The organism is Paenibacillus sp. J22R160 (assembly GCF_059692135.1).
Genome location: NZ_JCAUAU010000005.1, coordinates 230685 through 288355, shown reverse-complemented (window position 1 = coordinate 288355; position 57671 = coordinate 230685). Strand labels below are relative to the sequence as shown.

General features: G+C 43.4%; 50 protein-coding genes and 4 pseudogenes (2 of these 54 cut by a window edge). 50 read left to right on the top strand and 4 right to left on the bottom strand.

The features are described 5' to 3' along the window. From AC58UW_RS15010 to AC58UW_RS14870, 29 genes and pseudogenes are all read left to right on the top strand, one after another. Positions 1–1184, top strand: the 3' portion of a protein-coding gene (locus tag AC58UW_RS15010; RefSeq protein ID WP_497421441.1) for an ABC transporter substrate-binding protein. It extends 367 nt beyond the left edge of the window; only the last 1184 of its 1551 coding nucleotides appear in the window; its start codon lies off the left edge, out of view; the stop codon is at positions 1182–1184. A 36-nt stretch (positions 1185–1220) separates the two neighbouring features. Then, complete coding sequence (locus tag AC58UW_RS15005) at positions 1221–2129, top strand: phytanoyl-CoA dioxygenase family protein (RefSeq protein ID WP_497421440.1); 909 nt, start codon at positions 1221–1223, stop codon at positions 2127–2129. A 95-nt stretch (positions 2130–2224) separates the two neighbouring features. Next, positions 2225–5269: a glycoside hydrolase family 2 TIM barrel-domain containing protein gene (locus AC58UW_RS15000; protein ID WP_497421439.1), complete on the top strand. Its 3045-nt coding sequence runs from the start codon at positions 2225–2227 to the stop codon at positions 5267–5269. A 91-nt stretch (positions 5270–5360) separates the two neighbouring features. Beyond that, positions 5361–5750: pseudogene (locus AC58UW_RS14995) on the top strand (sigma-70 family RNA polymerase sigma factor); the annotation flags it as partial. After that, positions 5744–6362 (top strand): annotated as a pseudogene (locus tag AC58UW_RS14990) (ABC transporter ATP-binding protein). The pseudogenes AC58UW_RS14995 and AC58UW_RS14990, both read left to right, overlap by 7 nt. A 181-nt stretch (positions 6363–6543) precedes the next feature. Further along, the gene (locus AC58UW_RS14985) at positions 6544–7107 is read left to right on the top strand and encodes a helix-turn-helix domain-containing protein (RefSeq protein WP_497421438.1); all 564 of its coding nucleotides are present in this window, start codon (positions 6544–6546) and stop codon (positions 7105–7107) included. A 271-nt stretch (positions 7108–7378) separates the two neighbouring features. Then, on the top strand, positions 7379–8716 hold the full coding sequence (locus AC58UW_RS14980) for an ABC transporter substrate-binding protein (RefSeq protein WP_497421437.1): 1338 nt from the start codon (positions 7379–7381) through the stop codon (positions 8714–8716). Positions 8717–8755: 39 nt separating this feature from the next. Next, complete coding sequence (locus tag AC58UW_RS14975; protein WP_497421436.1) at positions 8756–9691, top strand: carbohydrate ABC transporter permease; 936 nt, start codon at positions 8756–8758, stop codon at positions 9689–9691. A gap of 2 nt (positions 9692–9693) precedes the next feature. Continuing rightward, positions 9694–10524, top strand: coding sequence for a carbohydrate ABC transporter permease (locus AC58UW_RS14970; protein WP_497421435.1), 831 nt, complete (start codon positions 9694–9696; stop codon positions 10522–10524). A gap of 15 nt (positions 10525–10539) precedes the next feature. Further along, positions 10540–11628 carry a Gfo/Idh/MocA family protein gene (locus AC58UW_RS14965; RefSeq protein WP_497421434.1) on the top strand — a complete coding sequence of 363 codons (1089 nt, stop codon included), beginning with the start codon at positions 10540–10542 and terminating at the stop codon, positions 11626–11628. An 81-nt stretch (positions 11629–11709) separates the two neighbouring features. Next, positions 11710–12072, top strand: coding sequence for a cupin domain-containing protein (locus AC58UW_RS14960; RefSeq protein ID WP_497421433.1), 363 nt, complete (start codon positions 11710–11712; stop codon positions 12070–12072). Positions 12073–12094: 22 nt separating this feature from the next. Then, positions 12095–13324 (top strand): Tm-1-like ATP-binding domain-containing protein, encoded by a 1230-nt coding sequence (locus AC58UW_RS14955; protein WP_497421432.1) that lies wholly within the window; start codon positions 12095–12097, stop codon positions 13322–13324. A gap of 37 nt (positions 13325–13361) precedes the next feature. Then, complete coding sequence (locus tag AC58UW_RS14950) at positions 13362–14192, top strand: phosphoenolpyruvate hydrolase family protein (protein WP_497421431.1); 831 nt, start codon at positions 13362–13364, stop codon at positions 14190–14192. A 73-nt stretch (positions 14193–14265) separates the two neighbouring features. Further along, complete coding sequence (locus tag AC58UW_RS14945) at positions 14266–14541, top strand: hypothetical protein (RefSeq protein WP_497421430.1); 276 nt, start codon at positions 14266–14268, stop codon at positions 14539–14541. A gap of 29 nt (positions 14542–14570) precedes the next feature. After that, positions 14571–15650: a glycoside hydrolase family 172 protein gene (locus AC58UW_RS14940; protein WP_497421429.1), complete on the top strand. Its 1080-nt coding sequence runs from the start codon at positions 14571–14573 to the stop codon at positions 15648–15650. Between the two features lie 370 nt (positions 15651–16020). Then, positions 16021–18300, top strand: coding sequence for an AraC family transcriptional regulator (locus AC58UW_RS14935; RefSeq protein ID WP_497421428.1), 2280 nt, complete (start codon positions 16021–16023; stop codon positions 18298–18300). Between the two features lie 158 nt (positions 18301–18458). Further along, positions 18459–19979: an extracellular solute-binding protein gene (locus tag AC58UW_RS14930; RefSeq protein ID WP_497421427.1), complete on the top strand. Its 1521-nt coding sequence runs from the start codon at positions 18459–18461 to the stop codon at positions 19977–19979. Further along, positions 19979–20890: an ABC transporter permease gene (locus AC58UW_RS14925; RefSeq protein WP_497421426.1), complete on the top strand. Its 912-nt coding sequence runs from the start codon at positions 19979–19981 to the stop codon at positions 20888–20890. Before AC58UW_RS14930 ends, AC58UW_RS14925 begins: the two co-directional genes overlap by 1 nt. Positions 20891–20917: 27 nt before the next feature. Beyond that, positions 20918–21790 (top strand): carbohydrate ABC transporter permease, encoded by an 873-nt coding sequence (locus AC58UW_RS14920; protein ID WP_497421425.1) that lies wholly within the window; start codon positions 20918–20920, stop codon positions 21788–21790. Positions 21791–21825: 35 nt separating this feature from the next. Next, the gene (locus tag AC58UW_RS14915) at positions 21826–23169 is read left to right on the top strand and encodes a sulfatase family protein (RefSeq protein WP_497421424.1); all 1344 of its coding nucleotides are present in this window, start codon (positions 21826–21828) and stop codon (positions 23167–23169) included. An 88-nt stretch (positions 23170–23257) separates the two neighbouring features. After that, positions 23258–23356 (top strand): annotated as a pseudogene (locus tag AC58UW_RS14910) (zinc-binding dehydrogenase); the annotation flags it as partial. 732 nt (positions 23357–24088) lie between these two features. Continuing rightward, positions 24089–25024, top strand: a complete 936-nt coding sequence (rbsK, locus tag AC58UW_RS14905; RefSeq protein ID WP_497421423.1) for a ribokinase — start codon at positions 24089–24091, stop codon at positions 25022–25024. 27 nt (positions 25025–25051) lie between these two features. After that, a complete protein-coding gene (locus tag AC58UW_RS14900; RefSeq protein ID WP_497421422.1) occupies positions 25052–26122 on the top strand; it encodes a BMP family lipoprotein in 1071 nt (356 codons plus the stop codon). Positions 26123–26188: 66 nt separating this feature from the next. Further along, complete coding sequence (locus AC58UW_RS14895; protein ID WP_497421421.1) at positions 26189–27736, top strand: ABC transporter ATP-binding protein; 1548 nt, start codon at positions 26189–26191, stop codon at positions 27734–27736. Further along, positions 27733–28791 carry an ABC transporter permease gene (locus tag AC58UW_RS14890; protein ID WP_497421420.1) on the top strand — a complete coding sequence of 353 codons (1059 nt, stop codon included), beginning with the start codon at positions 27733–27735 and terminating at the stop codon, positions 28789–28791. Before AC58UW_RS14895 ends, AC58UW_RS14890 begins: the two co-directional genes overlap by 4 nt. Further along, entirely contained in the window at positions 28792–29724 is a 933-nt protein-coding gene (locus tag AC58UW_RS14885) for an ABC transporter permease (RefSeq protein ID WP_497421419.1), read from the top strand. Positions 29725–29768: 44 nt separating this feature from the next. Continuing rightward, positions 29769–30704, top strand: coding sequence for a nucleoside hydrolase (locus tag AC58UW_RS14880; RefSeq protein ID WP_497421418.1), 936 nt, complete (start codon positions 29769–29771; stop codon positions 30702–30704). Positions 30705–30738: 34 nt separating this feature from the next. Next, complete coding sequence (locus AC58UW_RS14875; protein ID WP_497421417.1) at positions 30739–31668, top strand: nucleoside hydrolase; 930 nt, start codon at positions 30739–30741, stop codon at positions 31666–31668. A 177-nt stretch (positions 31669–31845) separates the two neighbouring features. Further along, positions 31846–32844, top strand: a complete 999-nt coding sequence (locus AC58UW_RS14870) for a LacI family DNA-binding transcriptional regulator (RefSeq protein ID WP_497421416.1) — start codon at positions 31846–31848, stop codon at positions 32842–32844. 157 nt (positions 32845–33001) lie between these two features. On the opposite strand, the gene AC58UW_RS14865 is transcribed toward AC58UW_RS14870, so the two are convergent. Further along, the gene (locus AC58UW_RS14865) at positions 33002–33859 is read right to left on the bottom strand and encodes a LysR family transcriptional regulator (RefSeq protein WP_497421415.1); all 858 of its coding nucleotides are present in this window, start codon (positions 33857–33859) and stop codon (positions 33002–33004) included. Between the two features lie 194 nt (positions 33860–34053). Here AC58UW_RS14865 and AC58UW_RS14860 point away from each other — a divergent pair, with 194 nt between their 5' ends. The 12 genes from AC58UW_RS14860 (at position 34054) to AC58UW_RS14805 (ending at position 44653) form a co-directional block, all read left to right on the top strand. Next, positions 34054–35106 (top strand): XdhC family protein, encoded by a 1053-nt coding sequence (locus tag AC58UW_RS14860; RefSeq protein ID WP_497421414.1) that lies wholly within the window; start codon positions 34054–34056, stop codon positions 35104–35106. A gap of 132 nt (positions 35107–35238) precedes the next feature. Further along, a complete protein-coding gene (locus tag AC58UW_RS14855) occupies positions 35239–35685 on the top strand; it encodes an SRPBCC family protein (protein WP_497421413.1) in 447 nt (148 codons plus the stop codon). 58 nt (positions 35686–35743) lie between these two features. Beyond that, positions 35744–36616, top strand: coding sequence for an FAD binding domain-containing protein (locus tag AC58UW_RS14850; protein ID WP_497421412.1), 873 nt, complete (start codon positions 35744–35746; stop codon positions 36614–36616). Positions 36617–36647: 31 nt separating this feature from the next. Beyond that, positions 36648–37190 carry a (2Fe-2S)-binding protein gene (locus AC58UW_RS14845; RefSeq protein ID WP_497421411.1) on the top strand — a complete coding sequence of 181 codons (543 nt, stop codon included), beginning with the start codon at positions 36648–36650 and terminating at the stop codon, positions 37188–37190. A gap of 4 nt (positions 37191–37194) precedes the next feature. Further along, positions 37195–39498 carry a xanthine dehydrogenase family protein molybdopterin-binding subunit gene (locus AC58UW_RS14840; protein WP_497421410.1) on the top strand — a complete coding sequence of 768 codons (2304 nt, stop codon included), beginning with the start codon at positions 37195–37197 and terminating at the stop codon, positions 39496–39498. A gap of 2 nt (positions 39499–39500) precedes the next feature. Continuing rightward, on the top strand, positions 39501–39791 hold the full coding sequence (locus tag AC58UW_RS14835; RefSeq protein ID WP_497421409.1) for a hypothetical protein: 291 nt from the start codon (positions 39501–39503) through the stop codon (positions 39789–39791). A gap of 88 nt (positions 39792–39879) precedes the next feature. Continuing rightward, entirely contained in the window at positions 39880–41160 is a 1281-nt protein-coding gene (locus AC58UW_RS14830; protein WP_497421408.1) for an FAD-dependent monooxygenase, read from the top strand. A gap of 23 nt (positions 41161–41183) precedes the next feature. Next, positions 41184–41999, top strand: a complete 816-nt coding sequence (locus AC58UW_RS14825) for a DUF3891 family protein (protein ID WP_497421407.1) — start codon at positions 41184–41186, stop codon at positions 41997–41999. A gap of 31 nt (positions 42000–42030) precedes the next feature. Then, positions 42031–42786, top strand: a complete 756-nt coding sequence (locus AC58UW_RS14820; protein ID WP_497421406.1) for a maleate cis-trans isomerase family protein — start codon at positions 42031–42033, stop codon at positions 42784–42786. Positions 42787–42802: 16 nt separating this feature from the next. Continuing rightward, positions 42803–43174 (top strand): DsrE family protein, encoded by a 372-nt coding sequence (locus AC58UW_RS14815; protein ID WP_497421405.1) that lies wholly within the window; start codon positions 42803–42805, stop codon positions 43172–43174. Positions 43175–43186: 12 nt separating this feature from the next. Beyond that, positions 43187–43882, top strand: a complete 696-nt coding sequence (locus AC58UW_RS14810; RefSeq protein WP_497421404.1) for an isochorismatase family protein — start codon at positions 43187–43189, stop codon at positions 43880–43882. A gap of 141 nt (positions 43883–44023) precedes the next feature. Further along, complete coding sequence (locus tag AC58UW_RS14805) at positions 44024–44653, top strand: nucleotidyltransferase family protein (RefSeq protein ID WP_497421403.1); 630 nt, start codon at positions 44024–44026, stop codon at positions 44651–44653. Here the strand turns inward: AC58UW_RS14805 and AC58UW_RS14800 are convergent. Further along, positions 44650–45420: an IclR family transcriptional regulator gene (locus AC58UW_RS14800; RefSeq protein WP_497421402.1), complete on the bottom strand. Its 771-nt coding sequence runs from the start codon at positions 45418–45420 to the stop codon at positions 44650–44652. The genes AC58UW_RS14805 and AC58UW_RS14800 overlap by 4 nt on opposite strands. A gap of 163 nt (positions 45421–45583) precedes the next feature. On the opposite strand from AC58UW_RS14800, the pseudogene AC58UW_RS14795 reads away from it, so the two are divergent. From AC58UW_RS14795 to AC58UW_RS14785, 3 genes and pseudogenes are all read left to right on the top strand, one after another. Next, a pseudogene (locus tag AC58UW_RS14795) lies at positions 45584–45685 on the top strand (ATP-binding cassette domain-containing protein); the annotation flags it as partial. A 220-nt stretch (positions 45686–45905) separates the two neighbouring features. Beyond that, complete coding sequence (locus AC58UW_RS14790) at positions 45906–46286, top strand: cupin domain-containing protein (RefSeq protein WP_497421401.1); 381 nt, start codon at positions 45906–45908, stop codon at positions 46284–46286. Between the two features lie 14 nt (positions 46287–46300). Beyond that, entirely contained in the window at positions 46301–47353 is a 1053-nt protein-coding gene (locus tag AC58UW_RS14785; RefSeq protein WP_497421400.1) for a Gfo/Idh/MocA family protein, read from the top strand. A gap of 17 nt (positions 47354–47370) precedes the next feature. Here the strand turns inward: AC58UW_RS14785 and AC58UW_RS14780 are convergent, their stop codons facing one another. Further along, on the bottom strand, positions 47371–48111 hold the full coding sequence (locus tag AC58UW_RS14780; protein ID WP_497421399.1) for a helix-turn-helix transcriptional regulator: 741 nt from the start codon (positions 48109–48111) through the stop codon (positions 47371–47373). Between the two features lie 287 nt (positions 48112–48398). Here AC58UW_RS14780 and AC58UW_RS14775 point away from each other — a divergent pair, with 287 nt between their 5' ends. From AC58UW_RS14775 to AC58UW_RS14750, 6 genes are all read left to right on the top strand, one after another. Beyond that, positions 48399–50120, top strand: a complete 1722-nt coding sequence (locus tag AC58UW_RS14775; protein WP_497421398.1) for an extracellular solute-binding protein — start codon at positions 48399–48401, stop codon at positions 50118–50120. 68 nt (positions 50121–50188) lie between these two features. Beyond that, on the top strand, positions 50189–51091 hold the full coding sequence (locus AC58UW_RS14770) for an ABC transporter permease (protein WP_161409719.1): 903 nt from the start codon (positions 50189–50191) through the stop codon (positions 51089–51091). Positions 51092–51144: 53 nt separating this feature from the next. Next, a complete protein-coding gene (locus AC58UW_RS14765) occupies positions 51145–52032 on the top strand; it encodes a carbohydrate ABC transporter permease (protein ID WP_497421526.1) in 888 nt (295 codons plus the stop codon). An 85-nt stretch (positions 52033–52117) separates the two neighbouring features. Continuing rightward, on the top strand, positions 52118–53875 hold the full coding sequence (locus tag AC58UW_RS14760) for a sensor histidine kinase (protein ID WP_497421397.1): 1758 nt from the start codon (positions 52118–52120) through the stop codon (positions 53873–53875). Beyond that, the gene (locus AC58UW_RS14755; protein ID WP_497421396.1) at positions 53868–55487 is read left to right on the top strand and encodes a response regulator transcription factor; all 1620 of its coding nucleotides are present in this window, start codon (positions 53868–53870) and stop codon (positions 55485–55487) included. Before AC58UW_RS14760 ends, AC58UW_RS14755 begins: the two co-directional genes overlap by 8 nt. Before the next feature lie 43 nt (positions 55488–55530). Next, entirely contained in the window at positions 55531–57060 is a 1530-nt protein-coding gene (locus AC58UW_RS14750) for a glycoside hydrolase family 43 protein (RefSeq protein ID WP_497421395.1), read from the top strand. A gap of 304 nt (positions 57061–57364) precedes the next feature. Here AC58UW_RS14750 and AC58UW_RS14745 read toward each other — a convergent pair whose 3' ends face one another. Further along, positions 57365–57671, bottom strand: the end of a protein-coding gene (locus AC58UW_RS14745; RefSeq protein ID WP_497421394.1) for a murein hydrolase activator EnvC family protein. It continues 857 nt past the right edge of the window; 307 of the gene's 1164 nt are visible here — the last part of the coding sequence; its start codon lies off the right edge, out of view; its stop codon occupies positions 57365–57367.

The window sequence follows — 57671 nt, the reverse complement described above, 5'->3', positions numbered from 1 at the left end:
ACTGGGATAACTTTGGCACGAAAATTCAACAAGGTAACATTATTGATTTGACGGCACTCATTGACAAAAATGCACCGAATCTCAAAAAAATAATTAATCCAGTCTTGTTGGATGGATCTAAGGTGAATGGCAAACAGTATGGTTTACCCATTAATAAAGAGGTAGCTAGTCAAGCAGGGGTTATGCTGCGCAAAGATTTGGTTGATAAATACCAAATCGACATTACAAAAATCAAAAAAGTGGAAGATCTAGAGCCGATTTATCAGATGATTAAAGATAAAGAACCTGGTGTGACTCCCCTATATTTGAATAAAGATACAAGTATCGATTGGGTACTGAATCCGTTGAATTATGAGGATTTAGGCGACAGCAGTCCTGGTTCGGTTGTGAGAGGAGCCAAAGATTACAAAGTTGTTAATGCATTTGAAACCCAAAAAGCAAAAGATCAAATGGATTTAGCCCGCAAGTGGTATTTGGCAGGTTACGTCAATAAAGATGCTGCAACTATTGGGGATACGACAGGGGCTTTAAAGGCTGGAAAGGCATTCTCGTATGTCCAACAGCTTAAGCCTGGTAAAGATGCTGAGGATAGTTTGGCTTCCGGTATTCAATGGGTACAAGTAGAATTAACCAAGCCGATCGTTAGAACTTCCGATACGACGGGATCCATGACATCGATCTCCAGAACTTCAAAGGATCCAGATCGCGCGATGATGTTCCTGAATTTACTTTATACAGACAAATATTTAGTTAATTTGCTCGCTTTCGGAATCGAAGGAAAGCACTTTGTTAAAAAGAGCGAAAATATTATTGACTTCCCTGCTGGCTTAGACGGTACAACATCAGGTTATGTTTTGAATGGCGCTTGGATGTTCGGTAACCAATTTAATGATTATCTGTGGGCAAATGAAAACCCCAAAAAGTGGGATAATTTCAAAAAGTTCAATGAATCTGCCGAAACAGCAAGTGTACTCGGATTTATTTTTAACCCAGAACCTGTGAAAAATGAGATTGCCGCCTTTAATAATGCGAAAAAAGAGTTCGAACCTGGTTTATTCTCAGGTACCGTTGATCCCAAAGAATATTTACCTAAATATATCAGTAAATTAAAAGCAATTGGTGTGGATAAAATTATTGCCGAAAAACAAAAGCAACTTGACGAGTGGGTTAAAACGAAGAAGTAAGACCTAAACAAGCCGTATAGTTCGAGGTGAGCTCATATGTTTGAGAAAGTATTAAGTTCCGATCAAATCGAACAATTTAAGGAGCTTGGATGGGTGAAGGTAAGTGGAGCCTTCCCGCGAGAAATTGCGCTAGCTTGTCAACAGTTCCTATGGGGAAAGCTTCGCGAGAGAGGGGTTCATCAAGAAGATCCTTCAACTTGGGATAAACCCATTATTTATATCCAGGAAGCGTATCGAAGTCCTGATTTTGACCAATGCAATACGCAACGAATGGCGGATGCGATTGAGGACTTGATTGGACCTGGTCGTTGGAAAGATCGCGGTGTGTATGGAATGGATGAGGTTCAATCGACGTGGGGCTGGTGGCCGGTCAATTTTGCACTCGGGGCTGACAGAGAGTGGGATGTTCCTACAGATGGCTGGCATTGGGATGGCAGTCATTTCCGGCATTATGTCGATAGTCCCGAGCAAGGACTCCTATGTCTATGTATTTTTTCCGAAATAGGTCCTCGTGGTGGCGGCACGTTAGTGCTGGAAGGCTCACATAAGCTAGTAGCTCGGTTTCTATCAGGGCATCCTGAGGGGATGGAATCGCAAGCAGCGATTGATAGCTTAAATAAGCAACACCCGTACTTGTCGGAGCTGACAGGGCTAACGAAATCACCGGACGAAAGCACGGGGAAAAGATTTGAAAAATTTATGAACACGTTGCATACGGATGCTGATGGGATAGAATTGCGGGTTGTTGAGACTACAGCATCCGCAGGGGATATCATTCTTTGTCACCCCTTTCTTTACCACACAGCATCTCAGAACCACAGTGGAATTCCGCGCTTCATGTGCAATAAGACAACACCGTTGAAAGAGCGTATGAATCTGACTCGAAGTCAGGAAGTCGATTATTCGCCTTTAGAAATGAGTATTCGGAATTCATTGGGTCTTTGAATCCAATAGGTAAGTGAATAACAGGCTGCTGTGGTCATCGGCAGTCTGTTTATTTATATCGTGCAACCCAATATTGCAAAGAAGGAGATATGCGAATGATTCCAGTACATAAATTTTGGGAAGATCCAAAGGTGTTAGAAGAAAATAGGGAGCCTGCAAGGGCATCTTATATTCCTCATGATGAAAGCAACGGAGATCAGCTTACTCGTAGAGGCAGCTCATCTTACTATCAGACATTGAACGGCCTGTGGAAATTTCAGTATAAGGAAAGTGTGCATCAAGTCATCGACGAGTTTTATCAATCAGATGTTGACACACAGTCTTGGGATAGCTTGCTAGTACCATCCTGCTGGCAAACAAATGGCTACGATCACATGCATTATACCAACGTCAACTATCCCATTCCATGTGATCCTCCTTACGTGCCTAATACGAATCCTGCAGGTCTATATATCAGGGATTTTCAACTATCTAATCGATGGTCAGAGAAAGATAAGTATATTGTTTTTGAAGGCGTCAATTCGTGTTTTTATTTATGGGTAAATGGTGAATATGTTGGCTACAGTCAAGGGAGTCGTATGCCAGCAGAATTTCACATTACACCGTATATGAAACAAGGCGGGAATCGGATAGCGGTTATGGTTTTAAAATGGTGTGACGGTACTTATCTGGAAGATCAGGATTCGTGGAGATATTCCGGGATTTTCCGGGATGTTTATTTACTAGCTAGAAATCAGACTTACCTTCGAGATGTATATATTCAGCAGGAACTTGACTCGGCATATACATTTGCGGATTTGAACATTACGTTGGCGTCAACGGGCGAACTTGAGGTAAAGGCTGAGTTGCGAGACAGATACAATCAAGTGGTTGATTCCTCGGACTATATGATCGGATCGAGCCAGGGAATCTGTCAGGGAACCTTTCAACTCCGAGTTGAAAATCCTTATCTTTGGAATGCGGAACAACCTCACCTCTATCAACTCATTCTGAAAGCTGGAAATGAAATTTTACGATTCCAAGTCGGCTTTCGGAGCATTGCTATTAACGATGGTGTTTTCCAGATAAACGGAGTTGCTGTGAAGCTAAAAGGCGTCAATCGGCATGATTCGCATCCCAAGCTTGGACAAACCATCCCATTCGAACATATGAAACAAGATTTGCTTCTTATGAAAAAGCATAATATAAATACGGTTCGTACCGCGCATTATCCAAATGATCCAAGGTTTTTGGATCTATGTGATGAGCTTGGATTTTATGTCATAGATGAAGCCGACCTGGAATGCCATGGCATTGGAATGGCTGGTAATTGGGAGAACGGCGCAATACATAAGCTATCTGAGAATGTAACGTGGAGAGATGCTTTCGTGGAACGCGCCATACGAATGGTGGAACGGGATAAGAATCATCCCTCAATCATTATTTGGTCTATGGGAAATGAGTCAGGCTATGGCTCCAATCATATCGCAATGGCCGAATGGACGAAAAGGCGCGATCCCTCCAGACTGGTTCATTATGAAGGAGCTGCCCCTGATAATAAAGGCAGTAATCATATCGAATGCTTAGATATAGAAAGTCGTATGTATACGTCGGTAAATTATCTTGAGGAGTATGGCAGGAATCCCTTGAATGAGAAGCCTTTATTTTTATGTGAATACAGCCATGCCATGGGAAATAGTTCAGGAGATTTACATGATTATTGGGAAGCTATTAACAAGTATCCCAATTTAATGGGAGGGTGTGTCTGGGAATGGTGCGATCATGGCATTGCAACAACCTCCATGGAGGGTATTCCTCATTATGCATACGGTGGAGATTTTGGCGATCTGCCGAATGACGGCAACTTCTGCTTGGATGGTCTTGTTAGTCCAGATCGCCAGCCCCATACCGGGTTGCTCGAACTTAAACAAGTTATAGCGCCTGTTAGAGCGAAAGAGATCAATTTGACAACAGGGATATTTAGTATCTTCAATCACTATGACTTTATCGATTTGTCGCATGTTTCACTGCATTGGAAAACGGAGAGCCACGGTGAAATCCTTGAACAAGGCATGGAAATGGATCTTCATGTACCTGCAAAAGGGAAATCCGAGTTGCACATTCCTTATCAACTTCCTCCTTCTTCGCAGCACGAGATTGTCTTAACGTTATCATTCCGTCAAAAGTATGAAACAGGTTGGGCTGAGCTAGGGCACGAGATCAGCTTTGAGCAGTTCATTTTACCAATACAAACAGAAGTTTTTGTACATGAACATCGCAATGAAAACGAAGCATTACATGTTAGAGAGAGTCGATCTAAACTGCGAATAGAAGGCTTGGATTTTATTCATACCTTTGACATGGAGGCAGGAATCTTCATCGGATTGTCTAAGAATGGGGTTGAGTTACTGAGTAGTCCTGCTGTCTTCACTGTTTGGCGCGCACCGACAGACAACGATATGTATATAAAAAAATTGTGGATGGAGGAAGGCTTCGATCGAACGACGATGAAGGTTTATGACTGTGAATGGCAAAGACGCACGGGCGCGAAGATCGAAATTTGCGTGAATTTCTCCTTAGGTGGATACATTCGATATCCTATTTTGCATGGACGTGCGGTATGGACAATTTCTGGCTCAGGTAAAATATCGCTTGCGGCAGATATTCGTTTGCGCGAAGGGCTTCCGTTTTTGCCTCGTTTCGGACTGCAGATGACGATGCCGGAAGGCTCAGAAGAAGTTGAATATGTTGGATTCGGCCCGCATGAAAGCTATCAGGATAAGCGGCAATGCGTGAGGAAGGGCAAGTATAGAACCTCTGTTGATGGGATGTTTGAGGATTACATTAAGCCTCAGGAGAATGGTTCCCGATATGGAACAGAATGGTCAACTGTCACGAACTTACTTGGAATGGGACTGCGATTTGAGGCTGAGCGTCCATTCTCTTTCAACGCTTCTCACTTCGCTCCGAATGATTTGACGAAGACTTCACACAATTACAAGCTTTCCAAACGTAAAGAGACGATAATCCATCTAGATTACCGAATGAGTGGAGTGGGCTCGGGTTCATGTGGACCGCACTTGTTGGAACAGTATCAGTTAAATGAAAATAAGTTTGAATTTAAAGTGGATATTATTCCTGTTTTTAAAGAAGATGAATAAACTTTGTTTGAAATAATACAAGGGCACCTAGCAAAACTAGAAAGAGCTACCATTCGGCAACTCTTTCTTTTGTTTTTGAGGGAGTGTAAAGTTGCTTCGTGTTCACAACCTCAAAAAATTCGATAATACCGGAGAAGATCTCGAGGATTTGATCTCGATCGGAACGATCGGCTTGATCAAAGCAATCGAGTCGTTCTCACCGAATAAGGGCACGAAGCTTGCGACTTTTGCAGCTCGTTGTATTGAGAACGAAATACTTATGCATCTTCGCTCGCTGAAGAAAACACGCAAGGATGTGTCCTTGCATGATCCCATCGGAACGGACAAAGAGGGGAATGAAATCACGTTGATCGACATCCTCGGTACGGAAGCCGACGATGTCGTAGATAAGGTTCAATTGAAGATAGAGAAAAGCAAAATATATCGGAATTTAGAGATTTTGGATGACCGCGAGAAGGAAGTCGTCGTCGGACGATTCGGACGGTTCGTGCGTTGGATGATGTTTCGTTAGAGATCGATCACGGCGAGTTCGTGGCGATTATGGGTCCGTCGGGTTCTGGTAAATCGACGCTGATGAACATTTTGGGCTGCTTAGATGTTGCGGATCGTGGGGACTATGTGCTGGACGGTAAGGCCATTAATCGGATGAAGGATTCACAGTTGGCTGAGATCCGGAATTGGATAATCGGGTTCGTCTTTCAGAGCTTTAACAAAGTTAAATGCGTATGAAAATGTGGAGCTTCCGCTCATCTATCGGGGCATGAGTAACAAGGAGCGGAAGCCGCTTGTCATGAAAGCGCTGGAAGCGGTAGATATCTTGGACCGCAGGCGGCATCTGCCGTCTGAGCTTTCCGGCGGGCAGCAGCAGCGTGTTGCGATAGCTCGGACGTTGGCGGGCGATCCAGCGATTATCCTGGCGGATGAGCCTACCGGTGCGCTGGATTCGAAGACGAGTGCGGAGATTTTGGGGATTTTTAAGCGGCTGAATGAGCAGGGCAGGACGATTGTGTTGATTACGCATGACTTAGCGATTGCGCAGCAGGCGAAGCGGGTTGTGTATTTTTGGGATGGGAAGTTGAGCGAGGTTGGGTAAATGAAGGCCGGGACTCCGATGGGGTGCCGGTTTTTTGTTCTCCTTTATTGGAAGCATAAGATTTCCAAAGTGGCGAACTTATTGGTTAAGTGACAACATTCCATACATTATTCTTGACTTATTCCACTCCGTGTAGTTAGTATAAACATAGTTGAAACAAATTAAATTAGGAGATTAAACTATGATGGATTTGGGAAATAAAATCAAAAAACTGCGGACAGAACAAAACAGGAACCTGCTGGATATAGCCAACGCATGCGGATTTTCCAAAAGCTTGTTATCCAAAATAGAAAATGGGAAAACGGTTCCTCCTATTTCAACTTTAATTAAAATTGCGGATGCCCTCGGTACGAAAGTGTCTATTTTATTGGATGATCAGCAGCGTACAGGAACCATTCATACGACGAAGGAAATGAGCCACTCCAAAATGGTTAAAACGGATAAAGGTTACTCGTTTTTCACTTTTGCTGTTGAGCGAGGCGAGAAGCTGATGCAGCCCTTTCTTTTTATCTCACGCAAGGAAGAGCATGATAGTAAGAATGTTTACAGCCATAATGGAGAAGAGTTTATATATTTACTGGAAGGCGAGATGAGGTACAAAGTAGGTAGTATGGAGTATACGTTGAAACCTGGCGACAGCCTCTATTTTGATTCTATTGAGAAGCATACTTTAATCCCAGTTACCGAAGAGGTGAAATATGTGGCCGTGTTTACTCAGTCGAAGTCAAATACCGCTTCAAATTAATAAGCCGATAAATAATTTAGGGTAAAACAGATGAGATGTTTTACCTTTTTTTGTTATAAATTTTTGATAGTTTTAGATGTTGACTATTTGAAATTAATTTTAGAAAGTAGTTGCAAAATAAAGAGGATAATTATAAAATGAATTTATTCAACAATGTTGAATTTAAAGAAATGTTATTTATTATAGTTAAATAATATTGAAGGGAGGGCAACAAGCACAAAGTGCTTGTAAACGGATTCTCGGAGTTAAACCAAATGAAGGGGTGATTTCGTTGAAACGGATTTCTATGTCTCTATTCTTAATTTTCCTTCTAGTTGCCATTATGGGTTGCAGCGCCACAGCGCCCGGAGCTAGTAAGGCTACCGGTGTGGCTCCAGCAGACGGTCCAAAGGAGGATAGTTCAGCCAACCAATCCAGCAACTCCAATTCTCCAGTTACTTTGAAGTTAGGCGGCATCGAATATCAGTATACCAAAGCCGTGATCGAAGCTTTTGAGAAGGAAAACCCTTACATAAAGATAGAGTTCAATCCAGGTAACAATGATTTTGAGGATGGTTCAATCCAAGCTTTGCTTCGTTCTGGCAGCGGCCCAGATGTCATGGTTGCCAGCTCGGGTCCCGGACGCGTCGGTCAGCTGTCAGCTGCGGGGTTAATTCTTTCAATCGATGATACACTGAAAAAATATAATATCGAGAGCCGTTACCAAAAGTGGGTAATCGATCAAACACGGATCCAAGGGAACGGAAAAATATTCGAGCTAGTTGAAGGCGTAGATGTGTTTTCCGTCTATTACAACAAGGAAATATTTAATAAATACGGTTTGAAACCGCCTAAAAGCTGGGATGAATTTTTAAGCATATGTGAAAAACTGAAGAGTTCTAACGTTACTCCGATAGCAGCAGGATTCCGTAAAGGAATTGGCGGAGGATGGATGCTCGGCAACTTAGTCGAAGCGGCAGCTGGCAAAGATCAGATGACGGAAGTTATTTATGGAAAAGGGAAATTTGATCAGAAAGATATCATTCTCGGCGGAGAAATGCTGAAGCAGCTTGTAGACTCCAAATATTTGGACGGCAAGGAAGCGAGCGCTATCGATCAAGCGCAAGCTCAAGCCGCTTTCCTGAATGGGCAGGCTGCAATGACGATATCCTCACAGGGCTTTATAGCCGTTGAAAGAAAAAAGGGAACAGACGTAAGCAAATTTGATTCGTTCCTGCTGCCTTCGCGTGAATCAACTCGTCCATCGCGCCCCAGCGCCGGACTCGCACACAGCTGGATTGTAAACGCTACCACTAAAAAGATGCCTGCTGTGGAAAAATGGCTGAATTGGGTATCGAGTGAACAATATTTATCCATTTCAGTAGCTAATGGAGGATCTTTAGTTCCAGTAATTGAAGCGTCTAGCAAGGTAAAAAATGATCCCGCCATTGAGGCAGCCACAGCATTGCTGAAAAACGGCGCAGGTTACAATCCAAGTGTATATTTGCCTGCTAAAGCGAAAGATGCATGGTATGCGGCTGCAGAGGGTATTGTCACGGGAGCTGTCGCTCCTGCAGATGCTATGAAAGCGGTAGAAGTAGAATTAGCCAAAACGAAACAGGCAAAGTAACCCCTAGCATACTTCATTGAGAAGGGAGATAGAGCATGAATGCCTGCAACTATTGAAACTAAATGGAGAAATGCAACCGGCATTAAGAAGATACGAACAAGTAGAAAGCTTCTTGAATACGGATGGGCTCTCCTTTTTTCTTTGCCAGCCCTTTGTTTCTTTGTCGCCATCATCCTGATACCGCTGTGTATATCCGTTCAACTCAGTTTGTATGATTGGGACGGCATGATGCCTACTATGGATTTCGTCGGATTTTCCAATTATAAGGGATTGTGGTTGGAGCCGAGGTTTCTCATGTCCTTGGTCCGTACGATGGTCTGGTGGCTGCTGCATGTTGCATTCGCTGTTGGCGGAGGACTCATAACTGCATTATTAATAGCCCAAGTCAGGTGGGGCCAAAGCTTGTTCCGCACATTAAACTTTTTACCACATGTCTTATCACTTTCCGTGGTTGGGATCATCTGGGCGCAACTGTATCATCCGAAAATCGGATTTATCAACATGACACTGAAGGATTTGGGGTTAAGCTTTTTAACGAGGACGTGGTTAGGCGATACAACGCTTGCTCTGCCCGCCATCAGTATTGCAAGTTCCTGGCAAGCGTACGGTTTTTATATGGTTATTTTTTTGGCAGGCTTGCAGAACATTGACCCTCAATTGTATGAAGCAGCAGTTGTTGACGGAGCGAAACATTGGCAGCGATTTCGCTATATTACATTACCCTCTTTGCGCAATACGATGACCCTGGTGCTGAGTCTTGCCTTCATCGGCTCGCTCAAAGGCTTTGGGACGGTTTGGGCAATGACCGGAGGGGGGCCGAGTAACTCAACAGAACTGGTGGCCGTGTATGTATGGCGTGATGCTTTTCAGAGCTCGGAAATAGGTAAGGCTTCGGCTGCCGCATTGACTCTTGGCTTTGTCGTTATCGTGTTAACGGTACTGTTTAACCAGTGGCGCGACCGGAAAGGAGAGTAGCAATGCTTGGGAATCCGACAAAAAGTTATTCGTATACGGTCGTTATTGTTTTGTTCGTGCTTACCTTGGTTACGATTTTGCCCTTCCTCTGGGTTATGGCGAGCGCTTTCAAGAGTGACCCCGAAATATTTGGGAGTGCCTCTATCCTGCCGCAACAATGGCATTGGGAAAATTTCTATTCAGCTTGGACAGATGGGAAATTTGGAAACTATTTCTGGAACAGTCTTACTGTTGCCTTAGGGGTCACAGTGCTGATTGCGGCAATTGCATGTCCAGCTGGGTACGCTTTTGCCAAAATGAGGTTGCGAAAGCATCCGTATGCCTTTTACATGATTCTCTTCGGTATGACGATGCCTGCTCAAGCGGTCATTATTCCGCTGTTTTACCAGTTGAAAAGCTATGGATTGATCGATCATTTAGCCGGTTTGATTATTGCTGAAGTAGGCTTAGAAGTACCGTTTGCGATTTATTTGATGCGTAATTTCTTTCGCGATTTGCCGGACGAATTGATAGAGGCTGCTGTAATTGATGGTGCAGGGACATGGGGGGTATTTCGACGCATCATGTTGCCTCTTTCTAAACCTGGTATACTAGCACTTTCAGTGTTCAGCTTTCTTGGATCTTGGAACGAATTTTTGTTATCCCTGCTTGTATTGGTCAGTAACGAAAAAAGAACGATCCCATTAGGTCTCATGCGATTTCAAAATCTGCATACATCCGATTACGGAGTTGCTTTTGCGGGTGTGGTGTTAGCGTTTATTCCTTCCATATTTATTTACGTATTGCTTCAAAAATCTTTTGTTCGTGGAATTGCAAGCGGATCTTTAAAATAGACAGGAGGAATAACATTGGATAACGAAAAAGTGAAATATAATTTTGAGTACGAAAAGAAACTGAAAATTTGTTTTATTGGTGCTGGCGGACATTCCTATCGCAACATTTATCCAACCTTTCAATATGCACCGGTAGACTTGGCAGCAATTTGCGACAGGGATAGTGAACGGGCAGCGGCTTATGCTCGCCAGTTTGGAGCTAAAGCCCATTATACCGACCACAGGGTCATGCTGGAGAGGGAAAAACCGGATGCGGTATTTATTGTAACCGCTTACCACCCCGATGGAAGGGTCCAGGCAACGGACATTGCACTTGATGCGCTAAAAGCAGGTGTACACGTGTGGATGGAGAAACCAACGGCTGCAAGTACATGGGAAGTACAGCAGCTAATAGCTGAGAGCACACGAAGTAACCGATTTGTTATGACCGGGTTAAAAAAATTGTTTTTCCCGGCAATTGCAAAGGCAAAAGAAATCATCAGCTCGCCGGAGTTCGGCCGTCCTTCCTCTTTGTACATCCGGTATCCTCAGAGTATGCCTGCACTTGCTGACCGTGCTGATCTGAGAAATATTACGAGTCTGCTTGATCACATTTTCCATCCTGGAGCAATCATCCATCATTTGATGGGGAAAATCGGAAAGATGAGCTATGAACGGGAGCCTTATAATGGAGGGACGGTAACCAACTTCCGCTTTCTGTCCGGCGCGGTTGGAACACTGCATATGACAGCAGGAATTTCCGGAAGCAGTCCACTAGAGAGGCTCGAGGTTATTGGAGAAGGGACAAATGTAGTGGTAGAAAATGGAGTGAAATTAACCTATTACCGCAAGGCAAACCGCCCTGCTTACGGAAGATCAGCTTCATTTCTCGTAGAGAATGAGGTCGCACCGCTGTATTGGGAACCGGAATTCTCGCTAGGACAGCTATATAATAAAAATATTTTTTATTTGGGATATGTTCCGGAGATCTTGCATTTTTGTGATAGTATTCTTGCCGGCCAACCTCCGCAAAAAGGGACTTTGGAAGAGGCGCTTGAGATTACAAAGCTTTTCGAAGCTTACCGCAATACGCCTGAAGGCACTGTTACTATAATTAATGAGTAAGGCAGCTATTAATAACCGGACTTTACAAAAGGACTATGTGCTTTATTGCAGCCAGTCGAATTTGAAAAGGAGAATGCACAAATGGCTACCATCATGGATTTAAGAAATCATGAACCCAGTCGTTTATTGATTGAAGAATGGGGAAGAATTCAATGGCTCTGCGGGCAAGAGATCGATCCCGATAGTGAGATGACCTTCGGCATGGTTTATATCCATGCAGGAAAGTCCAATCCGAGACATGTTCATCCTAATTGTGAGGAAATTATCTTTGTGCTATCGGGTGAATGCGACCATACACTGGGAGACGAAACCTTTCATCTTGAAGCGGGTATGATGCTGCGTATTCCACGCAATGTTCCTCATAACGCAACTACAACTAGTTGGGAACCATGCAGAATGATTATTACCTATTCGTCTTCCGACAGACAGACGATTGGGGAATAAAAAGTCTAAAGGAGCTGGATGTATGGGGAAAAAAGCTGTATTGATCGGATCTTTGGACACAAAAGGACAGGAGTATCGGTTTTTAAGGGATACGCTGGAAGCGTGTGGAGTGGAAACATACGTTATAGATACCGGAGTGTTAAGAGAGCCGTTGTTCCATCCAGATGTATCAGCTGATGAAGTAGCCAGAGCGGGCGGCTCCAGTATTGAAGAATTGCGTAAACAGAATGATCGCGGAACCGCTATTGCCGTTATGACGCGCGGCGTGGCGGATATCATCACTGGGTTGGAGAAGTGCGGGATAGTGGGCGGCGTGATCGGTATGGGAGGAACAGCCGGTACGACGGTTGCAGCATCGGCTTTGCAGTCGTTGCCAATCGGTGTCCCGAAGCTATTGGTCTCTACCGTCGCTTCAGGAAACACAAGACCTTATGTCGGCGTTAAGGACATCATGATGATATACTCCGTTGTCGATATAGCAGGCATCAATAAGTTATCCCGGCGTATTTTGAGTAACGCCGCTTATGCATTGGCAGGGATGATCCGGCAGCAGAATCTGGAACAGGAGGTGCCGGATGATAAAGTAACGCTAGGCATCACGATGTTCGGTGTGACGACTCCTTGCGCTACCCGTGTACGGGAGAAGCTAGAGCAAGAAGGCTATGATATGCTGGTATTCCATGCCACTGGAACAGGCGGTTTGGCAATGGAGGAGCTTATCAAAGCCGGTTACATCAAGGGAGTCGCCGACATCACGACAACAGAACTGGCCGATGAGCTGGTCGGTGGCATTTTTTCTGCAGGGCCTAACCGTCTGGAGGCGGCAGGATTAGCGGGGATTCCGCAGGTCGTTTCTGTAGGTGCACTTGACATGGTTAATTTCGGTCTCCCCGAGACCGTTCCTGCAGTATTTAAGGACCGGACCTTTTATCAGCATAATCCTACAACCACATTAATGAGAACGACCGTTTCGGAGAACCGCGAGTTAGGACGCATTTTAGCCTCTAAGCTGAATGAGGGCAGTGCACCTGCAATTGTGGTGTTTCCGAAAGCCGGAATTTCCTTGCTGGACATGGAATCCAAGCCGTTTGACGGTAAGGAAGAGCGGCAAGCATTATATGACGGAATTAAACAGCACCTTAGAGCGGATATCGTGATGATAGAGATGGAGCAGGATATTAATGACACAGAAGTTGCTGATGTGATTGCTGACAATTTACTTAGTTTAATGAAAAGTGTTCATAAGGTGTAGCAGAAATCCAAGGGAAAGGGAGGGTGGCAAACTAACAATGGCAATACCAAGACAGGAAATACTCAAACGGTTGCGTTCGCAAGTGGAACATGGCCGTCTTATTGTAGGCGCCGGGGCGGGAACAGGCTTATCAGCAAAATGCGCTGAAGAAGGCGGCGTTGATATGATCATTATTTATAATTCCGGGAAATACCGGATGGCAGGCCGGGGTTCGTTAGCTGGATTGATGCCGTATGGAGATGCAAATCAAATTGTAGTTGAAATGGGGAGCGAGGTGCTTCCGATTGTTCGCGATACTCCGGTATTAGCTGGGGTATGCGGAACGGATCCATTCCGGGTGATGGATGTATATTTAAAGCAGTTAAAAGAGACGGGGTTTTCCGGAGTGCAGAATTTCCCTACAGTCGGGCTTATCGATGGTACTTTCAGACAAAATTTAGAAGAGACTGGAATGGGATATGAATTAGAGGTTGAGATGATCCGTAAAGCTCACGAGCAAGATTTGTTTACTACACCATATGTATTTAATGAAGAGGATGCTATTGCCATGGCGAAGGCCGGAGCGGACGTACTCGTAGCTCACGTTGGTCTGACCACAAAAGGCAGCATCGGTGCGAGGACAGCAATGACACTTGATGCTTCGGTTGACCTCGTCCAGCGCATCAATGACGCCGGTAAAAGCGTTAATTCGGAAATTATGGTTATCTGCCACGGCGGCCCGATCTCTGAACCGGAGGATGTCGATTATGTGCTCAGACGGACCAAAGGAATTGCCGGATTTTTCGGGGCATCCAGTGTGGAGCGGTTGCCGACAGAAATTGCAATTACCGAACAGGTGAGAAGATTTAAGGGCTTAAACCGGTCCTAGAGTGATTTGCAATCCGAGAGCAATAAAGTTTGTATGATGAGGTTGACCATATGTCTGGTTAACCTCATTTTGTATGAGCCTCTACTGGCTTCATTTTGGAAGGCTGCTGAGTATTGAGCAGGATATGTCACTTCCCGATTTGGAAACAAAAGAGTATGGCTTGAAAGAATGCAAATTCGCAGCAAGCTGCCCTTATGTTAAAGAAGTATGCCGTAACACTGTTCCTGAATTGATCCCCATCAATCCAGAGCACTCGGTTCTATGTTTGAAACACAATGATTACAAAACGGGCATTCCGAAGCCACTGAACAGGAGCGGCTTCGACTCCAATAATCAAATAACTGTTTAACAGATTTTACAAAAGAAGGGATGAGGCATATGCCAGGATTTGATGGATTAGGAATGGGGCTAGGGAATTTATCAAGATTATCTAAAGCTAAAACACGCTCCATTAGTGCTGAAAACTTTACCGGAGAAAAAGGGAAAGGCGGAATGGCCACAGAGGGAACAGGGGCCGCATGCGCGGTCGATTTGGGTCAAGGATGGAAAATTTCCCCTTCAGTCGTTATCTCAGGGAACTCGGTCTTTACAATGGCGGATATTGCAGGTCCTGGAGTCATCCAACATATATGGTTGACTTGCAATCCGAAGGTGTGGCGGTACTTTATTTTGAATTTTTATTGGGATAACGAGGATGAGCCTTCGGTTAGAGTACCTGTCGGGGACTTTTTCTGTAACGGCTGGTGTGAACGAAGCAATGTCAATTCAGTTCCGATAGCGGTAAATCCGGCAGGAGGATTTAACAGCTACTGGGAGATGCCTTTTCGTGGATCTGCAAAAATTACGATCGAAAATATTTCGGACGAGGATGCCGTACTTTATTATCAAATTGATTATGCTTTAACAGATGTCCCGGATGATGCGGCCTATTTCCATGCACAGTACCGACGTAGTAGCCCTCTTGTATACAAGGATGTGCATACCATTTTAGATGGTGTAAAAGGGCAAGGACATTACGTAGGTACTTATTTGGCATGGCAGGTGAACAACAACAAATGGTTCGGTGAAGGGGAAATTAAGTTTTACATGGATGGGGATAAAGAATTCCCGACGATATGCGGTACAGGAACGGAGGATTACTTTGGAGGGGCATGGAACTGGGATCAGGATGGACAATATGTCACGTATTCCACTGCATTCTTAGGTATGCATCAAGTTATTAAACCTGATGGCTTATATAGGGCGAATCAAAGGTTTGGGATGTATCGTTGGCACATAATGGATCCGATTCGCTTCGAAGAGGATTTGCGTGTAACGATTCAAGCATTAGGATGGCGCTCAGGGAGAAGGTATCTTCCGTTAAAAGACGATATCGCTTCCGTTGCATATTGGTATCAGTCGGAGCCGCATCAATCCAATCCGGAACTGCCGTGCAAGGATGATTTGGAAGTTATATAATCGTCAGCTATAGGAATGAAAAATCTAGCCTTAGTCCAATGTTTCAATGGATTAAGGTTTTTCATTTTTAGAAATCTGGATACAGAAACGTTGAAAGGAGATCAACATCGGTAGGTGAATCTAGTTGCCAACGCTCAAACGTCCGGGAAACCGATATTTACCAAAAAGAAACTATTCATGGGATCGGCATGGTATGAAAGATAATGCAGTGTACACAATCGGCTGCCGTCATGTTGTTTGAATGAACAAGACGTTCATTTCCACGAGTATTTCATTTACCCTTAACAAAAACTTCAAACCAGTGCAAGAGGAGATCGCTTTCCAAGAAAAGAAATTTAACTGTTAAATCATTTTCAGGAGATTGAAGCAAATGAAAGTACGATCTGAGCGGTTTAATATATCTATTTTTAAAATGTTGTTAATTTCTTATTTAATTACCATTTTGGTTCCTACGTTATGGATCAGCTATACATCCTATCAATCCTATTCAGACGAGCTCTATGAACAGAAGGATTATGCATATAAAGAAGATTTGCAATATGTGAACCGTCAAATAGAACTTCTTGTTGACAGCATCAACGCTTTTTCCATGCAACTTTCCTTATCGAGTGAGCTTAATGACGCTATCAGAAGCACGGAGAACTCGATTTATCGGTATTCCATGGTGAAAAATTATTTGAACACCCAAGTGTCCGCGAACAATTTATTTTATTCGGCTTATTTGTATATGCAGCTTAGTGATATCGTATTGACGACTACGGAAGGAATGTTCAGGCGTTCTGAATTTTATGATAAGGCGCTGTTGGATAATATTCTCAAGGGAAAGAGCAATTTGGCGGGTTATCAGCTGCGTCCCCTGCAGGAATCAGCAAGCAAGCAGGTAGAGGTGTTCACCTTCGCGCGGGACATCCCTATGCTTAATTCCTATTCGCTAGGCCAAGTCATTCTTAACGTTAAGAGTGATCGATTGATGAGTGCCTTGCAATCCGAGCAGCCGCTTAAAGATGCTGTGCTTATTTTCGATTCGAATCATAATGTGGTTTATCAGAATTTGGGAATAGGCAGCACGGACACGAATTCGTTCAAGAAGCTTCTGGAACAAACCGATGATACGGAACAATCGAGCCGCATAAACGTGACGGAAATCGCTGGGCGTCGCTATATGACGCAATGGAAAACCTTAAGCGGAATTAACTGGACGCTCGTCCGCTTGGAGCCCTATACAGTCTACACGGAGAAGCTGCAAAGCAAGCTGATTAGTATAGCTAAGGTTGAAATGTTCGTGCTTCTTACTGGGATTGTTCTGTCCTATGTATTAACTGTATGGATGTACAGTCCTTGGCGGAAAATGATCGCCCGGTTATCGGGATACTTGAAAGAACAGCAGGATATTCAGAAGGTTGGGAGCGCATGGTTGCAAGAAGCTGTTGATGACCTGATTCGTGAGAACCACACGGTTCGCGCTACCATTCAGCATTACGAACCGATCATTCAGGATAGACTTGTATATGATCTCTTGTATGGCAATTATTCGCCAGAGACAGATATGGAAGCAAAGTTCCGGAGCGTCGGTTTCCCCTTTACCCGCTCGCATTTCATCGTCATGGTTGCATCAGGGGAATTTAAGGAATGGAAGAATACCGACGATTATGATCGCAACCTGCTTACATTAAGTTATTTGACTAATCGGCTTGGCCAAGAATTCCCTACCCTTGGTACCGTGTTAGAATCATTGGACTTTGGCTTTATCATGAATTTCCAAGAGCCATCTCTTAACGATCAAATGAGAAACAAACTATTGGAGATATGTCGGAATATTAATGAATGGGTTCAAGCTGAGCTCGAGATTACGATGCAATTCTCTGTAGGAGGCGTATGCGACTCTATAGATGGCATAAGTGTCTCTTTCGACCAGGCAAAACGTGTTTTGCGGTATAAATCGGGTATTAATCACAACGGTGCGGTCTTTTACGATGAACTCCCCCAAGAGACAGAATTCGTCTTTCCTTTGGCCATCCAAAAGCAGTTAGAATACAGCATAGACCATCACCGTAGGGATCTTGCGCTGCAAACGATTGAGGGCCTGTTTGAGCATTATATTCTCAATAATAAGTATCCGGGTGAATCGCTCCATGAAATGATCGTGCAATTGCTGCTTAGCGCCAAGAATAAATTAATCGAGGATGGGATTAAACTCAAGTCCGTTCGCCATATCAAAGTGTCGGCAGTGTTTGCTTGTCCCAATACGAAGAAGCTGCATCAATACATCGAACAATTCATCCATGACATATTTGATGCTTTGGATTCCGAGCAAAACAGCAAGGCGATGCATTCCTATATCGTTGAAGCGTTGGCCTATATGGAAGAACAATATGAAAATAATATCTCCATCTCCGACATTGCCGCCAAACTAGGCATCAGCAACAGCTATCTCAGTCGGTTCTTCAAAGCGGAGACCGGAAAATCGCCGCTAGAATATTTGACTGAGTACCGTCTCGAAAAAAGTAAGGAGATGCTCACGGACCCAAAATTGACGCTTAAAGACATCAGCGAACGGATTGGCTACAACGATGTTAACAGCTTCATCCGCCATTTCAAAAAAAATGAGGGGATTACCCCTGGCGTTTACAGGCAGGATCGAATGGGATAATTTTGATGTTCATCTGAAAGATTTGATATGACCTGAATGTTAGTTCGCTATTTACAGTCGAGGATCAAAAAGTGCCGATTTCCTTCATAGCCGTCGTTTTTTATAGTTAGGGGGTAAGTGAACATACAAGGGCTTGAAGAAATGGAGTTGGGTATACAATGAAAATGAAAAAGGCAGTGCCCCTTATGCTGTTGGTAAGTATGACGCTTACTGCAGGATGCTCGAGTACTTCCGACAGCACAAAACAGCAGGAGAATGTAAGTCAAGCTCCTGTCATTTATCAAATTTACCGTCAGTTCAGCGCGCCTGAATTTCCTGAAGACGGTGGCCCCGGTAAGAAGATGATTCAAGAATCCATGGCAAAGGCAGACATTACCGGTGTGGATTATAAAGTAGAGATGACTGCGGGCGCCGAGTACAACACGAAGCTGAACCTAAAGGCTTCAGCCGGCGAACTCCCCGACATGTTCCAGCCGGAGTATAAGGACTTCCTACGGATGGCCGAAGAAGGCTTATTGTTGCCATTGGATGACTACTTGGCCAAATCTCCTAATATCATGAAGCTGATTGATAAATCAAAGCTTGGTTACGTGACCGTCAACGGGAAAATTTATGCAATTCCTACCGGGACCCGCCCGGAACCATTTAACCACGAAAGCCGCCAAGGTTATATTTTCCGGCAAGATTGGCTGGACAAACTGGGCTTAAAACTGCCCGTTACGTTGGATGACTACTATAAAGTGATGAAGGCATTCGTGAATGACGATCCGGACGGCAATGGCAAGAAGGATACGTTTGCATATGCGGCGGAAAAGGGACATGAGTTCGATGGGATCTTCGGAGCTTACGGCATCAATCCGGCCCTTTGGCATGAGCGCAATGGCGTAATCAAGAAGGGTATGGTGCTGCCGGAAGCCAAGGAAGCGTTATTGACGTTGCAAAAGTGGTATAAGGAAGGATTGATCGATCCGCAGTTTTTGGTCACGGAAATCAAGCAACGGAACGAAAATATCATTAATTCCAAATATGGCATGATCCAATTCTCCCCTCTCGAGCTAGATCCGAATTCTGCGGTGTTAAGCGCGCTTTTAAAAGCTAATCCCAAAGCTAAATTCGGCTGGACTTTAGGACCAACGGGGCCAAACGGCAAGAAAGGATTTCCTGAGGCAAGCCCGTTGAACTCCATTCGTGCTGTATCAGCCAAGGTAAAGGACCCTGCGAGATTGTTCAAGATGCTGGATTGGATTCAAAACGATGAAGGTGGCTTCAATATGATCCACTATGGAATCGAAGGCACCGACTATACATATGACAAGACCAAAAACTTGATCGTCCAAAAATCTACCTTACCGGATTTATATACAAAAGGATTTTCGAATCCGATTCGCTTCTTGAACGATATCGATGTGCGCTGGGCTAACGATGACGCCAAGGAAAACCTTGCAAAGCTAACCGGTACGCATATCAAAAACGAGTTGTGGAATAAGGTGCCAGCGGAGACGGATTACCCGGATCTGGAATCGAAGCTTTGGAGGGAATACGCTACGAAGATTATTACCGGTGAATATACGATCGACAAATGGGATGAGTTCGTCTCGAAATATTACAAGCAAGGCGGCGAGCTGATTGAGAAGCAGGCTAACGAAGAGTGGAAAAAGCTAAAGGTAGCGAAAAAATAATGAGCGTGAGAACCGTCTCGAAAAGCAAATGGAAGATTACATTTCATACCTATAAATATTATTATCTGCTTTTAACGCCAGGACTTTTGTATCTGCTCCTTTATAAGTATTGGCCGATGGTCGGGATCGTGATGGCTTTTCAGGATTTTAAGGTTTCTAAAGGCATGTTCGGCAGCGACTGGGTTGGGCTGAAGTGGTTTTCCATGCTGTTCAGCTATCCTGACTTTTGGACCGCTTTCAACAATACTCTGATCATTAGCATTTATAAATTAATTTTTAATTTCCCGGCTCCGGTCCTGTTGGCGCTTATGATTAATGAAGTAGTCAGCAGCAAGCTGAAACGGATCGTCCAAACCATTGTATACTTTCCTCATTTTCTTTCATGGGTCGTGCTCGGGGGTATTATGTTCGCCTTGTTCACGCCCCAGGCCGGGTTGCTTTCTTTCCTGGGATTGGAACAGTCCCCACTGATGAGCGAGAATACGTTCCGCTCTACCCTTGTGTTCTCTCAGATGTGGAAAGAAACCGGGTGGGGGACAATTATCTACTTGGCGGCCATGGCCGGCATTAATCCAGAGCTGTACGAGGCTGCGCAGATCGACGGAGCTAATCGGATTCAATTGGCTGCGCGCATTACTCTGCCCGCCCTGGTCAGCACAATGGTTATCCTGTTAATCCTTCGAACTGGTCATATTCTACATGCCGGTTTCGACCAGGTATTTATCCTATATAATCCGTTGGTTTATAACGTAGGAGATATTCTAGACACATATGTGTACCGCGTCGGACTATCATCCGGCAGATACGCACTCGCAACCGCAGCGGGGTTGTTTCAATCGGTGATAGGGTTGATTCTAATCCTAGTTACGAATGGGCTGGCTAAGCGAATGGGCGGAAAAGGGCTGTGGTAGCGGCCGATCAGGAGGTAATTTAACCACATGAGACCACAAGCATTGCAAGCACCCAGTGAACGGGTAGTCGGTTTCGTCAATATTGTCATCTTGTTAGCGGTGGCTTTCATTATGTTGTTTCCGCTATGGCATGTTTTATCCATTTCTCTTAGTTCTCAAGCAGAGGTGCTGCGAGGTGGACTATTCTGGTTCCCGCGCGAGCTTAGCTTGCGCGCGTATGTAAAGCTTTTCAGCTCCGATTTTATTTGGACAGCGTACAAGAACAGCATCTTCGTTACAGTCACTGGTACCATTTTCAGCGTATTCGTTACCGCGACGACCGCGTATCCTTTGACACAGGATAAAATGCCGGGGAAGACAACGGTTTCATTGCTTATTTTGTTTACAATGCTGTTTAACGGAGGGATCATTCCCCTTTATTTTGTAGTGAAAGCAACGGGATTGCTCAACTCGCTGTGGGCCATCACGATTCCGAGCCTGCTGTCCGCATTTAATGTCTTTCTGATGCTAAGCTTCTTTCGGTCGCTTCCAAATGAGCTAGAGGAGTCGGCTAAGATCGATGGCGCCAATCCGCTGCGGTTTTTCTTCACCATCGTGTTGCCGCTGTCCAAGCCAATTCTGGCCACAATCGCCCTATTTGAAGGTATGGGGTACTGGAACAACTTTTTTCATCCTCTTATCTTTTTAAGCAGCAAAAGTCTTTATGTGCTCCCCTTGCTGCTCAAAGATATAATTGCGGGTCAGGCTTATGCGGAGATTTCGGGCGAGTTCTATGATACCGCCACGGAATCGGTAATCTCCGCCACGATCATAGCGACACTAGTTCCCATACTGGCAACGTATCCATATCTGCAGAAGTTTTTCGTCAAAGGCGTTATGTTAGGATCGATCAAATCCTAGTTTAAGGCCAGCTTGAAGGAAAGGAGTAGCAACTTATGAATAAATCGACAAAACAACCGAATGTGATCGTCTTCTTCACTGACCAACAGCGATGGGATACTACCGGGATACACGGTAATCCCTTAGGGCTTACGCCAAATTTCGATCGTATGGCGATGAACGGCACCCATCTGGAAAATACCTTTACTTGTCAGCCAGTCTGCGGCCCGGCACGTTCTTCCCTGCAGACCGGCAAATACGCAACCCGTTCGGGGTGCTACCGGAATGGAATTCCGCTTCCACAGACGGAGCGTACACTGGCCCATTATTTTCGCGATGCTGGCTACACTACCGGGTATATCGGTAAATGGCATCTTGCAAGCTCCGACCCTGTTCCGGTTAATCAAAGAGGTGGATACGAGCATTGGCTAGCCACAAACCTTTTGGAATTCCGCTCCGATGCGTATGATACGATTTTGTTTAACGAGGAAGGTGAAGAGGTCAAGCTCCCGGGTTATCGGGTAGACGCTATGACGGACGCCGCAATCCGTTTCATTGACCGCCAGCAGCAAGCCCCGTTCTTCTTGTTTGTCTCCTATCTGGAGCCGCACCATCAAAATCACCGCGATGACTATCCCGCACCTGAAGGCTATGAAGAGCGGTATGTCGGCCGTTGGGTCCCCCCGGACTTGGCTGCGTTAGGCGGGACGTCCAGCCAGCATCTCGGTGGCTATTATGGAATGGTAAAAAAGCTGGATGAAGCGCTTGGCCGCTTGATGGACGCGCTAAAAAGTCTTCAGCTGCTGGACGACACGATAATCTTGTTCACATCGGACCATGGTTGTCATTTCAAGACGAGGAACGGCGAATATAAGCGCTCCTGTCACGAAAGCTCCATCCGCATTCCGGCGGCTTTGATCGGCAACTGTTTCAATGGCGGCGGCCGAATCAAGCAGCTTGTCAGTCTGTTGGACCTTCCCCCGACATTGCTCGACGCTGTCGGGATTGCTGTGCCCGAGTCCATGCAAGGGAAGTCCGTCGTTCCGTTGGTTCAGCGACACCGAGTGGAATGGCCAGCCGAGGTATATATCCAGATTAGCGAATCTCAAGTTGGCAGGGCAATTCGCACAGATCGATGGAAATATAGCGTAAGCGCATTGGGGCTGAGCGGCAAGGACAATTCACATGCGGAGCAATATACGGAGGAATTCCTGTATGATTTGCTGGCTGACCCTTATGAGCTGAACAATCTAGTCGCAATGGATGCTTATGAAGAGGTCAAAGCCGATTTAAGAGCTCGACTGATAATACGCATCGTACAAGCAGGAGAATCGATACCGGAAATCATCTCTCCGCCTTCGGTGAAGTCCGGGCAGCGAAAAGTCAGTATACGCGAATAGGTTTGAGGTAGCGATATTAAATTCATTAGTGAACACGGAAAAGGGAGCAGATGCTACGACGGCATCTGTTCTTTTTTTATTGAAGTAAATCGATAGACGCTATACGCTGGAACAAGTTTCCGAGGCTCATAGGTATGTGGAGAAAGGACCTAAGAAGGGAAATGTAGTGATAAACATTGGAACATAATAAGAAACTAAACATTCCTGTATAGCCTAAGAAATGGGCTTTGTCAAAAAAGGAGCGCCTCGGTATGATGGGTTTGTCGACGGGGAGATACCCAACACCATCAAGGAGGCGCTCTTATTATGAAGTTTAAGCAATCAGACGGACAATACATGACATTTAGGATATTTATCAAAATATAAGTATTTAGTATTTAACATTATATAGAATACATTTTATAATTTAATTAACAAACCATTAACAAATATATGGAAGAAAAACTCACATGCACGCACATGCATATTGAGATCAAATCGTTTGTTGATTTCATATAAGAAATAATGTCTTGTGCATGTGGTTGAAACAAATCTCCTGCACGTGTAAGTGTAACATTCCGTTTTCCGGTTTTTCCTCTTGTAAATAGCTCTTGTTCAAGCCATTCTTCCAATAGATTAATTGCGAATTGTTACAGTTGGTTGAGGAACAAAAGCACTTTTGCTGCCCCGTAAAATTCTTATATCAACAAACAATAACAAATGTTTCTAGATGGATAAAATTCATATTCATATTCAACCCCTTTTATGCAATAATTAATAATTAAGAAGGGGAAAGTTTATTCTTTTTAGAAACCGGTTTCTGGCTTGAATTATCCATCTAAATGAGCTAATGAAGGGTGGTGAGGTCGAGAAGGAAAAACCCCGCATAGGAACATACGAGTAGATTGAAGAGAATCTTGCAGTAGGAGGATCAATGAGTATGAGCTCCAATATCGTGGTAGTGGGAAGTTTAAACATGGACATGGTTGTAGATGTTGACAGAAGACCGGAAAAGGGAGAAACAATACTTGGAAGTCAGTTCTTCATGAATGCGGGAGGGAAAGGAGCAAATCAAGCTTTTGCTGCTAGTAAGCTAGGAGCTTCTGTATCTATGATAGGTAAGCTAGGAACGGATATATTTGCCGAACAATTACTAATTAATCTGGAAAAAGTAGGAGTTGATATAAGCCATATTGAAAAGGTTCAACAGCAAGCAACTGGTATTGCATTAATATCGGTTGATCAAGAAGGCGAAAACAGCATTATTGTTGCGCCAGGAGCGAATCTTTTGCTTACGCCGACTGATGTTAGAAAACATGAAACTTGCATTAAACAAGCAAAGCTGTTGATGGTTCAATTGGAAGTTCCTTTGGAAACTGTTATTGAAGCGGTTACAATAGCCAAGCGATATGATGTTCCGGTATTGCTAGATCCTGCACCAGCAAAAGAATTGCCTGAGGAATTGTTAAAAGTGGTGGACTATATTGTTCCTAACGAAAATGAAATCGCACAATTAACGGGAGTAAAGGTGTCGGATGCGCTCACGGCTAGCTTAGCTGCGGTGGAATTGCTTAATAAAGGTGTGACCACAGTCTTCGCCAAGTTGGGTAAAAAGGGAGTCGTTGTCATTAACGCAGAGCAAAACATGTTTGTCGAACCTTATCAGGTTCATGCGATCGATTCAACATCAGCCGGTGATGCATTCGCAGGTGCGATAGGAGCAGCGTTAGTAAGTGATAAGGATATTTTGACGGCAGCACAATTTGCTTCTGCAGTCGGAGCTATTACCGTAACGAGAAAGGGAGCTCAATCATCCATGCCGGATATGGAAGAAACTAAACTATTTATGAAACGTTCTGTTCATAATCAACCATAATAACGTTATCCAAAGGGGGATATACAAATGAAAATCAACCAATTTTGGACAGTGGGTGTATTCATTCTTTCTTGTATTTTGATTCTGGCAGGCTGCGGGAACACGAATGATGCAGTAAAGGAAAGTAATTCTCCAACTGCTGCTTCTCCATCGGCAGGAAAAAAAATAAATGCCGTCTATTTTGTAAGCGGAACCTTAGGCGATAAAGGATTCTTCGATACGGCGCAAAAAGGAGTTGACAAAGTAAAGAAAGAGCTTGGCATTGATGTGAAAACGGTAGAGGGGGGGATGAACCAGGCGGATTGGAAAGCCAGTCTTGAATCTCTTGTATCCAGTAAGAAATATGATATTGTTCTCATTGGCACGAGTCAAATGACAGATACAGTCAAAGATATAGCAACCAGATACCCGGAAGAAAAGTTTATTTTCTTCGATGCGAAGCTTAAAGATATTCCTAATGTTTACACAATGAGTTATTCACAAAATGAAGGTTCCTTTTTGGCCGGTGCATTTGCGGCACTAATCACGGAAAGCACGGAACTAAAAGCGGCTAATCCAGATAAAGTCATTGGGTTTGTTGGCGGTATGGATATTCCTATTATAAATGATTTTAAAAGCGGTTATGAGCAAGGGGCTCATTATGTTGATCCGTCTGTGCAAATTGTGGCTTCTTATATCGGAGATTTTGCCAATGCGCCTAAAGCAAAAGAGCTTGCCCTCGCGCAATTCAATGGACAGAAAGCAGACATCGTCTTTCAGGTGGCGGGCGGTGCAGGTCTCGGCGTGCTCGAAGGAAGCCAAAGCGCGGGCAAATATTCCATCGGCGTCGATAGCAATCAGAATGCGCTGTATCCCGGAAACGTACAAACCTCGATGATGAAGAATATCGACATCTCTGTATACCGCGCTTTTGACTTATTGAAGCAAGGTAAATTGGAGTTCGGCAAGATTGAAGTTTTAGGGTTTAAAGATGGCGGGGTCGGACTCGCCAAAGATGACCTGTATACGAAAAATGTGCCGAAGTCGATTCAAGATAAAATGATCGAAATTGAGAAGAAACTGACAAGTGGAGAAATCAAAGTGAAATCTTCACTGTAGTTCGAACTCTTGTCGCAGCGGGGGGGGATTCCAACCCTCCCATATCTTGAGCAGATGGAGGTTATCATGTCAATCTTATTACAAATGAAGAACATTCACAAAATATATCCGAATGGGACTGCAGCTAACCGGGGGGTTGACCTTAGCGTAAACGAAGGTGAAATACACGCGTTGGTAGGTGAAAACGGAGCAGGCAAATCGACATTAATGAAATTGATATTCGGTTTGGAGTCGCCGACCAGCGGCACGATTGAATACAAGGGTCAGGCTGTTTGCTTTCAAGGGCCCAGAGATGCTATCAAGCACGGAATGGGGATGGTCCATCAGCACTTTATGCTGGCCCCTTCACTTACCGTGTCCGAGAATATCGTGCTTGGCGAGGAACCGAGAAAGGGCATTTTTTCGCTATTTAGAGACCGTTCAAAAGAAAATCTGGAAGTTCAAACGCTAATGGAGACCTATGGACTTAAGGTTGATCCGGATACTAAGGTTGAGACGATACCTGTAGGTCAAAAGCAGAGAGTGGAGATTTTAAAAGTGCTCTACAGAGGAGCCAAGCTGATCATTTTGGACGAGCCTACGGCCGTTCTCACTCCGCAGGAAACAGACGAGTTGTTTGTATCCATTAAAGCTTTAGTGAAACAAGGGCACACGATCATTTTTATTACGCATAAACTGCGAGAGGTTATGGAAATTTCCAATCGGGTAACCGTGCTAAGAGCGGGGAAAACCATTGCCACGCTGCAAACAAAGGATACGAATCAAGAGGAAATATCAAGACTAATGGTCGGGAGAGATGTCTTGTTTCGCGTGCAGAAGGAGCCTTCCGAGCCGAAAGAAGTCGTATTATCTGTTCAAAAGCTAGGTGTTTTTGATGATAAAGGAGCGCCCGCCCTGCGGCATATTTCTTTTAACATTCGAGCGGGCGAAGTGCTGGGAATAGCCGGTGTGGAAGGCAACGGGCAAACCGAGCTTGTTGAAACAATCACAGGATTGCGTAAAGCAACCTCAGGCGAAATTCGTTACTTGGATGAAAGCCTGATCGGTAAAAGTGTTAAAGGCATTCGAAATATGAAAATCGGGCATATCCCTGAAGATCGTCAAACAGCTGGGGCTTGTCTGACAACCAGTATTGCTGAAAATTTAATTCTAGACCATTATCGGAATCCAGCGTTCAAATGGGGACCATTCTTGAATAAAAAGAAAATAAAGGAATTTTCCAAGGTCATGATGCAAGCTTATGATGTGCGTGCGCTGAGCGAGGAGACGTTGGCTGGTTCTCTTTCCGGAGGCAATCTGCAGAAGGTGGTCATTGCTCGCGAGTTGTCCAAACATCCCAAACTGCTGATTGCTTCACAGCCAACCCGTGGTGTTGACATTGGAGCAATTGAGTTTATACATCGTGAAGTGATTAAAAGACGCGATGAAGGAACTGCAGTGTTGCTTGTATCGGCTGAATTGTCAGAAGTGATGGCATTGAGCGATCGTATTGCCGTTATGTATAATGGCGAGATTGTGGCTTTACTGGACAATTCCAATGAATTGACGGAGCAAGAGATCGGGTATTACATGTTGGGAATTAAGAAGCAAATGCGAGAGGAAGCGGAGTCATGAAAACCTCAAAGGCTTTTTACTTGGAATTAACGGGAATTGCGTTCGCTGTCTTATTGGCGCTGGCTTGCGGCTTTGTGGTGATCTTGCTGACCAGCCAGGAACCAATAATCGCCACTAAAGCCTTGGTGCTTGAACCTGTTTCGAATTTATTCAATATTGGAACCATAATAAATAAAGCCGTTCCACTGATATTTACAGGTCTGGCGATTTCCGTTGCATTTCAATCCGGCGTTTTTAGCATGGGAGGGGAAGGACAGCTGTATTTTGGCGCATTTGTGGGAGCGTTAGTCGCGATATATCTTCCGGGACTTTCTCCTTGGATTCATCTTCCGTTAATTCTGCTAGCAGCAATGGTCGTCGGAGCTTTATACGGCGCTATTCCCGGTTTGTTGAAAGTGTATTTGAACGCAGATGAAATTGTGACGACGTTGATGTTGAATTTCGTTGCTATTTTTACGTGCTCCTATTTTGTCAACAATGTATTCAAAGATCCTGCCAGCAGCGGATACGCCCATATGTTGAATATTAATACCAATTTGCTTTTGGGAAAAATCCTTCCTGGATTTTCGGCGCATGCGGGAATCTTAATTGCCTTATTGGCTGTTATTATCATGTATCTGCTGTTGTATCATACTTCGCTTGGGTATGAGCTTCGTGTAGTCGGGAGAAATGGTTTATTTGCTAAATATGGAGGCATTGCTGCCCCGAAAGTGGTTGTCTTCAGCATTATGATTAGCGGTGGGCTTGCGGGCTTAGCAGGAATTGTAGAGGTGCTTGGTATCCATGGCACCTATAAGGACAACTTTTCAAGCGGACTCGGATTTGATGGCATTATTATTGCGCTGCTTGCTCGGAATCATCCCGTCGGAATTCTCATTGCGGGTCTGTTTTATGCGTACATTCAAGTGGGTGCCCAAACGATTCAAATGGAAAGCGATATGCCTCGTGAAGTAGCGGTCATTATTCAGGTCATGCTCGTACTGTTGGTCTCATCCCAAGCGATTTTTACGTATATTAAGCAAAAACAACTATTCGTACAAAAGGCGGTGAAATAAATGTGGCAAGCAATCCTGAGCCAAATAATGGATATGACGCTCATTGTAGTGCTTCTGCGATTTATGACACCGATCCTGCTATCCGCTATAGGCGGTCTCATTTCGGAGGTTGCGGGAGTCTTGAATATCGGCTTGGAAGGGTTAATGCTGATTTCGGCCTATACATCTATAGCGGTTTCTTCGGCGACGAATAACTGGGCACTTGGTATATTGGCCGGGGTTGTATCCTCCGTCATTATGTGTTACGGAATGGGCTTTTTTTACATCAAATTGAAGGTGGATATTATTATTACAGGCTTTGCCGTCAACATTTTCGGTTCCGGATTCACCATTTTTCTCATGAGTAAAATGTATGGTGTGACAGGAAATTATAGTCCTACGAACCTGAAAAATATTCCCGATGTCCACATTCCTCTCCTACAAGAGCTTCCAGTTATAGGAAGGCTATTTAGCGATTTAAACCTGATGGTATGGATTGCCCTGCTTGCTGTTGTTTTTTGCTTTATCTTAATGTACCACACTCCTTATGGTGTTCATCTTCGCTCTGTTGGTGAAGCGCCAGGAGCAGCCAAATCGCTGGGCATTCCTGTTAAACGCATTCAATACTCGTCACTTGCCTACAGCGGCATTTTTGCAGGCTTGGCAGGCGCGTATTTATCGACGGGAATGACAAGCATGTTTGTGAAGGATATGACAGCTGGCACTGGTTATTTAGCATTGGCCGTAGTTCTGTTGGGGAATCGGAATCCGATCGGCATTTTGATCGGCGCTCTGATTTTTGGTCTTGCCAACGCGATAACGACAATCGTTCAAACGCTGCCCAACAGCACGATCCCAAGCCAGTTCATTCAGATGATCCCCTACGTTGTCACGATTGCGGCGCTTGTGTTTTTCGCTTTGCGAAAAAAAAGAAGACTGAATAGGGTTGCATAGTCATGGCAGGGATGTTGGAAAATTAGACAAAGAAGGTGGAACCAATGACAGTTACCAAAATGATTTTGGATGTGGAAATGGGGATTGATGCCGCAATAGCTGTACTATACGCCTTGAAATCGGATCATATTCAACTTGAGGGTATTACAACCGTCTTTGGGAATGTTACCGTCGATCAAGCGACGACTACTGCATTGCAGATTGTTGAGTTGGCTGCGCCTTACGAAATTCCAGTGGTCATGGGTGCGGACCGCCCATTATTCCGGAAATGGGAGACTCCCATTCATGGGCAGGACGGTATTGCCGGTTATTTATTTCCTTCTCCGAAGAAGAAGCCTTTGGAAGAAAAGGCGGCGGATTTTATCGTGCGGAAGGTCAATGAAGATGAACATGAAATTACGCTTGTTTGTATAGGCACACTAACCAATTTGGCGATGGCCTTGGCCAAAGACCCGACCCTTGCAGGGAAAATAAAACGGCTGGTATTGATGGGTGGAGCGCTACGTGTACCAGGAAATGTAACTCCTGTGTCTGAAGCAAATATCTGGGGAGATCCGCAAGCTGCTCATCGTGTATTTGAATCGGGCATACCGTTAACGATGGTTGGTCTAGATGTCATGATGAAAGAAATTTTGGAAGAAAAAGATGTGATAAAACTGAAGCGGCAAGTAATAGCAGGTAAAGTGCAAGGGGCTGAATTCATCGAACACATCTTGGATGTTTATTGTCAGGCATATGCCAATTCAGATGATAACTACGGCATACCGCTTTACGATCCGCTGGCGGTAGCGGCAGCGGTTGATCCTAGTTTGGTAAAGACCGAAGAACATTTGATCCGAATTGAAACGAAAGGGAAGCTGTCCGTCGGAGCAACCATTGCTGATTTAAGAAGACCCCCAACTGTCACCAATGCTTCCGTGTGCGTAGATCTCGATTCGAATCGTTTTATCAATCATTTATGTGAAGTATTGAGCAAGTAGTCAAGAAGAATGATCTAAGAGGGGGAATCAAAGAATGAAACCAGTTATATTGGATGTGGATACGGGGATTGACGATACGATGGCGATTACCTATGCGCTTCATTCGCCTGAGCTTGAAGTATTGGGAGTGACTACGTGTTTCGGAAACATCTCTGTTGAGGAGGCGACACGCAATACGCTTACTGTGCTCGAGTATGCAGGAAGTGATATCCCGGTGATCCCTGGTGCGGACAAACCGCTTTTTCGTAACCATTTGAAGGTTTTCTCGACCCATTATCATGGGGATAACGGATTGGGCAACTCAATCAATGCGGCCCCCAAGAGAAAAGCCAGTCAGGATCATGCTGCGAACTTTATGGTAGAGCAGATAAAAAGATTGCCAAATCAAGTGACATTAATCACAACAGGAACGCTTACGAACCTCGCGCTTGCAATAATGAGTGCTCCTGAAATTATTGAGCTTGTGGATCGGGTAGTTATTATGGGAGGTGCTGTTACAGTCCCAGGGAATCATACCCCGACTGCGGAAGCAAATATTTATGGGGATCCGGAAGCGGCTGAATTTGTTTTTCGTTCTGGGATTCCGATTACTTTAGTTGGCTTGGATGTCACGATGAAAACGTTGCTTCCACATAGTCAGTTGCAAAAATGGCGGGATAAAGGTACGAAGCTGTCCAACTTTTTAGCAAATATTACTGAATTCTATATGTCGGCTTATGAACGCAATCGTGCAGGCTTTGGTGGCTGCGCACTCCACGATCCTCTCGCGGTAGGTGTTGCCATTGACCCGAGTTTTGTCAAACAGGTTCCCATGCATGTACAGGTAGACATAGAAGGCATATATTCTACAGGTAGAACAGTGGGAGATCTTCGGTCTGCTCCAGAATCTGCGCCCAATATGCATGTAAGCCTGGAAGTGGATGCAGAACGATTTTTACAACATTTCTTAAGTCGTATTGTTTAGTTACTTTAGCTTAGATTTGACGTAAATCATGAAACGAATGGACAAGCGGGGACTGGCTAGGTGAACCCTTATATGAAGGTTTCAATCATGTCCATTATTTATATACGCACACTTGAAACTTAAAAGAAGTTATGTTAATTTTTAGGATAGAAACCGGTTTCCATTGGGGGGATAAGAGTGAAGCCGAATATTAACATTGTTGCTAAATTGGCTAACGTCTCTAAGGCTACTGTATCACGCGTTCTCAACAATAATCCGCAGGTAAAGAAAGAATATAAAGAGCGCGTATTAAGAGTGATTGAAGAGTTGGGTTATCGCCCAAGCGTAGTTGCAAGAAATTTAGCTAATAGTCGAACCAACATGATCGGATTGATTTTGCCTGATATAACCAATCCTTTTTTTCCTGTACTTGCACGTGGTGTTGAAGATGCTGCTCATCATCTAGCGTACACATTGTTTATAAGTAATACGGATAACGAACCAAGTATGGAGTATGACTATATTCACAAAATGGCGGAGCAGCAAGTTGCCGGCATTGTTCTTACTTCGTCAATACTTAATGAAGATCAGATCAACGAATTGACCAACTTACAAACTCCTATAGTATTATGTAATCGGATAATCTCTAATGCTCCTTTTGACGCAGTTGCTATTGATAATTACAAAGCCGCATATGAAGTTGTTGAATACCTAATATCCGTAGGTCATCAGCGAATAGGTCATTTGACTGTTTCGAGCATGTTTCAATCAGCGGAGAAACGAAAACAGGGGTACCTTGACGCCATGAGACATGCAGGGCTTGAACCTTTTGTCAGCATTGGTACGCTTGATTATGAATCGGGTAGTCAACAGATGGGGACAGTTATTGACGAGTATAAGCCTTCTGCGGTATTTGCCTACAATGATTTAATTGCGTTGGGGGCTATAAATGCTATTGAGAAAAGAGGCTTGGACGTACCGGAAGATGTTGCCGTAATAGGCTGTGACGATGTCTTTTTTTCGCAAATAAGTAAGCCATCGCTTAGTACCATATCCATTCCTGCTTATCAGATCGGAGCTACCGCAGTCAGTTTGCTCGATGAGCGAATAAAGGGAGTAAGAATTGATTCAAAGCACCTGGTATTAGAGCATAAGATTATTAAAAGAGAATCTTCCAGTAGGAAGAATGATTTGTAAAAATGTAATCTTCAGAATTTTCTGTTCTTTTTTGCGATAATGACATCCTCTAAGTTTGAATCAACTTTTGGCCCGATTCTTCAAATAATAGAGACAAAATCCAAATTGTTCATACGATAAGAACTTGGTTTTGTCTCTATTATTTTTGATATTCGTTCTACCTTGCAGATACAGATAAGATAATATCCTTATAAAATATTTCGTTCTTTCTGGATACCAGAAAATATTGAATTTTTTTATTTAATATTTCGTTATGAATAGGGATATGGACTAATGTCCCCTTCTTGATTTCAACTTCAAAGTAGGAGGGAGGAAGAAAGGATATTCCGTTAGAGTTCGTAATGAGATAATTTACTAGTTCAATTTGATTGGTAACTACTCTTTTTTTATAGGTGATCTGGTTAATATCGGTAACATCTTTAAATACCGCCTTGTAGAAAATAACATATTCATCCTCTAAATCCATTCGATTATCCAGTTGTTTTCTTCTAGCCAGAGGATGATTGCTGGAAACAATCAATTCAACCCTTTCACTATAAACAGGATATGATTTTAATTCCTTGGTATTAATTGGCTCCATGATAAAAGCCATGTCAATCACTTCATCGATTAGTGCTTTTGTTATTAGGGAATGATCCATGATCAGAAAGTTAATATTCTTATGAACGTTATTCAATAAATTAATTTTTTCATAAATAAAAGGATGAGTTAATGCTACTGAACTGCCAATCGTCATTAATTTTTCAGTAACGTCTTGATTGATCTCCCTTTTGGCAATATTCATGGTTTCGATAACCAGCTCAGCATATGGATGAAATGTCTTTCCTGCACGCGTTAATTCCACGCACCGTTTTCCTTTATCCCCTCTGATAAAGAGCTCTTGACCCAGTTCATCTTCCAGGCAACTAATTCTGTTCGATATTGTAGGCTGGGGAAGATAAAGTTGTTTTGCTGCCTCAGTAAAATTTCCATTCCTGCACACACTCAAGAATGTTTCTAAATGCAGTAAATTCATAGCAATATTCCCCTTCCTTATAGGTCTGCATTTTATTTTATTAATAATGGACTCATTTTATTATAACACCTATTTATTAATAGTAAATTTATATTCACTATAAATGAATTGATTCTAAATGAATAAAAATTGTAACTCAAACTTGTTCGGAGGACGTGACTACAGTGAATGATTTTTATAGGCTACTAATGAAAATGAAGGAAGCAAAAGATCGAACATTTGCAATGGCAACAATCATTCGAGTCGATGGCTCTGCCTATAGGCGTGAAGGCGCCAGAATGTTAATAGGGGAAGACGGCAACTATTTCGGAACGATCAGTGCGGGGTGTTTGGAAGAAGATTTGATCTGTCAGGCTCAGGAAGTGATCGCGACACGTAAAGCTAAGTCTGTTATCTATGATTTAAAATCCGAGGATGATCTTTCTTGGGGGCAAGGAGCAGGTTGTGATGGAGCTATAGAGGTTTACATTGAACCTATGTCCTGGGAATTAAATAGGGTTAAACAATATACTCCATTATGGCCGTATATCTTCCAGTTATTAGAAAAAAATGTGAGTTTAGTTTCTGCAAAATGCGTCAAGGGAAAAATGAAACAAGAGACTTTGTTAGTCTATTCTAGTGATGGAGAAATTTTCGGTTATGGTGAAGATACAATGATTCAGCAAACGCTTATCCCTTATTTAAAACAATTTTTTGTAAGCGGCGAAAAAGTAAAGTTCATACAAATAGATGAACTTGAGAGTGATTTCTTACTTGAACAATACATCCCCAAAGACCAACTATACATTTTTGGGGCTGGTCCAGATGCAGAGCCGTTAGTTAAACTCGCATCACAATTGGACTTCTCTGTCACAGTTATTGATCCTAGAAGCAGTCGCTGTACAGAACAAAATTTCCCAACGGCTGATTTTAGAGTCATTGAGCATCCGGAGTCTTTCTTTGCTAAGAGACAGATTCCTTGTATGAGTTACGTGCTTGTTATGACTCATAATTTTAAATGGGATCAACAAATCTTAGCGTATCTTTTAAAATCTCCCACCTTATATCTTGGCGTATTAGGACCTAGAAGAAGAACGGAACGTTTAATTTCCAATAAGCATTTACCGGATTTTGTTCATTCGCCTATTGGATTAAATATTGGTGCAGAAGGACCTGATGAAATTAGTATCAGTGTCATAGCGGAATTGCTAAAAGTAAGGAATGATTCAAATCAGATCAAAGTTACTTTGGATCGTGCAGTTAGATGATGTGAGCTCTTCCTTCGGTTATTTATAAAGTTTATCACTTCATACGAATGACGTATTTCACAACTGTCGAGTGTATATTTTATAATTTTTTTAAGAAAAGACAAAATTTGATTAAAAAAGGTGGTTTTAAAAGTGAAGGTTCAAGGAGAAATCATTGTTGATGCTAGCCAAGAAGATGTTTGGAACGCTTTGAATGATCCTGAAGTTCTAAAGAAAGCAACGCCAGGCTGCAAAGTTATAACAGAAATCGAACAGGATTCCTATCATGCAGAGATTAGCCTTGGCATTGCAGCGGTTCGTGGCGATTATGAGGCGCAAATTAAGATTTTTGAGAAATCTGAACCGAGCCGATACCGTATCCTAATAAAAGCTGACAGTAAAATGGGATTTATTGAAGGGGACGCAATCGTTGAATTGGCGTACAGCTACCCCAAAACCACAATCCGTTATGATGGCGAGGCTAAGGTAGGAGGACTTGTAGCAAGTGTTGGCCAACGAATCTTATCGGGCATAGCGAAAATGATTGTTAAAGATTTTTTTAAAAAAGTTGCTAGTGAAACTAAAAACTTGATTAGGTAGCTCAGTAAAATCTAATGTAAGCATTTTCTTGGCAGTCTTGTGAGGAAAGAGGGATAGTGTGAAACCGGCAGAGTTTGAGTATCATTTTCCATCGACGCTAGAGGAAGCTTTCATGTTATTAGATCAGTTTGGTTATGATGCAAAAATCATCTCAGGAGGACAAAGTTTGATTCCCATGATGAATATGCGTCTAGCTCGTCCTAAAGTTTTAATTGATATTAATGGAATTGAAGAACTCAAATACATTCGCGTTACGGAAGAGGATATTCAAATTGGGGGACTTACCCGTCATTATCAGGTGGAGCATTCGAAAGAAATTCAGCAAATATGTCCCTTGATTACAGAAGGAATGAAATTGATTGGTCATTCTCAGATCCGATCTCGCGGGACGATTGGGGGCAGTGTGGCACACGCCGATCCAACAGCCGAACTACCTGTTATTCTGAGCACACTTGGAGCTACCGTTACACTTGCTTCATCCGAAGGGGTTCGAACGCTAACAACCGAGGAGCTCTTCTTGACCTATTTGACAACCACGATCGAAGCAAATGAAATTCTGGTATCGATTCAACTTCCACGTCCCCCTGTGAATACGGGATTTGCAATTGATGAATTTACGCTGCGCAAAGGAGATTTCGCCATTGTTCTGGCTGCAGCGTCCGTGACTTTGAATGAACAGGGGAGGGTGGAAACAGCGATTCTTGGGTTAGGGGGCGTAGATGGAGTCCCTGTGCTGTTGAATGAAGTTACCGCTGGGCTTATAGGGAATATTCCTGATAGTAAGCTTATCGAAGAGTGCTGTAATAAAATCGAACAATTGGTTGATCCAGAGCCTGATCTTCATGCATCTGCTGAATATCGTAAGGATTTATGCGTGACGTATGGCAGACGCGTATTGCAGCGTGCAGCTGAAAGGGCATTAAATCGATAACAGAACTTCAGTATTTTACGGAGGTGGGAGCATGACGCAAAATAACTTGAAAAACATCACAGTAACTGTGAATGGAATAGAGCGAAGCATAATGGTTGAGCCTCGAATGCTATTATCCGATGTCCTTCGTGATGAGATGAGATTGACTGGTACGCATGTCGGCTGCGAACACGGAATTTGCGGGGCATGTACGGTTATGATGGATGGTCGACCTGTTCGGTCTTGTCTCGTTTTTGGCGTTCAGGCGAATCAGGCGAATATTGTGACTGTAGAAGGATTAGCGGATCCTGACGGTACGCTTCATCCGCTGCAAGTGGCATTCTGGGAGAAGCACGGCTTGCAGTGCGGGTTCTGCACACCAGGGTTTCTTATTTCGGCTTGTCATTTTCTTGAGGAGAATCCTCATCCTAGCCGTGAAGAAATCCGAGAAGGAATTTCAGGGAATTTATGTCGATGTACAGGATATCAAAATATCGTCGACGCCGTGGAGATGGCAGCAGATTTGCTAAGTAAGAATAAAAAAAGTGCAACAGATTCAAGTACTGTACAGGTCGTCTACGCGGAAAGGAAGTAAATGTATGACCATTGGCACTAGCGTGAAGCGGATTGAAGATCCGAGGCTACTTATAGGAAAGGGTCAATATGTCGGTGACATCAAGCTGCCCAATCAATGTGAAGCTTTCATTGTGCGAAGTCCGCATGCACATGCGGATATTATTGGGATTGACGTTGAAGCAGCGATAAAATTCCCAGGTGTTCTCCTGGTGATGACAGGTCGTGATCTGCCTCAAGATCTGCCACCTATTCCGATGAGGCTGGCGCCTAATGATGCGTTGACCAAAGCTTTGCAATTCCCGCTAGCGAAAGATAAGGTTCGTTATGTAGGGGAACCTGTGGTGCTTATTCTCGCAACGTCAAGATATAAAGCTGAAGATGCTGCCGATCTCATCCACATCACCTACGAACCGTTGACACCGGTCACCGATGTGTATACCGCTATTGAACCGGATACTTGCTTGCTGCATCCTGAAATGGAAAGCAATGATGTTTTTGTTATCCATTCCACAAAGGGCTCTATCGAAGAGCAATTGAGAAAATGTTCTTATAGGCTGGAAGAAGAGCTATATATTCAGCGTCATTCCGGTATTCCTATGGAAACGCGGGGCCTGCTCGCATGGGTAGGAGAAGATAATCGGCTGACCGTTTATGGACCGACAAAGGTCGTTCACTTCAATCACCAGATTCTTGCCAGGCTTTTAAATAAAAATATTCAGGATATTCGTTTCATCGAAACGGATGTTGGCGGCGGTTTTGGGCCGAGAGGAGAATTTTATCCTGAGGATTACTTAATTCCCTACGCCGCACTGCTAGTGGGACGCCCCGTAAAGTGGATCGAAGATCGGCTTGAGCATATGAAGGCTACGAACCATTCCCGCGAACAAAAACACCGTGTCATGGTTGGGTTTGATGAAAGCGGACGGATCCATGCATTGCGAGATGAGATTTTTGTGGATACAGGCGCTTATATTCGCACACATGGTGTCACTGTTCCTGAATTGACCCAGGGGATGCTTCCGGGGCCATACGATTTCCAGGCAATCGAACTTATTACACACGTGGTTACAACGAATAAAACGCCTGTTGGAACTTATCGTGGTCCAGGAAGATTTGAAGGCACCTTTGTACGTGAACGAGTTATCGATATGGTTGCAAAGAAATTGGGCCTTGACCCGACTATGGTTAGAGAAAGAAATTTGATCGGTCCGGAACAAATGCCATATACGAATGGTATTATCGCGCTCGGTCAAGAGGTTAAATATGATAGCGGCGACTATCCGTCTATTTTGAATACGGCGCGCCGTGCGATGGATTGGAACTGTTTTGAGGCTCGCAAGCTTCAAGCAAGGGATGAAGGCAAGCTGATTGGGCTAGGATTTGCGATGTTCGTAGAGAAATCAGGGCTGGGACCGTGGGAGTTCGCTGAGGTTGAGTTGCTGGAGAGCGGAGAAGTCATTTGCAAAACAGGGCTAGCCGATGTTGGTCAAGGGGTAAAGACCGCGCTAGCTCAGATTTGCTCCCATCAGTTAGGAATTCCTTATTCCAAAGTGAAGGTCATACATGGAGATACGGACAAAGTGGAAAAGGGTCACGGCTCTTTTGCAACCCGTGGCACAGCTGTGGGAGGTTCTGCTGCTTGGTTTGCTTCTGGGGCTCTTAAAAACAAAATATTGCAGGTGGCAGCTGCGCAATTCAATCTTCCATTGGATGATCTTGACATCGTGCATGAAACCATTATCCAAATTTCAAATGGGCACAACCTTTGCCCGTTGCACAATATGGTGGTGGAATGTAGAAAACAAGGGATCGAGCTTCGTGAGCCCTACACCTTTAAGGCCGATCACATGACGTATCCTTATGGCATTCACGCTGCAGAAGTTGAGATTGATCAGGAAACAGGCAAAGTTAAGATTGCGAAATATTACATTGCTTACGATTTAGGCAAGGCGATTAATCCTTTATTGGTTCATGGTCAGCTTGTTGGCGGCATGGCGCAAGGACTGGGGGGAGCTATGTATGAGGAACTTCGATACGATGATAATGGACAGCTAATAACGGGTACATTTATGGATTATTTGCTGCCAAGTTCAATGGAAGTGCCGGAAATCGAGATTGAAATTTTGGAAAATTCCCCTTCGCCTTTGAACCCTCTTGGCGTCAAAGGCGCAGGTGAAGGAGGAACTGTAGCTGTTGCTCCGGCGATTGCGAACGCTGTTATGAATGCTCTGGATGCGTATCCTATTCATCTCACTTCTTTGCCTATACGTACTGAAGTGATTAGAGAAGCATTAATAAAAGGTCCAATAGCGATAGAGAAGGTGTAACCATGCATTATGTTGGGAAAGCCATTAAACGAAAAAATGATCCTCGTCTAAATCATGGCAATGGGTACATGATTGCAGACCTGGACATTTCGGGAACACTTACCGCAGCTTTCTCAAGAAGTCCGCATGATCATGCGCGCATACGGGATATCAATTTGGAGCAGGCGCGCAAGCTGCCTGGTGTTGTTGCCGTGGAAGCTATTCTAAGTGATGCATCTCAAGCTTACGAACATTTGGAGTCGAATGTTGCTGCGCATTTTCAACAGACGGCGCGAAAGCCATTTTCTATGTAGAGGATTCTCATTACATGGGCTGCGAGAATGGTACATGCGCCTGTACGCTGGATGGAGGATAGCTTGGAACATATGATGAGAGCTTATTTTGAAAGGAGAAGTGATTGTAATCATGGGAAGTTTAAATAAAGAAATCAATTGTGATGTGTGCATAGTCGGCGCAGGCCCTGCTGGAATGCTCTTAGGGTTACTGCTTGCGAAGCAAGGCATTGACGTATTGGTATTAGAGAAAAATGCAGATTTTCATAGAGAGTACCGAGGAGAAATTACGCAACCGCGTTTTATTCAATTGATGAGTCAGCTTAATTTGTTAGATTATATAGAAACGAGTTCGCATGTGAAAATTGAGGAAGTCGTCGTTTTCCATAATGAAATGGAAATATTGAAACTCGCCTTTAACTCCTTGGTAGAAAACACCTATTGTTCAAGACTCACTCAACCGACGCTGCTTGCGGCATTGCTTGAGAAAGCAAATCTCTATCCCAACTTCAAGCTCAAGTTTAATACGAAAGTAAAGGAGTTACTGAGAGACGGAGAAAAAATTGTTGGCGTCTTTGCGCAGGTCACTGGAGAAACAGAGGAGTCGGATCATGAGGGCGAATTAAATATCAACGCCAAAATCACTGTAGGCGTGGATGGACGAAATTCAACTATGGAGAAGCTGGCCAATTTCGAGCTGGATCTCGATTACTATGTGAACGATCTTTTATGGTTCTCTTTTGAAAAACCAGAGTCATGGAATTATAATATTTACCATTTTCACTTCCAAAATCACTATAATTATTTATTTTTGCCTAAGCTGGGCGGCTATATCCAATGCGGGATTTCTTTGACCCGAGGAGAGTTTCAAAAAATTAAAGACGAAGGCATTGAAGTTTTCAAGCAAAGAATTATTAAAGATTTGCCGATTCTCAGACCGTATTTGGAACCTATGACAGATTTCAAGTCATTCGTGTTGCTATTATGCAAAATGAGATATGTCAAGGATTGGGCAAAAGACGGCTGCTTGCTTATTGGCGATGCAGCACATTGTGTAACTCCGTGGGGAGCAGTAGGCAGCACGCTTGCCATGGGAAGTGCAGTTATTGCGGCGGATGTCATTTATAAAGGATTTAAGAATAACGATTTATCCCTTGAAACTCTTAAACAGGTACAAAAAAGACGTGAAAAAGAAGTGAAAATGATACAAAATCTTCAAGTAACTTTAGAAAAATTTTTAACAAGAGAACCGGTTAAGAAAGATTTAGCACCACTTATGTTCAGAATGGCCAATAAAATGCCTGACATAGTCAATACTTATAAGCAGCTATATACAATGGATAAACCATTAGAAATCGATCGTTCATTTGTCTTTACTGATTCTAATTAATGATTGAGGGGAGAAGCCAATTTATGTTTATCACTAAGCATGATGGATATTTACATATTGTCAATCAATATGATCATTCTATTCAGGCGGGAGAGGTTGCACAGCGTTGGGGAAATGCACAATTTGCACGTACTGAGTTTTTTGATTCCCTATGCTTGGCGGTAGAAAAGCACGATATTGGCTGGGTAGATTCGGATGCACAGGTGCTGTTCAATTCCGAAACCGGACAGCCCACTCCCTTTCTCAGTATTAATCTGCTTGACCATGTAGAGTTTTACGGCATGGGCTACGAGCAAGTCAAAGCTGAGGATACCTATGCAGGGTTATTGGTAGGTATGCATTGGATTGGCTTATACACAAGTCGCTTTGGATACGATCCATCATTCACATTTAACATTCCCAAAGATTTGATGCCTTTTATGGATGCGCACATCCGTGAAAATCAGAAGGCTTGGGTAGATTTGAAGATGAATTTGTGGAGTAAAACAGAACGCAGAAGCCGATTTGAAGATAATTTGTGGATGAATTACGAGATTTTACAATTTATGGATCGACTTTCTCAGTATGTATCTATGCATACCCTGGATACGCAGAACCAGTTCATTTTGGGTCCCATACGGCAAACGTTGGATAGTGTTGGGGAAATGATAACGGTTCAGGGTCAAGGTAATGGAACAGTTGTTTTAGATCCTTTTCCCTTTAATTCCGTCGTAGAGACGACTGTAATGCTGCGTAAAATTCCAGATATCCGTTATGGCTCACATGAAGAAGTATGTCAAGCTATGGAAGAAGCCAAAATGGAGCCAACAACCTGGAAGTTAATACCTGCAAATGCTTAATAAATCTGATGTAAAATGCGGAGGAACAATAATGAATAAAGAATACCGTATCGGTTTGATTGTTCCCAGTTCAAATACGACCATGGAAAAAGAAATACCGGCAATGCTTCAATCGCGAGCACGAGTAGCACCGGATGAGACATTTACTTATCACTCCAGCCGCATGCGCATGATGCATGTCACGAAGGAAGAGCTGGCAAAGATGGATGCTGACAGCGACCGCTGCGCATTGGAGCTATCCGATGCACGTTGCGATGCACTGGCTTATGCCTGCCTTGTAGCCATCATGTCTCAAGGTCCTGGTTATCATTGTCTCTCTGAAGGACGTCTGTCCAATATTGCAAAGAACAATGGTACAGCTGTACCAGTAATAAGCAGTGCAGGCGCTCTAATCGAAGGAATTAATGCTTTGGAAGCAAAGAAAGTAGCCATTATAACCCCTTATATGGAGCCGCTGACGAAATTAGTTGTTGATTATATCGAAGCTATCGGCATTGAAGTAACGGATGCGATCAGTTTAGAAATATCCGATAATTTAGCTGTTGGTAAGCTAGATCCTTTAAATTTAGTTGAGATCGTAAATGGATTAAATACAAGTAATGCGGATGCGGTTGTATTGTCGGCATGTGTCCAAATGCAGTCTCTTCCTGCGATTCAAAAGGTTGAGGATAAACTGAATCTTCCCGTTCTATCCGCTGCAACCTCAACCGTCTATCAGATACTAAGACAGTTGAATTTAAAGCCGGTGGTTCCTAACGCAGGATATCTTTTGTCCAGAGGATATTAATTAAGGAGGAGTAATAGTGGCAAAAATTCTTATTCATTCAACACATGGACCTGAGGCGCCTACTCAAGCAGATCGTGCATTTCTTATCGCCAAAACAGTAATTAATGAGGGGCACCACGTCTCTATGTTTCTAGCTGGAAGTGCTGTTCAACTGCTGCGTGACGATATGTTGGACAGCGTAATCGGGGTTGGCGATGGTGTAACCTCTTTGCGTGATTCTTACAACACAATTATAAACGGTGGAGGGAGAATTTATCTATCGAGAATTTCTTGCAGCGCACGTGGAATGACCGATCAAGATATAAGCGGCAAACAAGTGGAGCTTGCTGAACCCAATCTTCTTGTACGGCTGACGGTGGATCATGATCGGATTATTACCTACGGATAGGGGGAGAACTTGGTGAATCGGATATGGGATAACTATTTGGATGAGCAGGATAGGAAGGTATACCAAGAGGCAGGGTTGGGTACGATGATGGGCATTGGCAAGAAGCCAGCATTAATTATTGTCGATGTGCAATACGGTTTTACAGGGGATTCGCCAGAATATATCGAGGAATCCATTCAAAAGTATCCAACAAGTTGCGGAGAAAGAAGTTGGCAAGCCATTGCTCATATTAAACCGCTTCTGCATGAAGCCAGAAAAGCGGAACTTCCTGTATTTTTCACCGTTATCGAGGGCAGTAAAACTTCATCTAATGATCGCGTTGCGATCAAAGGGAATATTTTTGATCATCCAGCATTGTTGGAAGGTGAAAAGGGCACGAAAGTCGTCGATGAATTGAAACCTCAATACGGAGAGATTGTCATATCCAAAAAAAAACCAAGCGCTTTTTTTGGAACGCCTTTGATTTCCTATCTTACATCGCGCGAAGTTGATACTGTGATTATTACGGGTTGTACGACTAGTGGATGTGTACGTGCCACTGTCATTGATGCTTTCTCAAATAATTACAAGGTAATTGTTCCAGAGGAGTGTGCGTTTGACCGGGGGATAGCTTCGCATGCTATTAATCTCTTTGATATGCAGCAGAAATATGCGGATGTCGTGCCTGTGGATGAGGTAATGAAGCATCTCTATTCATTAGAGAAATAGTACCGCTTAAGCTTGTGAAGAACAGTCAAAATTGGAATACTGGTAGTAGAGAAAACCATGTGATCGTTGGAATAATTGAGAATTCCACCGATCACATGGTTTTCTTGAGTAGGAAAATCTAATTAAAGGATTGATGAATGAATGAAATCGGGTGCACCAGTAGAGGTATATGGAATAGTTCCAGCAAGTGGCTTTTCTAGACGAATGGGGAAACAAAAGCTCCTTCTTTCTTGGCAAAATGCCCCGTTGCTAGAACACGTTTTGATAACAGCTCAAAACTCCTCCTTAAGAAGCGTTTTAACTGTAATTCCTGCTGGAGATGAAGAACGAAGTCATATAAATAAGCAATGTAATTGCGATAATGTATATAACTCCAAACCAGAGAGGGGAATTGGGTATAGTTTGGCTCTTGGAGTCAAGCAAATTCCCAAAACTGCTGATGCTGTGATTATTGTACTCGGTGATCAACCTGAATTAAACGGGGATGACATTGAAAAAGTTATCGAACGTTTTCAGGAGATTTACAGCGAAACTAAAGGTCATTCGAAAATTATCATTCAAACTCGTTATATGGATAATAAGATTGGTCACCCAATTCTGTTCTCTAAGCATTTTTTTTCAGATATTGCCCTTTTAGACGGAGATAGGGGAGGTAGTTTAATTATTAACGATAATTTTAAGTATGTTACTTGCGTAGATAGTATGAATTCATATCCTGATGATATTGATACAATCGAAGACTTTGCACGATTATTAGAAAAATGGGATTAGATAGGATCGAACCCTAAAGATTGAGACAATAGTATACATTCTTTTTTTAATAGGCCGATAACTTCTGAATTACTAGATATATCTATTACTCCTGATATTCCTACAATTGAGATAGTCGCAATGATATTATTTTTCCGATCAAATATCGGACACCCAACTGCTATGATTCCTGGAACCAAAGTCTGATTCGTAATCGAATATCCATTTATCCTGACTTTTGAGATTTCTTCTTTAAATACTGCTGGATCCATTTGATATTCAATTAATTCTTTTTGTATTAATTGATCTGTTTGTTGTTCAGGCAAAAATGCAGCGAATAACCTTCCAGATGTAGTAAGTATTGTACTAGCTTGTTCGCCAACTTTAATCCCGATTTTTATGGAACGTTTGCTCTCTAATAATTCAATTGGATAAGGACCGCCATTTCCACCCCAAATGGACAAAAAAACTGTTTCATTTAGCGCTTCTCTCAAGTTAACTAATGTTTGTTTTGCGTGGTCCTTGATATCCAATCTTTTAGAGGCCTTAATTCCCATCATAATAAGATTTGTTCCAATGGAATAACGAAGTGAGGAATCCCTCTGTAAAAATCCTGAACGACAAAAGCTCGTTAGATATCGATGAAGCTTACTTTTGGATATGTTGCATATTTCAGAAATTTCAGTTATCGATAGCGGGCTATCAGCTTCGTCAATTTTTTTAATAATCTCCATTCCAATTTCCAAAGATTGAATGCCCTGGCCTTTCATTTCTATATCAGTTTTCATCGTTCCTCCGATTTGGAATAAATATTAATCACATACAGAAGATGCAATATGCATAGTTATTATATCATTTATTCAAACTCATTTATTCAAACGATAAACAGAGGCTGCAGATTTTACTGATGATAAGACGACTAAAGAGTATTTGAATAGGTGTTAGTCTAGGATCGACCACGGCGAGTTCGTGGCTATCATGGGTCCATCGGGGTCGGGGAAGTCGACGCAGATGAACATTTTGGGCTGCTTGGATGTTGCGGATCATGGGGACAATGTGCGGGTTCGTCTTTCAGAATGTGTCGATTACGCAAAGGTCATAATGAAACGGCTAAACAATGATGTGTGTCTTTGAAAATAATTTCTTGGGTATTACACTCATATCGATTTTTCATAAAACATATCGCCTTTCAACATTTACATTCCAGTTTGTCAAGCCTATGATTAATTTGTAAAAAATATTGATCACAACTCAAGTTGAAAGGAGTTACTTTATGAAAAAAACGGATTTTATCTACAATAAGTCACAAGCGTATGAGACTCGACAAAATTGCCATGGTGGGACAGGTCCTTATCAATTAAAGGATATTATTCAAACGGTGTCATCAAGCGATAGGCAGTACATCAAATTTATTCATGACGATATAATCCCGCCAGGTTCTACCTTTGGATATCACCAACATAACAGCGATGATCCCATGGAAGAGTGGTATTACTGTATTTCTGGTCACGGAATCATGGAGCTTGATGGCAACCAATACGAGATGTCGGCCGGCGACATAAGCGTCTGCCGTGCAACCGGCAGCCACGGCCTTATTAACAATGGTCCCGGGGATTTAAGAATTATCGTGATATATGCTTCTTCAATAAAATAATGGGGGGGATAAGATTGAGCATTAGAAAATTTAGAGTAGGTGTTGTCGGATTAACTGTGGGAGCAAGTCATGTTAAAGACTACGCTAGCAGCGACACCGTTAAAGAAATTGTATTGTGCGACGTTGATGAATCAAGACTGAAAGAGATAGGAGATAAATATAACATTTCAAAAAAATATACGGATTTCGAAAAGATGTTGAAAGAGGAAGATTTGGATGCGATTAGTCTTGCCGTTCCTAATTTTTTACATATGAGACTTTCCATTCAGGCAATGGAAGCGGGCGTGCATGTGCTGTGTGAAAAACCTATGGCAAGAAATGCGGCAGAGGGAAGGAAAATGCTTGATGCTTCTCAAAAGCACAACAAGAAGTTAATGATCAACTTCAATCAGCGATTTCTACACGAATGCCAAGTGTTAAAATCCGTGATTGACGAAGGCAAGCTCGGCGATATCTATTATGTACGGACGTTGTGGCAGCGAAGGCGGGGAGTGCCATGGTGGTATCCGCTTTCATCTGGAAAAGAAGTGTGCGGTGGTGGAGCTCTAATTGATCTTGGTGTCCATGTGCTTGACCGTGCTATGTGGTTTTGCGGATATCCAGAACCGGAATGGGTACTAGGAAACACGTATTGCAAGGTCTCCAAGGACGAGGCTGCGCGCAAAGGCATTCATAACTTCGAGCTCGAAGACATGGGGGTAGCTATGTTCCGTATGACGAACGGGGCTATGCTTGAATTGGAAGCATCCTGGGCCAGCAACCGAGAGAATGAGGCGATTACAACACGGATTTATGGCTCAAAAGGAGGTGCGGTCCTGCATACTGTAGTTGGAGACAGGAATGCTTCAAGCAACAAAGTATTTTTGGAAATCGGCGGAGAAGTCCAAGACATTCCTATAGATGATAAGGTTATTTCAAAAATGCCGAATGTTCGACAAGCGTTTCTGGATGCCATTATTAATGATGAAGAGGTACCTTGCACGCCTCAACAGGGACTTAAAATCACACAAATGTTAGATATGGTTTACTTGAGCGCTGAAAATGGCACGCCGGTCAAATTTGAATGATGGACTGTTAAAGCATTTTAAATGCGAAATCTGCTTGGAGACATTCCTGTTTTAGACTGAAAAAACCGAGAAAAATTATAGATATCAGAAAAACCGCAACTGCTAGCTATGTCCGTGATACTGAGAGTAGACATGCGCAACAGAGTTTTGGCAGTTTCCAGTCTGCAGCGCTGCAGGTAGGCGTAAGGCGTAACGCCGCGTTCCTGTTTGAAAATACGAATAAAATGATCTGTCGTAAGAGAAAAGTTCTGGGCAAGTTCGCTCATATCATACTGCAGCTGTGGATGTTGTTGAAACATGCGGCATAGCTCATCAATTTTTATTGTATAAGCTCCGGCAGTTGTTGCCGTTATATGTTGATATTCCGTAAGAAGTGCTTCCAGCCATATTCTCATTTGATGCAAGCTAGTTCTCTCTTCGGCTAAACGAAAACGATTGAAAAGCTCTAGTACAAAGTGATATTGATCAAAATGACGATGCTCAGGCAAGTCATACAAGATGTTTGGATTCCGTAAAGTAAAATCTATATAACGTACATCAAGCCTGGTATGTTCAGTTTGATAGGCGTCGACATCTTTTTTGTAATTTATAAGAAAAACATCACCTATGCTTAATTTGTAGCAGTTCTTGCCCAACATGATTTGACCTTCTCCACCCCAAATACTCCACAAGGTAAACCCTGGATGACAACCGACGGGAACCTGCCATCTCCATTCTGAAACGCAGTGCTTCCCGTAATGCATGGATATGATCTCCATATACACCTCTCCGGTTCTTATTATCGATTATTCACAAATAATTCAATCATTTGTAACGCGAATAGTCAAGTCGTCTTTAAAGGATTGTTAGTCGATGTGAATATGGAACTAGAAGATGTTTGATATTATGTAGGTCTTTACACACAATGATTACGCTTACAATACAACAAGATCTGGTAAGTAAAGTAAAGAGTTGTACATTGTTTGGTTGTTATACCAACCCTATAATGAAAACATAACACGTCACTGCAGTGATAGCTTTAAATACTCAATATAGGGGGATGTACATGAAGCTAAACCAACACAAAATGAAAGCGTTATCTGTATCCTTACTTGCCATAACAACGCTCATATCAGCATGCACCAGCCAGAACAATTCAACCAGTACTGAACAGAAAGAAGCAGTGAGCACTGCCGGAAATACCGATGTGAAAAGTGCAAATGTAGAACCGCTTGGCAAGTATGATCCGCCTATTGAGGTGTCGTTTGTAAGGAACCTCAGCGATGTTGTTGAGAATAACGTACTCGGTGTGCTAAAAGGCGAAACATTTGAAGACAACCGATGGACACGTCTATATAAGGAGCAGCTCGGGATCAATATTAAAAACAACTGGGTCGTAAAGGGGAGCGATACTTCTGATCAATATTTACAGAAACTGAATGTAACGCTAGCCTCCGGCGATCTGCCTGATATTATTCCAGTGAACGCGACTCAATTAAAGCAATTAGCAGATTCCGGTCAAATTGAAGATATGACAGCTTTATATGAGAAATATGCGGCTCCCCTAACCAAAGAGATCTTATCGCAAGAGGGAAAAAGCCCATTCGATGCTGCAACGATTGATGGCAAACTGATGGCGATCCCGCAGGTCGACTCCTCGCTTGAACGTGCTATGTTTATCTGGATTCGTACGGATTGGCTTAATAAATTAGGATTGCAGCCGCCAAAGACGATGGCTGATGTACAAACCATTTCAAAAGCATTTGCCGAGAAGGATCCGGATGGCAATGGGAAAAAAGATACATTTGGCCTCGGTTTAAACAAAGCCTTGTGGGGAGGAGCTATAGGCTTAGAGGGGTTCATGGCAGGGTATAAGGCTTATCCGAATTTGTGGATTACCGATGCATCCGGAAAGCTGATGTTTGGCGGTATTCAACCGGAAGTTAAGAAAGCGCTTCAAGCCCTTCAAAGCATGTTTAAGAATGGAGAAATTGATCAGGAATTCGGGATTAAAGACGGCGGTAAGGTATCTGAGCAAATCGCTGCTGGCAAGATCGGAATGGAGTATGGCGAACAGTGGAACTCCATCTGGCCGCTTCAATTGAACCGTAACAATGACCCTAGTGCTCAATGGCGGGCATTCCCGATCGTTTCGGAGTCCGGCGATACACCTAAGGTTCCTTTGAGGTTCAGTACAAGCAAATTTTTTGCGGTTAAAAAGGGTTTCAAGCATCCTGAGGCGGTTATCAAGCTGTTTAATATGCATCTGGAGAAAAACTTTGGCAAAACAGCGGAGTTTGACAAATATTATGCACCGCCGGAAGCAGAAAGTGTATGGCAACTGTCGCCGGTAACTCCGAGCCCGGTTAAGAAAAATGTAGAGGCATTCAGAGCGATCGATGCGGCGCGTAAAGCGAACGACTTCTCGACCCTGAAGGGAGAAGCTAAAACTATTCAAGGCAAGATAGAGGCTTTCAATTCGGGTTCAAAAGAAGGGTTTGCATTGTGGGGATGGGAACGCATTTATGGTCCGGAAGGTTCTGAAGGGGTCGTTGACCAGTACGATAAAAATAGTCAATTCTTGATGGATAAATTCGTAGGCGCACCTACGCCAACGATGGTTGAGCGGAAATCGACTTTAGAAAAATTGATGAATGAGACATACACCAAAATCATTATGGGCGGCTCTGTTGATGAATTCGATAAGTTTGTGAAAGACTGGACTAAGTTAGGCGGAGAGCAAATTACGAAAGAAGTCAATGATTGGTATGCAGCAACGAAGAAGTAGATACGGGCAGAGGACGGGTTAACCATCCTTCCTCTGCTTTTTATGCATGATACAATGGAGGTTATTTTATGGGTATCGGGAAAATGTGGAGAGAGCTTCCGCTGCACCTAATGATGTTACCGGGATTAGTACTCATTGTGCTATTCTCATATGTCCCAATGGCGGGAATTGTCATTGCATTTCAAAAATTCATTCCTGCAAAGGGATTGTTTGGTGACCAGCGTTGGGTGGGATTGGATAATTTCAGATATGTCATGAACCTTCCCAGCTTTAATCAGGTTCTGTGGAATACCCTCTTTATTTCAAGTCTTAAACTTATTCTAGGCTTAATTGTACCAATTATCTTCGCCATTCTTCTTAACGAATTGAAGAATGAGGTCATTAAAAGAAGCGTGCAAACAACCATTTATTTACCTTATTTCCTCTCTTGGGTTGTTCTTGGAGGGATACTTATTGATATTTTATCGCCGTCTAGCGGTATTGTTAACCAACTGTTGGGCGCTTTCGGTTTGAATAAGATATTTTTCCTTGGTGACAATAGCTGGTTTCCGTTTACGCTCGTATCATCGGATATATGGAAAAATTTTGGCTATGGAACTATCGTTTATTTGGCGGCTATCACGGGCATTGACCCTGGCTTATACGAATCTGCCACGATTGACGGCGCAAACCGCTGGCATAAGGTATGGCATATTACGCTGCCCGGCATGCGAATGGTCATCGTATTGTTGTCAGTTCTCAGTTTAGGACAGCTTTTGAACGCAGGCTTTGATCAGGTGTTCAATTTATATAGCCCTCAGGTGTATGAAAGCGGTGATATACTGGATACTTTTGTCTATCGAATCGGATTGTTGGATGCTCAATACGGTGTTGCAACAGCCGTTGGACTATTCAAATCACTTGTTTCGCTTATATTGATTTCAAGTTCGTACTTTGTGGCTTATCGGTTTGCAAAATATAGAATCTTCTAGGAGGAGGGAAAACCGTGGTACAACCATCACCCAGTTCTGTGTCTGATACCTACATCCGGGTACCCAACCGTCGATTCCGATTCGAGTGGTTTTCCGTTCTGAATGTGTCCTTTCTCATCATCGTATCGTTAATATGTGTCCTCCCGTTAATTCATATCGTTGCTGTTTCGTTTAGTTCAAGTACGGCTGCGGCAGCAGGTCATGTGAAACTGTGGCCGGTTGACTTCACATTGGCCTCTTACAAGTTTACGGCTAGCCGGGAAGCATTTTGGCAGTCCATGCTTGTTTCGTTGGAGCGCATTGCGATCGGGACGCCATTAAATTTGCTTTTAACCATCCTCGTCGCATTTCCTTTATCCAAGGAAACGAAGGCGTTTCGCATGCGAATGGTTTACGCTTGGATTTTCTTCATCACCATGCTCTTTCACGGTGGTTTGATCCCTTGGTATTCAACACTTAAGCAGTACAATATGCTTGATACGATTTGGGCGCTCGTGCTGCCCGGTGCGGTTCCCGTATTCAGCATAGTTCTGCTGCTTAATTTCTTTCGAGAGGTGCCAAAGGAGCTGGAGGAGGCAGCAGTCATGGACGGTGCAAGCTACTGGACGACACTCTGGAAAATCTATGTGCCGATATCTAAGCCTGCTCTTGCAACGCTTGCCTTATTTTCCATGGTAGAACATTGGAACAGTTGGTTTGACGGCCTCCTGCTTATGGGAGACCCTAGTCATTACCCGTTGCAAAGCTATATTCAAACGATCGTCATTCAACAAAATTTAACGAATATATCACGTGACGATGCCATTAATATGGCTCTCATATCTGATCGGACGCTGAAAGCCTCACAGATCTTCTTGGGCTCCCTTCCCATTATCTTGGCGTATCCCTTCCTGCAGAAGTATTTTGTTAAAGGGATTGTCCTCGGTAGCGTTAAGGGGTAGTGTATAGATGGCTTCCTAACGAAAATGCTTAGGAAACTTACAAGCTTCAGGCTATAATGGAAGAAAAAAGTTGGGGGCTTGTACCTTGATCAACCGTCAGCCATTCACTTTACGGAACACGATTTTCCTTCGGCTGCTCAGTACTTTTTTGCTTATCATGCTGCCGATTTTATTATTTGGCGTCTACCTGTATAACTGGATCGTCCAGACAGCAAGCGAAGACATCTCCAAAACGGCAGTATCCCAACTAACCTTCTATATCAACGATCTTGAGAAAGAGGTAGAACGGATGAAGCTGCTGCAGTTTGGCGTTATCGAGGATGAAGATCTCAACGAACTGACGCTGACTTGGGGCACGATGGATGTGTTTAAACGCACTGAAAAAATTAACTCGCTGCGAAAACGGCTTTATGCCATTCAAAACAGCTCTCCTTATATTAAAAATGTTAGTGCTCATATTTATCCGATATCCAAAACGATTTCTTCCGCCAATGGCCCAAGCGAGTTTGATACCGAACGGTACAATGGCTTGCGCTCGGCTTTAAGCAGTAGGAATAACCAGATTATTGAGTGGAATGGCGGATTGTTTTTAAGTGCCGCGAAGCAGGGAGTAACCAATGGGAATCAACCGTTGTTCATTATTGAAATTGAACTGGATCAAGAGAGACTGCAGGAGGCGTTAGACCAGTTTAACACCTATCCCGGAAGCGGAACATTGATGACTAAGGAGAATAGTAGTGTTATTCTCACAAGTGGATCTTTAGAGCACATATGGCAAGATATACCAGCTACCATAGCGCAAATCAAACAAGATCCAGTTCATAGTACAGGGACCTTTACCATCTCGGGAAGCCGTTACTATACCGCAATTGCAAGTTCTAACTATTTAAATATGTCTATTTACCGGTTTATTCCAGAGCAAATTATTAAGAAGCCGCTAGACAAGTTTTATCTGTGGGCATGGTTATTTATTTTTGTTGCTGTTGTCATCATTGGAATTTATGCATTCTCCACCTACAAATTTATTCACAAACCGTTGTTAACGCTAGTTAAGAGCTTTCGGCGTATGGAAAATGGGGATCTGGATGTGAATATTCAGCACGAGTCTAAGGATGAGCTCGGTTACTTGTATGGCCGATTTAACCAAATGGTCACCAATCTTGGCTCTTTGATCGATCAAGTGTATAAGCAGAAAATTATGACACAACGGGCGGAGCTGAAGCAGCTTCAATCGCAGATTAATCCACATTTTCTATACAACAGTTTCTTTATCCTGAGAACGATGGCGAAGATTGGAGACGTTGAACGAATCGGACAGTTCGTCACACAGCTTGGTGAATATTTCCAATTTGTTACTAGGAATGCATCTGACGAAGTGCTGCTGAAACAAGAAATTCACCATGCCAGAATGTACACGGAGATTCAGGAATTACGCTTCTCTCGGCGTATCCGGGTACAATTCGACGCTCTCCCGCGGGAAATTGAACAAGTGTCCGTACCACGTTTAATAGTGCAGCCGATTATCGAGAATGCATTTGAACACAGCTTGGAACAAATGAAACGCAGTGGATGCATTATGATTCGCTTCGAGTTGGATGAGGCAGAGATACGTATTATTGTGGAGGATAATGGTGATAGCTTGACGGATGAGACACTGGAGCGTATCTCGGATACGCTGGATAACGGTGATGAACGTGCGGAGACGACGGGCTTGGTGAATATTCACCGCCGTGTCAAAATGACATTCGGTGAAGCATACGGTCTACGAATAAGCCGAAGCGAGCTCGGGGGGTTGAAAGGTATCATTTCTATTCCTTATCAAGGTGGTGATGCTCATGATTAGAATGCTGATCGTTGATGATGAGGAAATTATTACAGACGGGCTGTTTGACGTATTTAGCCAACTGAATCTCAATCTTGATTTGTATAAAGCCTATTCCGGTGAAGAAGCGCTGGAATGGATGAATACGACAAGAGTGGACATCGTGATGTCCGATATTCGTATGCCCGGGATGGATGGTCTCGAGCTAATGAGAAACATACGGAGTAGTTGGCCGCATTGTAAAATCATTTTTTTGACCGGGTACAATGACTTTGATTATGTTTACCAAGCGATTCAATCACCTGGAGTCAGCTATCTCCTTAAGAGTGAAGAATACGATAAGATCATTAAGGCCGTAACAGATGCGATTCATGAACTGGAAGATAGTTTAAAGTTCCACGATCTAGTCAAGCAATCGAGAGAGAAGCTTACTACGCTCGAAACCCTTGCTCAAGGGAATTATTTCCGGTATTTGCTTCAAGGGACACGAACAACGGAGGAGTTAGAAGTTGATTTCCGTAATCTTGGCATTGCTCTTGATCCAACTTTGCCGATCCTTGTTGCGGTAGCCGACATGCAGCGTACGAACATGCTCCATTCCTTTGCGGAAAGCCAGAATGCGGCACTTGCTGTCAAGTTCTTGGCAGAGGCATTCCTGGCAGAACGCACAGATAGTCTTGGTATCATTGATCAATATGGCGGTCTCGTCTGGCTTGTTCAGCCGAAGCAAGGCCAAGTAAAGGAACTGGACGAAGCCTATGCCCGCACGGTCAAATTTCTAGAGGGACAATTTGAGCTTATGCAGCAAGCTTGTCATGATTCTTTGGGAATTACTTTCGCCATAACAATTTGCGCAGATACTTGCGAATGGAAGCAACTTTCAGAGATCTACGATCGAATGAGAAGTGAGCAGTACTGGCGAGCGGGAGACGGTGCCCAGATGGTACAAACAGTCACTTTGGAAACCATTGGAACTGCGGCCAACTCAAGAACGCTGAGAGAAAAGGCGGAGTCCTTGGCGATTCATCTAGAAGGTGGAAATAGAGAGGGATTTCTCCATCTGTTCAACGAACTAATGAAAACGGCATTTGATGAACGAGGAAATGGCGGTCCTTTTGCCCTGGAATTGTATTACACGATTGCTCTCTGCTTATTATCTTATATTAACCGTTGGGAGCTGCACGATAAGGTTGGAACAACAGGGCTTATGCAAAGAGATAGGCATTCATCTTGGCAAGATAGCTACGAGTTTTTGAAACAGACCGCAGAGTCCTTGTTCAATCTTCGATTGAGTGTAGAACGCAATAGAGCAGCAGCGGTGATAGAAAAGATCCGGTTATATATTGAGGAGCATCTGGGCGAAGACTTATCTCTCGTACGTTTAGCTAGCGTGATACACTTCAATCCGTCCTATTTATCGCGGCTTTTTAAGCAGGAAAGTGGCGTCAATCTATCTGAATATATTGATGAAGTTAGAATGGAGAAAGCCAAAAATTTGCTCAAGAAAGACGAACTTAAAATTGCTGAAGTGGGTGTTCAGGTAGGGTATGAAACCCCCCACTCTTTTACTCGATTTTTCAAAAAATCAACCAGTATGACTCCAGCGGAGTATCGTGAGATTGTAAGGAAATAAGAGTAGTGGGATTAGCAGTTTTTAAGTATTAGGAGAGTTAGCGATGGAGAATGTGACGATAACGAACCCGATTATCTGGGCGGATGTTCCGGACCCTTGCGTTATTAGAGTAGGAACGGCCTACTATATGGTAAGCACAAGCATGCATGCAATGCCTGGATGCCCGATTATGAAGTCTGAGAATTTGATGGATTGGAAGATCGTGAACTACGTTTACGATACCTTAGAGGATAACGACGCCAATAATTTGCTGGACGGGAAAGGCATTTACGGTAAAGGGGCATGGGCAGCAAGTTTACGGCATCATAATGGCACGTTCTATGTGTGTTTCTCAAGTAATGATATGAAGCGGTTCTACATATACCAGACAGCAGATATCGAGAACGGGAAGTGGGAGCGATCTGTCATTGCAGGAATCCATCATGATCCAAGTCTGCTGTTTGACGACGGCAGGGTTTATGTCATTCACGGCAACGGTAGTATTCGCATTACGGAACTAACGTCTGATGTGATGACGGTAAAATCTGGAGGTATCGATCAGCGGCTCTTCGAGACGGAACGTGACGGAATCATGCTGCGATGCGAGGGATGCCATGCGTATAAGCTGAACGGTTATTATTATTTGTTTTTCATTGAATGGCCCAATACCGGAAATCGACGTCGTAGGCAACTTTGTTATCGTTCCAGGGAGTTGCTCGGTGTTTATGAACATAAAGTGATTCTTGATGACGACATGGGGTATTGCAATCATGGTATCGCTCAAGGAGGCATCGTTGATACACCGCAGGATGAGTGGTATGCCTTATTATTTCAAGATCATGATGCTGTGGGGAGAATTCCCATTGTGCTTCAAGTTACTTGGGTGGAGGACTGGCCGGTCATTGGGATGGAAGGTAAATCGCAAGTTTCATTCCAAGCACAATTCCCGAGCACGGCACCTACGGCACCTACCCAATTGGTAATTAGCGATGAGTTCGACTATAGCGAAAATAAATTGCTGCTTAATTGGCAATGGAATCATAATCCGGATAACCGTCTGTGGTCTGTGACTACGCGCCCTGGTTGGTTGCGATTAGAAACAGGAAATGTTACCAGTAGTGTCATACTTGCACGCAATACATTGACGCAGCGGACGGAAGGTCCTGTATGTATCGGAATTACGGCAATAGATGTTTCCCATATGAAGCCAGGTGATCACGCTGGAATGGTTGCACTTCAAAATCATTTCGGAACAGTCGGTATTCAAATCGCAGCGAGCGGCGAGCGATATGTTGCGATGTGTGTCAATCGAGGCGATGGTAGTGAAGAAACGGTCGAGCGGCTTCCCTACGAGGAAAGTTTGATTTACTTGAAAATTCAATTCAATTTTGAAAATAGTACGGATCTTGCAAGTTTTTACTACTCAGCTGACTGTGAAGAATGGAAACAAATCGGGGCTCCCTTAAAGATGAAGTATACCTTGGATCATTTTATGGGCTACCGGGTCGGGTTGTTTAATTATGCGACCAAGCAGGTTGGCGGGCATGTTGATTTTGATTTCTTTCGATTTGATAAGGTGGAAAGCAATAATTAGAGGAGAGGCAGACCTATGACCTTCGCTCAAATCAGGCCAACATACATGTACGGATTGAGCGAATTGGCTTTGGCTGTCTCCACAAGACTGTAAATGACGGCCCTCGCTTTAGCTCCTCGAGGCGTGATACTGAGAGAGCGTTACAGAAAGCAAGACCCTCCATTGCTGCCGTGCCCGAACGCTGATGGAGCTTTTTATCCAAACCGTCACGATCGGTGGGGATAGTGATCCCATTTTTAATATTTGTCTTTATAGTGGATTTCATACAGACTAGTCCCTGCTCTGGACAAGCAGGGACTTTATCTTACATATGTTGATTATTCAAATATGGTCGAGGATCGATGTAGTTCATTTGATTGCCAGTAAGGCCTGCTGCAACGGCAAAATGCAGATGAGGTCCCGTTGACTGACCATCATTTCCGACAACGGCAATGATTTGGCCGCGGTGTACTTCTTGACCCACCGACACATAGATCCCATCACCATACATGTGTCCGTAAACACTCATCAAACCATTGGGATGTTGAATGACAACCCAGTTACCGAACCCGTTGGCTTTACCCGCGTAAAGTACGATTCCGTTATCGACCGCGGCAATGGAGGTCCCAATA

Coding starts and splice junctions, on each gene's coding strand:
- AC58UW_RS14750 (WP_497421395.1), top strand. CDS start 55,531: ATGGAGAATGTGACGATAACGAACCCGATTATCTGGGCGGATGTTCCG.
- AC58UW_RS14915 (WP_497421424.1), top strand. CDS start 21,826: ATGAATAAATCGACAAAACAACCGAATGTGATCGTCTTCTTCACTGAC.
- AC58UW_RS14945 (WP_497421430.1), top strand. CDS start 14,266: ATGAGCCTCTACTGGCTTCATTTTGGAAGGCTGCTGAGTATTGAGCAG.
- AC58UW_RS14955 (WP_497421432.1), top strand. CDS start 12,095: ATGGGGAAAAAAGCTGTATTGATCGGATCTTTGGACACAAAAGGACAG.
- AC58UW_RS15000 (WP_497421439.1), top strand. CDS start 2,225: ATGATTCCAGTACATAAATTTTGGGAAGATCCAAAGGTGTTAGAAGAA.
- AC58UW_RS14825 (WP_497421407.1), top strand. CDS start 41,184: ATGTTTATCACTAAGCATGATGGATATTTACATATTGTCAATCAATAT.
- AC58UW_RS14880 (WP_497421418.1), top strand. CDS start 29,769: ATGACAGTTACCAAAATGATTTTGGATGTGGAAATGGGGATTGATGCC.
- AC58UW_RS14970 (WP_497421435.1), top strand. CDS start 9,694: ATGCTTGGGAATCCGACAAAAAGTTATTCGTATACGGTCGTTATTGTT.
- AC58UW_RS14755 (WP_497421396.1), top strand. CDS start 53,868: ATGATTAGAATGCTGATCGTTGATGATGAGGAAATTATTACAGACGGG.
- AC58UW_RS14930 (WP_497421427.1), top strand. CDS start 18,459: ATGAAAATGAAAAAGGCAGTGCCCCTTATGCTGTTGGTAAGTATGACG.
- AC58UW_RS14885 (WP_497421419.1), top strand. CDS start 28,792: ATGTGGCAAGCAATCCTGAGCCAAATAATGGATATGACGCTCATTGTA.
- AC58UW_RS14790 (WP_497421401.1), top strand. CDS start 45,906: ATGAAAAAAACGGATTTTATCTACAATAAGTCACAAGCGTATGAGACT.
- AC58UW_RS15005 (WP_497421440.1), top strand. CDS start 1,221: ATGTTTGAGAAAGTATTAAGTTCCGATCAAATCGAACAATTTAAGGAG.
- AC58UW_RS14920 (WP_497421425.1), top strand. CDS start 20,918: ATGAGACCACAAGCATTGCAAGCACCCAGTGAACGGGTAGTCGGTTTC.
- AC58UW_RS14865 (WP_497421415.1), bottom strand. CDS start 33,859: ATGAATTTACTGCATTTAGAAACATTCTTGAGTGTGTGCAGGAATGGA.
- AC58UW_RS14800 (WP_497421402.1), bottom strand. CDS start 45,420: ATGAAAACTGATATAGAAATGAAAGGCCAGGGCATTCAATCTTTGGAA.
- rbsK (WP_497421423.1), top strand. CDS start 24,089: ATGAGCTCCAATATCGTGGTAGTGGGAAGTTTAAACATGGACATGGTT.
- AC58UW_RS14935 (WP_497421428.1), top strand. CDS start 16,021: ATGAAAGTACGATCTGAGCGGTTTAATATATCTATTTTTAAAATGTTG.
- AC58UW_RS14860 (WP_497421414.1), top strand. CDS start 34,054: ATGAAGGAAGCAAAAGATCGAACATTTGCAATGGCAACAATCATTCGA.
- AC58UW_RS14775 (WP_497421398.1), top strand. CDS start 48,399: ATGAAGCTAAACCAACACAAAATGAAAGCGTTATCTGTATCCTTACTT.
- AC58UW_RS14835 (WP_497421409.1), top strand. CDS start 39,501: ATGCATTATGTTGGGAAAGCCATTAAACGAAAAAATGATCCTCGTCTA.
- AC58UW_RS14950 (WP_497421431.1), top strand. CDS start 13,362: ATGGCAATACCAAGACAGGAAATACTCAAACGGTTGCGTTCGCAAGTG.
- AC58UW_RS14780 (WP_497421399.1), bottom strand. CDS start 48,111: ATGGAGATCATATCCATGCATTACGGGAAGCACTGCGTTTCAGAATGG.
- AC58UW_RS14960 (WP_497421433.1), top strand. CDS start 11,710: ATGGCTACCATCATGGATTTAAGAAATCATGAACCCAGTCGTTTATTG.
- AC58UW_RS14925 (WP_497421426.1), top strand. CDS start 19,979: ATGAGCGTGAGAACCGTCTCGAAAAGCAAATGGAAGATTACATTTCAT.
- AC58UW_RS14900 (WP_497421422.1), top strand. CDS start 25,052: ATGAAAATCAACCAATTTTGGACAGTGGGTGTATTCATTCTTTCTTGT.
- AC58UW_RS14820 (WP_497421406.1), top strand. CDS start 42,031: ATGAATAAAGAATACCGTATCGGTTTGATTGTTCCCAGTTCAAATACG.
- AC58UW_RS14975 (WP_497421436.1), top strand. CDS start 8,756: ATGCCTGCAACTATTGAAACTAAATGGAGAAATGCAACCGGCATTAAG.
- AC58UW_RS14805 (WP_497421403.1), top strand. CDS start 44,024: ATGAAATCGGGTGCACCAGTAGAGGTATATGGAATAGTTCCAGCAAGT.
- AC58UW_RS14840 (WP_497421410.1), top strand. CDS start 37,195: ATGACCATTGGCACTAGCGTGAAGCGGATTGAAGATCCGAGGCTACTT.
- AC58UW_RS14940 (WP_497421429.1), top strand. CDS start 14,571: ATGCCAGGATTTGATGGATTAGGAATGGGGCTAGGGAATTTATCAAGA.
- AC58UW_RS14895 (WP_497421421.1), top strand. CDS start 26,189: ATGTCAATCTTATTACAAATGAAGAACATTCACAAAATATATCCGAAT.
- AC58UW_RS14770 (WP_161409719.1), top strand. CDS start 50,189: ATGGGTATCGGGAAAATGTGGAGAGAGCTTCCGCTGCACCTAATGATG.
- AC58UW_RS14890 (WP_497421420.1), top strand. CDS start 27,733: ATGAAAACCTCAAAGGCTTTTTACTTGGAATTAACGGGAATTGCGTTC.
- AC58UW_RS14845 (WP_497421411.1), top strand. CDS start 36,648: ATGACGCAAAATAACTTGAAAAACATCACAGTAACTGTGAATGGAATA.
- AC58UW_RS14985 (WP_497421438.1), top strand. CDS start 6,544: ATGATGGATTTGGGAAATAAAATCAAAAAACTGCGGACAGAACAAAAC.
- AC58UW_RS14875 (WP_497421417.1), top strand. CDS start 30,739: ATGAAACCAGTTATATTGGATGTGGATACGGGGATTGACGATACGATG.